This is a genomic window from Acinetobacter sp. YH12049, from assembly GCF_013419875.1.
Lineage (GTDB): Bacteria > Pseudomonadota > Gammaproteobacteria > Pseudomonadales > Moraxellaceae > Acinetobacter > Acinetobacter amyesii.
This window is the reverse complement of sequence record NZ_VOZH01000016.1, coordinates 1-57,671: the sequence shown is the minus strand read 5'-3', so window position 1 is coordinate 57,671 and position 57,671 is coordinate 1. Positions and strand designations below refer to the sequence as shown.

Sequence of the window (57,671 nt, the reverse complement as noted above, 5' to 3'; positions counted from 1 at the left end):
GTTGGCCTATTCCTGACGACATTCAAAAACTCGTCGGACAAAAGCTGCTTCAGCTCAGCCGTCGATCAAAATACATTTTGGCTGAATTTGAACAAGACAGCATGCTATGGCATTTAGGCATGTCTGGCAGTTTTCGGATTTGTGAAGGTCATGAAGCATTACGAAAGCATGATCATCTGGTGATTCATTTTGAAGATATGCAATTACGCTATCATGATCCACGGCGTTTTGGCTGTATTTTGTGGTTAGATGCATGGTCTCAAAGCAAACTGATTGACACGCTTGGCCCTGAACCGCTGAGTGATGCGTTTAATGCTGAATACTTATTCCAAAAATTTAAAAATAAGCAGACCGGTATCAAAGTGTCGATCATGGACAATCATATCGTGGTCGGTGTCGGCAATATTTATGCAACGGAAAGCCTATTTAACCTCGGCATACACCCTGCACAGCCAGCATCAAGTTTGAGTTTTGAACAAGTTGAGAAAATGGTCATCGAAATCAAACGCATTTTAAAACAGGCGATTGATTTAGGCGGTTCAACTTTACGCGATTACAGCAATGCGATGGGCGAAAATGGTTATTTCCAACAAACCCTACTCGCCTACGGACGCGCAGGTGAAATGTGCATCAACTGTGAAACCACATTGCAAAATATCAAACTGGGACAGCGTGCTTCGGTGTTTTGCCCTGAGTGCCAACCTTTAAAAAAGGTTAAAATGCTGACTAAGAAAACCCTAAAAGGAAATAAAGCATGAAGTCTGCGATTGTTCGCCACATATTAGTCAAAGATAAAGAACTATGTGAGCAACTGAAAAAGAAAATCAAAGGCGGTGCGGACTTTGCCAAAATTGCAAAGCAGCATTCGACATGCCCTTCGGGTAAAAAAGGTGGTGAGCTCGGTGACATTAAAAAAGGCCAGTTGGTTGGGCCAATTGATAAAGCGGTTTTTACCCTACCTGAACGTGAACTGCATGGCCCAATTAAAAGCCAGTTCGGCTGGCACTTATTAGAAATTAAGTTTCGGATGGATTAAGCCGCTGTTTACAGCAGTCCAACTTAAAACGCAGCCCTTAAGCTGCGTTTTTCATTTCATAGACCCATGCTGTCGTCTGCTCACCTGAATCTAGCTGTACATTCACTTTGACACGCTGATACTGTATCCCTTCAAACTCATCCAACGCATCCCAATGTTCGGTTAATTTTTCACTGCTAAAAAAATATCCTTCAACTGCTGCTGCTTGCGGATCTAAAACAATGGCGAATAAGCCTTTGTCAGGTCCCCAATCCAAAATATGCACCACGCCATGCACATAGCCTTTTTGCCATGTTCCACCTATACGCTCTAAAAGATGGGCATTTTCATGATTTGGACGGAGCGTCCCATAGACAAATAATTGATTCATTCGGCATCACCACAGCTATTCAATCAGCGCGCATCATAAAGTCAAAATTGTACAAAAACCAGTCTTTCGATAAGTCTCAGACATAAAAAACGGCACTTGATGTGCCGTTTTATTTTAACCGTTCGATTACTGACGTTTTTTCAATTCATCACGAATTTCACGTAGTAACTCGATATCTTCTGGCGTTGCTGCTGGTTCTGGCGCTGCTTCTTCTTGTTTACGGCGCATACGATTAATCATTTTCACCATTAAGAACACCACCCATGCCAAAATGATGAAGTTAATTAAAATCGTAAGGAAGTTACCATAAGTCAGGACGTTCACCCCAGCTTTGGTCAACTCATCTAAAGACTGTAAATTATTTGGGTTGTCCCCCAAAACAAAGAACTTTTGTGTGAAATCCACACCACCGCCAGTGATCACAGTAATCAATGGCATGATGATGTCTTTCACCAATGAATCGACAATTTTACCAAATGCACCACCGATGATTACACCGACAGCCAAATCAATCATGTTGCCTTTTACCGCAAATTCGCGGAATTCTTGAACAATACTCATCTAAATCTCCAGTTATTTTTTGACTTTAATTTATGTGACGAAGTATACATTATATCTGTATAACTATTTCCACCTAATTTACTTGGTTTTTATTGGATTCTAAATGCCATGTATAAAAATTCACACAAAACATTTTTCACTATAGTCATTCACTCTATTAAAAAGGATTTATCAAAATTATGCATGTCGGATCAAATGAATAAAGTCATTCAAGTTTTCCCTTTTTATTCAAAACACCCATGCATAAAAAAACCGCTAACCTAAGTCAGCGGTTTTTTTGAAACTGTAAAATTAACCGTTACGGTTACGTTTACGTTCGTTTTCAGTCAACCAGCGTTTACGGATACGGATTGACTTAGGCGTTACTTCAACTAATTCGTCATCTTCAATGAATTCAAGCGCTTGTTCAAGCGTATATTCAATTGCAGGAACAAGAGTCAACGCATCATCAGTACCAGAAGCACGTACGTTAGTTAACTGTTTCGCTTTAGTTGGGTTAACAGTCATGTCGTCTGAACGTGAGTTAATACCAACGATCATACCTTCATAAACTTCTAACTGTGGACGCGCAAATAGACGGCCGCGGTCTTGTAAGCTGAACAATGCATAGCCCAAGCAAGTACCTTGAACCATAGAAATCAACACACCGTTTTGACGTTTCGCAACAGTACCTTGTTTCATTGGACCGTAGTGCGAGAAGCTTGAAGTCATGATACCTGTACCTGAAGTCATTGTTAAGAATTCAGAACGGAAACCAATCAAACCACGTGAAGGAACAGTTGCTTCAATACGGATACGGCCTTTACCGTCAACTTCCATATTGGTCATTTCACCTTTACGGTGACCCATTTGCTCCATTACAGCGCCTTGGTGCTGCTCTTCAACGTCAAACGTTACGTTTTCGTATGGCTCTTGTTTTTCACCATCAATTTCTTTGATGATTACTTGTGGACGTGATACGCCCATTTCGAAGCCTTCACGACGCATGTTTTCAATAAGAACTGAAAGGTGAAGCTCACCACGACCAGACACTTTGAAACGGTCAGGACTGTCAGTATCTTCAACACGTAATGCTACGTTGTGAATCAATTCGCGATCTAGACGTTCACGGATATTACGTGAAGTTACGAATTTACCTTCTTTACCAGCAAACGGTGAGTTGTTTACTTGGAAAGTCATCGATACTGTAGGTTCGTCTACAGAAAGTGCAGGTAAAGCTTCAACAGCTTTTGGATCACAGATTGTGTCAGAGATATGAAGTTCATCAATACCCGTTACACAAACGATGTCACCAGCAGAAGCTGATTCAACATCGATACGCTCTAAACCATGGTAACCCATGATTTTTAAGATACGACCATTACGTGTTTTACCGTCTTTGTCGATTACAGTTACAGGAGTGTTTAATTTCACTGAACCACGTTGAATACGACCAACACCGATAACACCTACGAAGCTGTTATAATCAAGTGAAGACACTTGCATTTGGAATGGACCGTCAACGTCAACCGCTGGTGGTTCAACGATGTCTACAATTGTTTCGAACAATGGAGTCATGTCTTCAGCAAGTTCTTCTGGAGATGGACCAGCCACACCACGAAGACCTGAAGCATATACAACTGGGAAGTCTAACTGTTCGTCAGAACCACCAAGGTTGTCGAACAAATCGAATACTTGGTCAATTACCCAGTCAGGACGCGCGTTTGGCTTGTCGACTTTGTTAATAATTACGATTGGTTTCAAACCACGTGCGAACGCTTTTTGCGTTACAAAACGAGTTTGTGGCATTGGGCCTTCTTGAGAGTCAACAAGAAGAAGTACGCAGTCAACCATTGACATTACACGTTCTACTTCACCACCGAAGTCGGCGTGTCCCGGGGTATCCACGATATTGATACGGTATTCAGTGTTAGTACGCTTGTCTAACCATTTGATTGCAGTGTTTTTTGCAAGAATGGTAATACCACGTTCGCTTTCAATAGCGCCAGAATCCATTACACGTTCGATCTCGCCTGCGCGATCGCCAAGAGCACCTGATTGCTGTAAAAGTTTGTCTACAAGAGTAGTTTTACCATGGTCGACGTGCGCGATGATGGCAATGTTACGGAGAGTTTTAATATCTGACATGTGAATTCGATACGCCTAAAGTTTGAGGGCAAATTATACAGAAAAAATATAGATTTTAGTAGTGACAGTTTATTGACAATCGCATTTTTTTTGACGACTGGCACGCTTTTGGTTTTGTAAAGCTGTGTAAACAGATTAGAATAGCGCCACCTAGCCTTAATTTTCAGTGCCGCATGTCTGATTTAAACCAATCTCCCGAAGCAAAAGATCAACTCGATTTAGTCTATGGATTGAATGATCGACCAAAACCTTTTATTGCTTTCCTCGCTGCGTTTCAACATTTATTGGCCATTATTGTCCCAATTGTGACGCCGGGTCTGCTGATCTGTTTGGCACTTGGTGTGTCAAAAGAAGACACCAATATGATTCTTTCGATGTCATTGGTGATCTCTGGTATCGCAACCTTTTTACAATGTAAAAAAGTCGGTCCATTTGGTGCAGGTCTCCTGATTGTACAAGGAACCAGCTTTAACTTTATTGGTCCTATTATCGGTATTGGTTCTGCAATGGTTGCGGCAGGTACACCTGTAGAAGCAGTGATGGCATCTATCTTTGGTGTGGTGATCGCGGGTTCATTCATTGAAATGGGCGTATCACGGATCTTACCGTGGGTGAAAAAACTGATCACTCCATTGGTAACAGGTATCGTGGTGTTATTGATTGGTCTGACTTTAATTAAAGAAGGCCTGATCAGCATGGGTGGTGGTTATCAAGCCATGGGCGATAAAACATTTGCCAATGCAGACAACCTCATCATGTCTTGTACCGTTTTGGCACTGATCATTTTACTGAACCGTGTACGTATTACATGGGTAAAGAGTTCTGCCATCCTGATTGCCTTAGTCGTGGGTTACATCCTTGCAGGCTTTATGGGTCATTTAAACTTTGATGGTTTAAAAGATGCGCCACTGGTTCAAATTCCAACACCGATGCACTTTGGCTTAAGCTTCTCTTGGAGCTTGTTCATTCCAATGGCATTTATCTACCTTGTGACATCCTTGGAAGCGATTGGTGATATTACCGCGACTTCTAAGCTTTCAAATCAAGCTGTAGATGGTCCTGAATGGATGAAGCGTATTAAAGGTGGTGTATTGGTGAATGGTGCAAACTCATTCCTTGCCGGTATCTTTAACACGTTCCCAAGTTCTGTATTTGCGCAAAACAACGGTGTCATTCAGTTAACAGGTGTTGCAAGCCGCTATGTGGGCATTTGGATTGCTGCCCTTTTGGTTATTTTAGGCTTACTTCCTGCTGTAGCAGGTGTCATTCAAGCGGTTCCACAAGCCGTGCTTGGTGGTGCTGTGATGGTAATGTTTGGTGCTGTAGCAGCCTCGGGTATCAATATTTTGTCAGGCATTCATTTAGATCGCCGCGCACTATTAATCATTGCGATTTCATTGGCATTGGGTCTAGGTGTTGCACAAGTACCACAAATTCTTGAACATCTTCCTGAATTGTTCCGTAATATCTTCAGTTCAGGCGTTGCCACTGGTGGTATCGCTGCCCTTATTTTGAATATTGTTCTTCCTGAAGTGAAGAAGTAAGTTCATTTGTCAAAGAACACTGCCTAGGTTCCACCCTAGGCAGTGTTTTTTATGATGGAGAAATCTATGGATCTCACAAGTGAAGTCGTTATACGACAGATCGATTTATTACAAGATCGCGTGCTTTTCGTAAATGCACCGACAGATGACTTACTCAGTCAATTGAATGACAATATTAAGCCATCGATTTGGTGCTGGAATTTTAATGATTTTCAGTACTTTCAAAATCAACAGTCAAACGTCCATTTTGGTGTCGATTTTCCTGAAGGTCAGTTTGATCAAGCGGTTATTTTTGTTCCGAAATCAAAAGAACTGCTAAATTATTTATTACACAATGTCGCAAGTCATCTTGCTCAAGGTGCATCTATTTTCCTCGTGGGTGAGAAAAAAGGCGGTGTTGAACGCGCTGCAAAACAATTACAGCCCTTTGGTAAAACACTAAAAATTGATAGCGCGCGTCACTGTCAAATGTGGCAAACCCTATTGGAAAAAACTGTCACACTGAAGCCACTGCAAGATTGGGTGCAAAAATATCCAGTTGAAACCCCAAATGGTGAGCTTACGATTTGCGCACTGCCGGGCGTATTTAGCCAGAACCGTTTAGATGTGGGTACGGCTACCTTATTGCCTTATTTATCACAGATGACTTCGGGCAAAATTGCTGATTTTGGCTGTGGAGCGGGTGTTATCAGTGCATATTTAGCCAAACTGAATCCTAAAAATCGTATTTTTGCCATGGATGTAGATGCCTTTGCACTAGCGTCTACACAAATGACATTTGAACAAAATTTGCTTGAACCTGAACAACTTGAGATTAAAGCGGTCACAGGAATCGAGGATGCACCACTATTTTTACATGCCATAGTCAGCAATCCACCCTTCCATCAAGGGATTCAAACCGACTACAATGCCAGTGAAAATCTATGCAAAACTTCGCGCAGACATTTAAAGTCTGGGGGTGAGCTTTGGATTGTTGCCAACCGATTCCTCAATTATCCGACTTTAATTGAGCAGCATTATGGTCAATGTACAATCAAAGCCGACCAACAAGGATTTAAAGTCTTGTTTGCGAGCACGCAAAAAAATCTTAAGGAACAATGATGAGCGAAACTCAAAAACCAGCTCAGCTTCAGCGTAAGTTGGGTGCTCGCCATCTCAACATGATTGCAATTGGCGGATCAATTGGTACAGGCTTATTCCTTGCCTCTGGTGCAACCATTGCCAATGCAGGCCCGGGTGGCGCCCTGCTCGCATACTGCTTAATTGGTATCATGATTTATTTCTTGATGACCAGCTTAGGTGAGCTTGCAACACATAACCCAACTTCGGGTGCATTCTTTACCTACGGCACCAAATATGTCGAGGGTGGTTTCGGCTTCGCTTTGGGTTGGAACTATTGGTACAACTGGGCAATTACCGTGGCATTTGAATTGGTTGCAGTCCAATTCATTATGAAATTCTGGTTTCCAGATATTCCGGGCTTCTACTGGAGTGCGATTTTCCTCGCAATCGTCTTTGCCATTAATGCGCTGACCGTAAAAGGCTTCGGTGAATCAGAATTCTTCTTCTCGCTCGTTAAAGTGCTCGCAATTGTTGCCTTTATCATTATCGGTTTGTTTATGATTGGCAAAATCATGCTGACACCGGGTGTAGAAACATTTGCCAATTGGAGCAAGGGTGAAGCCCCATTTGTCGGTGGTTTATCTGCCTTGATTGGTGTAGCCATGATTGCCGGTTTCTCTTTCCAAGGGACTGAAATGGTTGGTGTGGCTGCAGGTGAATCGAAAGATCCTGAAAAGACCATCCCTATTGCCATCAAGCAAATTTTCTGGCGGATCTTGTTGTTTTATATCGTGTGTATTTTCATTATCGGCACACTGATTGCCTATGATGACCCACGTTTATTACAAGCGGCATCTTCTGAAAATATTGCACTATCACCATTTACCTTACTGTATGAAAAAGCAGGTTTTGCTTTTGCTGCATCGGTGATGAATGCGGTGATCTTGACTGCGATTTTATCAGCGGGTAACTCTGGTATGTACTCCTCTACTCGTATGCTGTTTGATATGGCACGTAAAGGCAGTGCGCCGAAAGTCTTTGGTCGCTTAGATGCACGTGGTGTACCAATGAATGCACTTTATGCAACAACAGCGATTGCGGCACTGTGCTTCTTAACCACCTTTATCGGTGAACAAGCGGTCTTTAATTGGTTACTGAACATGTCTGGTATGTGTGGCTTTATTGTGTGGCTCGGTATTGCAGTTTCACATTATCGCTTCCGTAAAGGCTACTTGGCTCAAGGCAATAAATTAGAAGATCTTGCTTACCGTGCAAAATTCTTCCCATTTGCACCGTGGTTTGCCTTTATTTTGTGTGCCATCGTGGTCCTTGGTCAAAACTATCAAGCCGTTTTAGATGGTGAGTGGTTAGCCGTTGTTTCTACCTATATTGGTATTTTCTTATTCCTTGCCATTTGGTTCGGTTATAAGTGGAAACACAAAACTAAGTTGGTTTCCTATCAAGAAATGGATGTAAAACCGATGAAAGTTGATCAAGAATAATGTGATCACTGAATAAAAATAAGCAGCCTAAGGGCTGCTTTTTTTATAGCTAAAATTGTATCTCAATACATTCACGCTTTAACATAATGCTTAGTGAGTAACTTTAAAGGATGCTGTCTGAAACCAACAACTGATAGCTCACTCAATCATCCTTAAGCACTCAAATAAAAATGCCCAATGCAATGCATCAGGCGTTTGTTCAAAAGTCACAACCTTTTCAAGTTTGATTTTCAATACTTAAGAAGCATTATGCTGTTGTACAAATGCAATAAACTCTTCTTCACTCATCACAGGTACACCCAGCTTTTCAGCCTTTTCTAATTTAGAACCTGCCTTTTCACCAGCAACCACACATTTGGTTTTACCCGAAACACTCCCACTAACACGTGCGCCTAAGGCTTGAAGCATTTGCGTCGCTTCATCACGACCCATGGTACTCAAGGTCCCTGTAATCACCCAACTCTCACCATTCAGTGGCTGACGACTTGGCGCAACGGGTGCATCCCAATGAATCCCTGCTGCCAACAAACGATCAACCACTTCGAGATTATGCGGCGCTTGGAAAAAGTCGACAATCCATTCTGCGGTAATATCACCAACGTCTGGTGTTTTCTTCAAGGATTCGAGATCTGCATGGCGAATCGCATCAAAGGTTTGGAAAGTATTGGCGAGCATGCGTGCCGTGGTTTCACCCACGCCTCGAATGCCGAGTGCATAAATAAATGCACCTAGTGTCGTTTTCTTACTGTTTTCAATAGAATCGATGAGGTTTTGAACCGACTTTTCACCCATTTTTTCAATGGTCAGTAATTTTTCACGATGCTCAGGCAAGCTATAAATATCAGCAACATCTTTGAGCAAATCCAAATGTAAAAGTGATTCCGCCCAACGGTCGCCTAAGCCCTCAATGTCCATAGCTTTACGCGATACAAAGTGACGAATCGCCTCAATGCGCTGTGCAGCACAGTACAATCCACCTGAACAACGTGCCAAGGCTTCACCTTCTGGCATCACGACAGGAGATGCACAGACTGGGCAACATGCAGGTAACTGAACTTCTACCGTATCTAAGGGACGGAATTCAGGCCATACTTTTTCCACTTTTGGAATCACATCGCCACTACGGTAGACACTGACTGTATCACCCACACGGACATCTAAACGGTGAATTTCACCAATATTATGTAGAGTGACATTGGAAACCGTTACGCCACCGACTGCCACAGGGTTTAAACGCGCGACTGGGGTTAAAGTCCCTGTACGCCCCACTTGCCAATCAATATTTTCAACTGTCGTCAGCGCTGCGACTGCAGGGAATTTATATGCCGTTGCCCAGCGTGGTTCACGACTTAAAAAACCCAATGTTTGCTGCTGCTTCAGGCTATTTACCTTAATCACCATGCCATCAATTTCAACACTCAGGCTTGGACGATCAATGATCATTTGCTCATACGCAGCTTGAACGTCCTGAATGCTGTCACAAATAAAGTGACGTTCACCGACAGCAAAACCAAACTGCGTCAGCCATTCTAAGCTAGCAGACATGGTGGTTTGACCATGATGTGGTTCGCACTGTGCAATGCCATAAGCATAAAAAGCCAATGGACGTGAAGCCGCAATTGCAGGGTCGAGTTGACGTAAGCTTCCTGCTGCTGCATTTCGTGGATTGGCAAAGGTTTTTTCACCTTTAGCTTCATTTTCAGCATTAAGCTTTTCAAAGCCTGATTTTGGCATCAGGACTTCACCGCGAACTTCAAGCAGACTTGGAATATCAGTCTGTGTAGAAGTCAGTACTTTAGGCATATTACGAATGGTTTTTACATTTTGGGTAATGTCTTCCCCAGTTTCACCATCACCCCGTGTCACACCACGGACTAAAATGCCATTTTCATACCAGAGAGAAATCGCCAGTCCATCAAATTTTAATTCGACATCATATTCAATTTTTTGATTCGGTAAGCGCTCTTCTACGCGGCGCGCAAAGGCAAATAAATCTTCTGCATTAAATACATTACCCAATGACAACATGGGTACTGCATGGGTTACAGATTCAAACTTAGACAAGGCCTTTCCACCCACTTTTGTAGTTGGTGTATCAGGTTGGACTAAATCAGGGTATTGCTCTTCTAAAGCTTTTAATTGGTGAAAAAGTTGATCATATTCACTGTCCTCAATTTCTGGCGTGTCCATGACATAGTAGGCATGGTTATGCTTCGCCAAGAGTTGAATCAGTTGTCGCATCTGTGCAACGACAGTTGATTGTTGTGTCATACATTCACCATAAAAAAGGGCGGTTCATGCTCCGCCCTCAAATTTCATTATCTGTTGCTATTATAGAAACCCACTCGGTGAGTTTCAATCAAAGACGCTTAGACTTCGATAGCTTGACCTTGACGATAATCAATCGCTTGATGACGCCAATGTTCACGCATCTGCGGTGTAAATTCTTGGTTATTTTGATCATACACAGTACCGTCAATTTCACGTGCAATTAGACGTGAAATGCTGTCCATGGTATCAAAGGCATTTTGCACATCGCTGTGTGGCAGCGCCAAGAAGAAAGCCAAACCTTTTACTTCTTCAGTCGATAAAGTTTCAAGATCAAAACCTTGCGCAGCGCCATCATTATTCATTTGCAATACAGAGAATAATAACTTTGTACCTTCTTCATCATAGCGATGGAAACAGGCCATTTCGCCAAAGCGTAAACCGTATTTCAGTAACACTTTTAATGCTTTTTCACCTGACAAGGCACGGCTATCAGGGAACACATTTAAGGCGATATAAGTTTCCGCAGTCGCTAAAGCACTTTCTTCATCAACAATTTTTTGTTCATGTAAATGCGCATCCAAAATACTGCTTTCTTCATCAAAATCGCTAATTTCAGCTTTTTCAATTGCGCTATTTACACTAAATTCTGGCGCTTTTTCTGCAGGAACAGCATCAGCCTGAACGTCCGTCGCAGCAGTCGCTGCGTCATTGGCATCGGCGGCTACAGATGCAACAGTTGTAGATTCAGTTACTTCGGTAGACAATGTACTGTCTTCTGTTGCAGTTTGAGCGTTTTCAACTGAAACGGGATCCATCGTAGTCGTCTCAGTCTTTGCCGTAGCCTCAACGCTCTGCTCTGCTTGTTCCGTTGCCGTTGCTTTTGGAGTCACACTCGCTTGAACAGTTTCAGTCGTTTCAACCGCTGTGACTTTTTCCTCAGCTAAGGTCGGCTCTACACGTTGCGTGGTTTCAGGTGTATTTAACTGATTTCGTACATGGCGCGGAATAACAGGTTGCTGACTATCAGGGTCAATATGTAATTCAGTGTCGAGTGATGGCGCTGCATCTGCAGGTTTACGAAACATCATTCGAATGCCCACAACCATGATAATTACAGCGATTACAATCCCAGCTATAGTGGTGATTTCCATGTTATGCCTCCGCAGCTAAACCGTATTCTTTGGCCTGCTCAATATTCACAGTCACTAATTTTGAAGTTCCTGGTTCTGGCATGGTCACACCAAGTAAGTCAGTTGCCATTGTCATTGCCAGTTTATTGTGTGTAATGTAGATAAATTGCACTTGTTCTGAAAGCTCTTTTACAAGATTACAAAATCTTCCTACATTTGCATCGTCTAAAGGTGCATCGACTTCGTCTAAAACGCAAAATGGTGCAGGATTTAGGCGGAAAATCGCAAAAACCAAAGCCAATGCGGTCAGTGCCTTTTCACCACCCGACAATAATGCCAAAGAGCTATTTCGTTTACCCGGTGGTCGTGCCATCAGTTTTACACCTGATTGCCAACCATCTTCAAGGCTTAAACTTGCTTCACCACCATTAAATACTTTCGGAAACAACTCTTGAAGTTCAGCATTGACCTTATCAAAAGTAGTCATAAACAGCTTTCGAGTTTCCTGATCAATGCTTTTCATCGCGGCTTGCAGTTGTTCAACGGTCTTTTGCAAGTCATCAATTTGGTGGCTTAAATCATCAAAGCGTTTAGAAACTTCAGTATATTCTTCTGCCGCAGCCAAGTTGACTGCACCCAATTTATCAAACTGCTGCTGTGCTTTTTCTAGTTTTTGCTGATGGGATACCACATCAATGCTTAAACCTGTCAGCATTTCGCTGTTCATTTCTTTCAGCTGTTCAGAATAATGCTGCAAATCAGACTGCGCGGATTGCCAAGCCAAACGCTTTTCTTCCAATTGCGTACGCAATTTTTCATCTTGCTGTTGATGTGAATGGCGTTGTTCCGTCAATGTCTGTTGTTTGCTCTGAACATTATTCAGTTCAAGCTGCCAGTCATTCCAGGTTTTTTGTAAACGTTCAGTGACTTGAGCCTGTTCAGAATACTGTGACTCAAGCGCAGGCAATTCTAACTGTACTGGATCGACAAATTTCTTCGCCTGTTCCATCTGTCCAATAATTTGCTGAGTTTGCGCTTTTAAAAAGACCGTGTCTTTTTCTAATAATTCAATCTGTTGTTTCGTCTGTACAGACTGACGACGCACGATTTCCAATTCTTGCTGACTGTGTAATGCCACTTGCTGAGCACTTTCCAGCGCTAGACTCAATTCCTCAACTTGGAATTGCAAGGTCTTATAATTTGGCAAGGCTTGCTCAAGCTTCATTGTCAGCGCATGCAGATCTATTTCCAAATCGTCTTTTTGCATGGCATCTTCTTCAAGCTGTGCTTCAAGTTGCTGTAATTGATCTTCTAACTGCTGCTTTTGTAATGCAAAAGCCTGATTGGAACTTTGTACCTTCGCAATGGCAACATCAGCATTTTGAATGTCTTTTTGCCAATTTTTTAATTGGCTATGTTGCTGTTGCAGATTTTGCTGTAAAGCTTGTACGGCATTTTGCAACTCAGGCAATTGGCCTTCTAGTTGCGTTAGCTTTGGCTGCTGCTCTGCAAGTAATTCAGTCAATTCATCTAAGCGAATACGGTGGCTCAATGCACCTTGGCCTGCTTGGCTGTCCTCATCATAATCTAGACCAATCACCCAATCTGCACCGACATGATAACCATCGAGCGTGAGTATCGACTGACCAGCAGCCAGTTTAGCCTGATGGCTCAATGCCATCGGCAATGTTTCGGCAATTGCGACTTGCTGCCAGATTGAAAGCTGTGGTGCTTCAATCCACGTCGCCAAAGCATCTAATCCAACGATTTGTGCTGCGGTGTGGTGACTGCCTTTGACCTGACGTGCAACACTGTCTTGAAAATTATCACTGTGTCCCAAGACTTGGGCACTCAGCCATTTAGACAAAAATTTCTCGACCAGTTGTGCATGCTGTTTACCTTGTGTGCTCAACTGCAACTGCTGCATTAAATGTTGACGCTGGCTTTGCTGCTTTGGACTAGCTTTAATCATTAATTGATTTAGGTTTTTCTGCTCTGACAACAGCACCTGTATTTCTGACTTTAGCTGCAACACCGTATTTTTGTGCTGTGCCTGCTGTTCTTGTGCAGCTGCAAGCTGTGCTTGAGTTTCGGCAATCACCAGCTCTTGTTGCACAATTTGCTGTTCGAGCTGCTGCTTATCTTGCTGATACTGCTCCAACTCATCTTGCTGCGCCTGATGCTGAATTTGACCTCGTTGCTGTTGCAGAGTCTCACGTTGTTGCTCAATACGACCAATATTTTTGGTCAATTGTTCACTCTGCGCCAACATCTGTAGCTTTTGCTGTTGCTGCTTTTCGACTTGCCCACGGCATTGTTCAAATTGTTGAACTGCTTGTTGATGCTGAGCTTTCAAATCGGCCAATTGTTGAGTCTGATCTTGACTACTGCTTTCTTGACGCTGTAATTGCTCAACAAATCCATCTTGCTGTTCTTGCAGCGTTTCCAGTTGTAACTCTAATAGCTGTAAACGTTCTTTGGTTTGGGCTTTTTGCTTTTCAAGCTCCACCAAACTTGCCGAATTTTGTGCAAATAAACCCTGTTTTTGCTCCAGCGCCATTTTCAACTCAGACAGTTTCTTTTCCGCCTGTTGCCATTCGCTTTGTAATGGCGTGGACTGTTGAATAAGCCGTTGAAATAAAGCACTGGTGGAAGATAAGTCATGCTCTAGGGTGTTCAGCTCAGAACGAACCAGTTTGAAGGTTTCCCCGAGCTCATTCATCTGAAGCGTGTATTCTTGCTGTAAACGCGTGCTTTGTTCACATTGGAAAGACAGCACTTCGATCTTAATGGTACGAATCTGGGTTTCTAATTCTTTGTATTGCACTGCCGTTTCAGACTGCCGCTTTAAGGTTTTCAACTGAGACTTCAGTTCTGATGCAATGTCTTCGAGACGTTCTAAATTTTGAGTGGTGTGTTCTAGATGCTGTAAAGTTTCACGACGACGAGCTTGATAGCGAGAAACCCCAGCGGCTTCTTCAATATACACACGCATTTCTTCAGGTTTGGCATCGACCAAACGGTTGATCATGCCCTGTTCAATAATCGCATACGAACGCGGACCTAAACCGGTACCTAAGAAAATATCAGTAATATCACGACGGCGGCATTTGGTGCCGTTGAGGAAATATTCGGATTTACCATCACGATTGACCTGACGGCGAACTGCCAGTTCAGTATAGGCATTATAAGCACCACCTAACTTGCCATAGGTGTTATCAAAACGCAGTTCAACACTCGCCATCCCGACTGGTTTACGCTTTGCCGTTCCGGTAAAAATAACATCTTGCATGGTGCCACCACGCAATTGACGGGCACTGGATTCACCCATAACCCAACGAATGGCATCAATCACATTGGATTTACCACAGCCGTTCGGTCCAACAACCGCACTACGGTTGCCTTCAAATTTTAGAGTTGTGCTATCGGCAAAAGATTTGAAGCCGGAAAGTTTTAAACTGCTTAAACGCATAATGTCCTGATCAGCGGCGTGAACGTCTCGCCCACGCTAATTCGATTTGTTTCATCCGTGTTAGTGATTCCAACACAAGGTTGCGTAAGTGTCGACAAAAATCTTCCATAAATAAAGTGGCTTGATGTGATTTTCTGATTAAAACTGCATCAGTCACTAATTTAAACAAATCAAAAGATTCTTGTAGTTCACGTCGTGAAATATTCAGTGTCAGGAAATAACTACGTCTGAGTGATGGCAACAATTCTTGGTAATAACGCATCAGGTAGGTATTTCCCACCATTTCATGCTGACGAGCCATGCCCTGAAAAATCAGATCATAAAACTTTTCAGTATTGCCTTGGCGAGTTTCCACGTCTAATTGTTCAAGTAATAACTGAATACGCTCAGCTTCATGGCTGCGCCACGTTTCCGCCATACGATGCACAATTTGACCCAACAATAATGCTGCAATATCAAATAATGAGCGCACTTGTAAAGCCGACATTTCAGAGACTAAGGCGCCACGTCGCGGGTAGATTTCAATGAGCTGGGTCCGTTCTAAAATCAATAAAGCTTCACGAACAGAGCCACGGCTCACATCCAATTCGGCCGCAATTCTGAGTTCCTGAATACGCTCGCCTTCGACCAACTCACCGCGAATGATTTGTTCACCGATGTGTTTGGCAATTTGTTCTGACAAACTGTCCGCTTCTTGTTGTTGCATACTGTTCCTATCTTTTTTTTATAAGATGCAATGTTCAGATTTACACTCAATCTATTTGCATTAGAAACGATAAGCAACCTAATTGAACATGACATTGTCTGACAATCTTGTGTCAACAAAGCCAATTTTGTCAGTCAAAACGGACAATCATGCGCCAAAGGCTTGCACACCTTGGTAAATAAAATAGCAGCCGACTGTTGTTAATAAACATGCAAAACAACGCTTTAGCATAAATGGCGACAACATATGAGCCACTTTCGCACCCAATTTCGCAGTGATGAAGCTCATTACACTAATCCCGATAAATGCATAAATATGGATATAACCAATGGTATTGGGAACCACGATATCGGCTTGATGACCAAACCACATAAAGCCGAGTGCCCCAGCAATCGCAATCGGTAAACCACATGCAGCAGATGTTGCGACTGCTTTTTGCATAATGACGCCGTTTTTATTCAAATATGGGACGGTTAAGCTACCACCACCAATACCGAAGATCGCAGAAGCAATCCCAATACCACCCCCTGCTGCCATTTGCATGGCTTGTGAGGGTAAATGTTTATTCGGATCGACTGGTGTTGCTGCACCGCGAAACATTTTAAAGGCCACCCAGACCGCAAAAAAGCCAATTAACAGTTGCAAACCCTGCCCTGATAAATAATCTGCAATGCCTGCACCGAGAAATGAACCGATCACCAAACCCGGTGACAAATTCCGAAAGACATTCCACAGCACGGCACCTTTTTTATGATGCGCCGAAACCGAGCTAAGTGAGGTCACAATAATCGTGGCTAAAGATGTGCCCACCGCCATGTGCATAATCACACTGGGATCATATTGAAGTTGGGTAAAGACAATGAATAAAATCGGCACAATAATCAGGCCACCGCCAACACCAAATAGCCCCGCAGCAAAACCAGCGATTGCACCAATCAGTAAATATATGATTAACTCCATCAATATTATTCCACAACTCTCAGATTCAAATGGATTTAGAGACCAGACACTTACAGCAATTGCTGAGCACAGTACCTCAACCGCCTGAGGTTTTATTACTGAAGCCCATTACCACATCGACCAATGACGATGTCCGTGAGATTGCCAAAAAAGGCATTCAACATGTTTTGGTATGCAGTGAACAACAGACTCAAGGCCGTGGGCAACGCGATCATCAATGGGTCTCACCCGTTGGTAATATCTATTTAAGCACATTGCTGAATTTACAGACAGCGATAGATGGACGGCTTGCACTCGAAATTGCCTTAAATATCTTGCAAATGCCAAGTTTGCAAAATCTCGCTTTACAAGTGAAATGGCCCAATGACCTGTATAGCCCACAAGGCAAATGGGGCGGGATCTTGATTGAGCCGATTTCGCCACATCAAGCGATTGTCGGCGTTGGCATGAACTTATTTCCGATTCCATCCGCAGGAATTGAGCAACGTGCAACCTCGTTATCTGAACTCGGACTTCCCTCGCCAAACCGTTTGCAGTTAATTGCTGAACTATATGCAGCGATTCAACTTGCAGGTGAATGGTTCGATCATAACTGCTATAACCTCGCTGCACGATTCAACCATTATGCTGCATTTATGCAACAGCCCGTTGAACTTGAACACCTGCAAGGCAAAAGCCAAGGCCGCTTTCTCGGTATTGAAAATGATGGTTCGATCAACATCCAAACTTCGCAGCACTTAGAAAATCATTTCCAAGGTCGCTTACGTTTAGCAGATCAATCATAAAACAGGATTGCAAAGGCCTACTGATGAAAAAATTATGGCTCGATGTCGGTAATACCCGGCTGAAATACTGGATTACCGAACACGATCAAATCATAGAACATACTGCGGAACTGCATTTACAGTCGCCTGCCGAACTCCTACTCGGTTTAATCCAGCACTTTAAAAGTTTGGACTTAGATCAGGTCGGGATTTCCTCGGTACTCGACAAGAAAAATAATGATCGGATTCAAAAAATTCTTAAATTTTTAGCCGTTCCTGTCACCATTGCCAAAGTTCATGCCGAATATGCGGGCTTGCGCTGTGCCTACGAAGATACCAGTAAATTCGGGATCGACCGTTGGCTGCAAATGCTGGCTGTGGTCAAAGACCCTACACAAAAATACTGTGTGATTAGCTGTGGAACAGCACTCACCATTGACTTAACGGATGGATTACAACATTTAGGTGGCTATATTTTGCCAAATTTATATTTGCAACGTGATTCGCTCATCCAAAACACCAAAGGCATTAAAATTCCAGATGCCATCTTTGACGAGTTGTCTCCTGGTAAAAATACCATCGATGCTGTTCATCATGGCATATTGCTCAGTTTGGTCAGCACCATTGAAAAGGTTCTCGACAAATATCCAAGTCAGTTGATTTTAACCGGTGGCGATGCTGCGCTATTTGCACGCTATTTAGAACAATATCAGCCAGCTGTCGAAGCAGATTTACTGCTTCGAGGCCTACAAAGTTATGTAAATGGTGTGTAATTTAGCTATTTATTTGATAGCAAACTGTGAAAGCGTGATGGCCAATGGTGATCACGCTTTTTTATTGAGGGTCATTTCATATAAGCGTGGTTACAAATTGTATCGCGATTCATGACCTTTTTTCGTCCAAGGAATTACAATAGCCTGCGATGATCGACAGATACATCAGCAACTTTATAATTTAAAAATGTCTTTCAAGATAGAATATAAGACGAAGAGTATAGATATGAAATTTAAAAATTTACTGGGTTTAAGCCTGCTCACCTCTACATTATTCTTCGGCGGTTGTACCACCACACAAAATCTAGCCAACTCTAAAATCCCTGCCGAAATCAAATCTCAGCTCAGCACCTCTGAAGCAGTTTTGGGCTATTTTGGAGATGAAGATAATCCTGATTACTGCGGCTGCGTATCGTATATTGACTCAAGCTATTACATGACCCCAGTCAAAGACGGCTATTACCGTGTACTTTTAGGTCGTAATGCCACAGGTGATTTTTTAGTCCAAGATTTTTACCAAGAAACCAAAACCCCTCAATCCTCACCTGCTTGGGTTAAAGATCCGATGAAATTATTTAGTTTCAGTGGCAGTGACATCGAAGGTCCGGTAACGCTTTATCGTAAAAACGGCAAAGTAGAATCTACCTTTGTAAACCAAGATGGCGTGAGCATCCAAGGCGAAGAATTTTATCCAACAGGACAACGTGGCGCAGCGTATAAAGTCGATGAAAATGGTAATGACGCCTATCGCTTATGGTATGCCTCAGGAAAAATTGCGGCTGAATATGTGGTCGATACCGACGGTGAATATGTTGGTGGCTATAAAGCTTGGCAGGAAGATGGTCGTGAAGCCAATGACGACATTGACGACATTCGTGAACGTGTTGCTTTAGAACTCGACTGATCTTTCAACAGTTCGAACAAACAAAAAAGGCGCAGATTGCGCCTTTTTTCTCTTCAATTGCACCAATTGCATGATTGCAATCTCAGTCTTCACTAAATATCTTATCTACAAAACACGCGATCTATTAAACACGCGCACAGAACCTAGCTAAGCCGTTAAAATCGGCTTTAACACGTGCCACAGTTGTGGAATTTCAGAAAAGCCATCCTGTGCTGTGAAATGCCCCGCTTCTTTCACCTCATAAATTTGTGCATTTATAAAATTGCCCAATTGGATCACAACCGGCGGCGGCACGATAGGATCATTGGATGAAATCAAACTAATACAAATTGGCATATAGGTCTGTAAAACACCACTATCCATTTTTGCACGTTGAATAAATGCGGTTAATTCAGGTTGTGTCGGTAAACTACTTTTAAAACCTGACACAAAAACGCCCGCTTTAATCCGTGTGCCATGCTGTTCAAAATATTGATTGAGATAATGCAGCGTGGTTAAGCACCCCAAACCATGGGCAATCACAATGGTATTTTCATCCAAATCAGGCATTTGCAACGCTAGAAATTTCTGCCAATGGTCAAAATCAGGTTGTGCTGCATTTGCCATAACGATGCGTCGAGAATAATGTCCTGCTTCTTGCAGCTTTCGTCCTAACCAAGGAAACCAATGATCATTCGGCGAAGTATCATGACCATGAACAATATAGATCTTTTGGCTTTCTGGCGTATGCGGTGTATTCATGATTTGATTCTTATTTTAGGTGATTATTTTTGGTTAAACCTTCAATTTGCAGTTCGGCAAATTTTCACCTCTGTTTTAAACCTGTCACCTACACGCTCTCAATGTCAATTTGGCATCTTTTTGTAATGATTTAGCTCAGTTCGGTATCTATCGGCTCGTATAGCAAGATTCCTTCATCCAGTACTTGCTATCAAATGCACTCGATCACTGTGCTTGAGCACACAGTCTCGTCAAATTGCAGCCATAAAAAAAGGCGCAGAAAGCGCCTTTTTTTCAGTCCAAATTACTTCGGATCTTTACTGCCAAACAATGGACCCATGCCACCGCCGCCAAATTGTTTTTGCATATTGCCTAATGATTTCATCATTTTTGCCATACCCGTTGGGTTGGCAAACTTCTTCATCATTTTCGCCATTTGCGCATGTTGCTTGATGAGTTTATTCACTTCAGCAACATCCATACCACAGCCTGCTGCAATACGTTTTTTACGGCTTGGATTCATCAAGTCTGGGTTACGACGTTCTTTAATGGTCATCGATTGAATAATCGCTTCCATTTTCTTCACTTGCTTTTCAGGATTTGCTTGTGCAATTGCATCTTGAATCCCTGAGTTGCTCATGCCTGGAAGTTTATCCAGGAAGCCCATCATGCCGCCCATTTTGTTCATTTGTTCAAACTGCATCAGCATATCTTCAAAGTTGAAGCTACCGCCTTTTTGCAGTTTTTTCGCCATTTTTTCGGCTTTTTCTTTGTCGATTTTACGTTCAACTTCTTCGACCAAAGAAAGTACGTCACCCATACCCAAAATACGCTGTGCGATACGTTCAGGATGGAATGGCTCTAGGGCATCGAGTTTTTCCCCCATACCCAAGAATTTGATTGGCTTGCCAGTAATAGCACGAACAGAAAGTGCTGCACCACCACGTGCATCACCATCCGTTTTTGTCAGGATCACACCCGTCAAAGGCAAGGCATCATTAAAGGCTTTTGCCGTATTCGCCGCATCCTGACCAGTCATGGCATCAACCACGAACAATGTTTCAGTTGGCTTAATTGCTGCATGTAGCTCTTTAATTTCATCCATCATTTCGTCGTCTACATGTAAACGACCTGCTGTATCGACAATCAAGACATCAGCAAATTGAATTTTTGCTTGCTCAATCGCACGATTTGCGATGGTAATCGGTTTTTCGTCTGCGCTTGATTCAAAGAAAATCGCGCCAACTTCACCTGCAACTGTTTGTAGCTGTTTAATCGCTGCTGGACGATAAACGTCGGCAGACACCATTGCTACTTTTTTCTTTTGACGTTCTTGTAAGAAACGTGCAAGTTTTGCCGCAGTAGTAGTTTTACCCGCACCTTGTAAACCTGCAAGAAGCACAACAACTGGTGGTTTTGCCGCTAGGTCTAGGCTTTCATTCGCCTCACCCATCATTTTGGTCAATTCGTCATGAACGATTTTGACGAAAGCCTGCCCCGGTGATAACTGAGTCATCACTTCTTGACCCAATGCTTCTTCCTTAACTTTCGCGATGAATTCACGAGTTACAGGTAACGCAACATCGGCTTCAAGAAGTGCCATACGTACTTCGCGTAACGTATCTTTAATATTGTCTTCGGTTAGCTGCCCTGAGCCAGTAACATTTCTTAAACTCTGCGTGAGTCGTTCTGTTAAGGTATCAAACATTGCAAAATCCGCTTAAAATAGCCATGAGCAAAAAATTGTTTCTTAAAATAGAAAATTTATGCATAGAATGCTATAGGATACTTTAGTTCTTGCAGAATTTATATAAATGAATATTCAACATCCTGAAAAAGGTTTGACATGATCAGTCTCCCCTTGGTTTACACGATCCTAGCATTAATCGCTTATACCACGTCTTTTTGGTATTTATTCAGCCATTTAATGTCTAAACGTGCGCCGAACCATTGGTTTATTGGTGTTGTACTTGGTTTAGGCATGTTATTGCATGCAGGTGTTTTATATAACGACATGTTGACGCCTATGGGTGTGAACTATGACGTGTTCAACCTGATGTCATTTACTTCAGGTCTCATGCTATTACTCAGTGTGTTATTTAGTACCTATCGACCTGTGCTGGCAATGAACCTGTTAGGCATTCCTGTCGCAGCGACAGGGTTGATTTTAGGCTTTGCATTTAGTCGACAAAATCAATTTATAGAACAACATTCGCTGGGTTTAGACATCCATATTATTTTGTCGCTTTCCGCGTATGCCGTCCTGCTGATGGCAACTATTCAAGCGGTTATTTTGCGTTTACAAGACCGTGAACTGAAAAACAAGCAGAAAAAACGTGTATGGGTGAGCCTGCTTCCATCCTTCCAAGCCATGGAATCTTTACTATTTGATTTATTGATTGCTGGTTTTGCACTACTGACCGTGGCACTTGGGTTTGGTTTCTTCACCATCGATAACTTCTTTGCACAGCATTTGGCGCATAAAACTGCCTTTAGCATTATTTCATGGTTCGTCTATGGAGCTTTGCTCATTGGACACTATCGATTTGGTTGGCGTGGTCAAAAAGCCATTCGCTTTACCATTATTGGTTTTTGTCTCTTGGCAGTTGGCTTTATTGGTTCTAAGTTTATTTTAGAAATGGTTTTGGGCCGCTAAGTCGACGATGAAACAATTTTAAGTTTTATTAAGAAGTAAGTTTTATTACGAAGGGAGCTAAGGCTCTCTTTTTTATAGCTTGATTATTCACACAGAAATAACAGGCATAAAAAAAGCGCTATACAGCGCTTTTTTTTCATTACGTCTAAATTATAGAGCAACGATGTTTACAGCATTCGGGCCTTTTTGACCTTGAGCGATGCTGAAAGAAACCTTTTGGCCTTCTTGCAAAGTTTTGAAGCCAGAACCAGTGATTTCGCTGAAGTGAGCAAAAACGTCAGGACCGTTGTCTTGTGCAATAAAACCGAAACCTTTAGTTTCGTTGAACCATTTAACTGTACCAGTAACTGTATTAGACATAATAATACCTATTAATTTGTTGATTTAGCCATTGGATGATGACTGACTATAACTTGGAAAATAATAAAGAATTGAACTTCATTTCTGTAAAAAACGAAGGATTATGACTAACACTGCGATACTTAAAGAAAATTTACGAAACAATACTTTTTTTCTAGTTGCAGCCATCATACATGAAATCTTAAAAGATTCAAGCACAGTATATGTTGTTGATTCCATTAAAAAACAACAGTAAAAGCCATCTTCTTATTATTACTATCCATCTGTATTTACTCATTTTATTGTTTAAGTTTTATGTCAGTCAAGACTTTACGACTTTGGTCCTAATTTCACCAAATAATTACATAAAATCTTGTGATTTCGTATTCCGCATCACCAGAAGCACAAAACCTAGACATCCCTTTCAAAACCACGTATAACTCCGTTTTTCAATTTTTGGCTGTGTGACCGTGAAACTTGTTCTTGCGCCGATGGAAGGCTTAACCGACCCAATTATGCGAGATGTGTTGACGCATGTTGGGAGTTTTGACTGGTGTGTAACCGAGTTTATCCGTGTCACGGACTCTGTCCTGCCCGACCATATTTATCATAGTTATTGTCCCGAACTGAACAATGACGGCAAAACTGCAGCAGGAACACCGGTTCATGTGCAGTTCTTAGGTAACAATCCGACCATGCTCGCGGCAAATGCTGTACGCGCAGTAGAACTTGGTGCACCTGCGATTGATATGAACTTTGGTTGCCCTGCAAAAACCGTCAATCGCCACCGTGGTGGTTCAGTTCTGCTAGATGAACCAGAAGTGGTGTATGAGTTAGTCAAAGCTGTGCGTGATGCTGTTCCGAGTCATATTCCTGTATCGGCAAAAATGCGTTTGGGTTATATGGACCGTAACTTCACCATGGAAAATGCGCATGCCATCGAAGATGCGGGTGCCGCATGGGTTACAGTCCATGCGCGAACCAAAGCCGATGGTTATACCCCGCCTGCCTTTTGGGATCAGTTGCAACCCATTCGTGAAGCATTGAAAATTAACGTGATTGCCAACGGTGAAATTTGGAACAATGCCGATGCCAAACAATGCCAACTCGAATCTGGTTGTGAAGACCTGATGATTGGTCGTGCTGCGGTGACCACCCCTGACATTACACAGTGTATTCGTCGTAATACCGATGAGCCGCTGATTACATGGCATGAACTGCTTGGCTTACAAATTCGTTTCTTAAACGGTTCGTATAAAAAAGAAATGAATATGGTCGGTCGTTATAAACAATGGCTCGGCATGATGTCGAAACATTACCCAGAAGCCAAAGTCCTTTGGGATGAAGTAAAACGTGTCAAACCACTCGATGAAATCGTGGAAAAACTCAAAGCCGGTATGTAAGTTTTAAAACACATCGCCAAATGTGAAAACGAAAAAGTGTAAAAACACATATCTCAGCGTAGCCGCAGAGCCTTTGATCACACCTACAGTGTTCAAAGGCTTTGTTGTTTAGCAAACTCTAAAATTGCGTCGATCTCATCTGCCAAAAACTCTTTCGGATGTTCCGAAGTCGGGTTCATCACCAAGCTTGCGCCTTTGGTAATGGCAAACAATTTTTCAGCACTGATCATGACAAATTCTGCATCTGCGCCAACATCCTGTTGAAGCATCGCAAGACTCAGAAAGAATGGAATGGCTTGCTCGCCCTGCTCCGTTTCCATCAATTGAAAATGTAAATGCTGCTCAGCATCACGCTCACCCAAACAATACACTTGGTTGGCTAAAAGTTGCTGATAAAAGTCTTGGTATTGCTCAGGATGATCTAAAGTCGATTCATAAAGATGTTGAAGCGTGTCGTTCATTGTTATTGTCCGTCTATTTTTATCAGTCAGATACTGTTCACAATCCACAGCATACAGGAAGTTTATGAATTATGCCGTTGATTTAAATCTTCAACGTGCTGTCGATTTGTTTTCCACGATTTTTCTAAAATTTCTTTTTCTAAACGCAACTGTATTCGTTTAAGTTTCATTTCAGAGATCACGGGTTGCCGAAAAGTTTGAACATAGTCCACCCAAGCTGTACCCCGAAAAACATTCGACGGCATCTCTGTTTTAAACACCACTTCAGGCATAAAAACAATCACAGAATGCATATTGTCTTTATCCAGTATATCGCTCAACACCTGTTCTAACACTTTCATATGTTTATAATTTTGGTGAATCGGATTTTGAAATTTAAAACTTTTTTTATAAATCTTTTGCGTCCATTGTTTTTGTCTCTCGCTCCCAAAAATCCAGCCCTTATAGTTTTTAGTTTCAATCACAAACACACCAAATGGGCTTAACAGAAGATGATCAATTTGAGTTGTAGCTCCTTCGCCATCTGGTAAGGTCAAATCATTTAACAATATATAATGGTCTTTCAAATAAAGTTTGACATGAACGGCGACAGCAAACTCCCCCATTTTCCCCTTTAAATAAGGTTTAAATGCTTTGATTGCCCCCACAATCAGTAACAATGGAATTAGCCACCACAACGTCGAAATGAGGGGTGCAAAGATTTGAGAAATATTCATTGTTTTGATTCATTATTTTAAATAAGTATATTTTATATTTTATTGTAATTTCTCAATTTTTAACAATATTTCTTTATTTTCTAAACCACCCGCAAAACCCACTAATTTTCCATTTGCGCCCACGACACGATGACAGGGTGCAATAATTGAAATTGGATTTTTACCATTGGCTGCACCGACAGCACGTACGGCTTTGACATTGCCGATCTGCTCTGCAATTTGTTTATAACTGCGAGTTTCTCCAAAAGGAATTGTCAGTAAAGCTTGCCAAACTTGTTGCTGAAATTCGGTACCTTCAAAGTCTAGCGGCAAGTCAAATTGCTGTCTTTTACCTGCAAAATATTCATTTAATTGCTGTGCAGTTTTGAGCAAAATCGGGTGTTGCCGATCTTCAACCAAAGCTGCCAATCGCACACGATTAGGGTTTTCATTTTCCCAAAGGACAGCCACCAATGCGGTTTCATGTGCAACAAGTTTTAATTGTCCAACGGGCGAATCTAAAAACTGATAAGAAAGTTGCATGACATACTCCAAGCTCAAAATCGCAGCACTTCATTATTCAGGAGGACGATAATTTCATCAAGACCAGTCCTGAAATAATCAGGACCGCAGCTAGCATGCGCATGGCATTGGCAGGCTCACCCAATACAACGATGCCGAGGATAAATGAACCCACTGCACCAATCCCTGTCCACACCGTATAGGCTGTACCCAGTGGTAAGGATTTCATTGCATAAGACAATAAAGCGAAACTTGCGATCATGAAAACAATGGTCAAAATACTTGGCGTCAGTTTGCTAAAGCCTTCAGAGACTTTCATACAATAGGCCCAAACCACCTCAAGTAATCCCGCTACAATTAATAAAACCCAAGCCATATTTTTACCCAAAAAAAAGCACAGGGATCAATGACCGCTGTGCTTTAGAACATATTAACTTGAAGATAATTTCATCAAGATTAGACCCGAAATGATCAGTACTGCGGCTAACATCCGCATGGCAGTTGCAGGCTCACCGAGTATAAAAATACCCACGAGGAATGAGCCAATCGCGCCGATTCCTGTCCAAATGGTATAAGCTGTTCCCAGAGGCAACGTTTTCATGGCATAGGCCAATAAACCAAAGCTCAGGATCATAAAAAATAAAGTAACTAAACTTGGGTCAAGTTTTGTAAAGCCTTCTGAGAGCTTCATCGAATAGGCCCAAACGATTTCAAAAATACCAGCGAATACTAGAACAACCCAGGCCATGATGCCTTCCTCCATATTAGTAGAGTCAGGTCGTCCTGACGATTTTTCTTACTGGCTTTGAACAAAGATGTAAGGGAGGTCGTTCCTCCGAATATTGTCTCAGTATAGCAAATATGCTGACTTTTAGTGCAGTCTTTACATTTTTTGACCAAATTCAGGGCGTTATTCAGTTGAGTAAAACTCTAGTGCAGATGATTTGCGCCAAAACATAGCATGTCTGTTCAAAGGACAGATTCAGAAATAAAAAAGGCATCACCAAAACCTGTTGATGATGCCCTCTTTATTTGGTCTATTAGCCGATTAGAACTTCAGACGTACACCTGCGCCATACCACCATTGTTTTTCACTTCCAGTTTCAGCTTGCCATGCCGTATGCTGATTTCCTTTTTCATAGCTGTAAGCAACATCGATAAATGGCATCAACTTTTTATTAATTTCATAGCGTGTTTCTAGCCCTAGCCATACAGCACTGAGTCCTGTTTTTTGTGCATAGGCAGAATCATCACTCAGCACCACATCTAGGTTCAGATACGGTTTTAAAATCAATTTTTGCGTCAGCAGCAGATCACGTTCGGTTTCTAAAGAAAAACTGACCTGTTTTTCTGCACCAAGATATAAATAAGCATCGGTTTCAAAGAAATAAGGTGCCAGACCATGCAGACCCACCGCAGCATCTAACTGTTCCTTGTCCGTCACTTGATGTTCATCGACCCGATAACGCGCACCAATTTGCGCATCCCAAAAGTCTGAGATCATACGGCTATACATCACTTGAGCCGCATAATCTGCGTCTTGAGATTCGGCTTTATCGGCATGTAGTTTGATGAAGAGCTTATTTTCATCGGTCCCGATTCGACTCTCAATTTCGGTCTTTAAACGTCCTCGGCCATCGGCATTATTGAGCCATCGACTGTCAATCTCAGTCGCTTGATAAATCTGTCCACCATGTTCACGCTTATGATCAACAGGATGCTGCGCAGAAGCAGCACGTGACGCAATAGTTGATGCTTTTGCATGTTCTGCATGTTCTGCATGTTCTGCATGTTCTGCATGTTCTGCATGTTCTGCATGTTCTGCATGTTCTGCAGTATGCTCCATCTGGCTCGATTTAATCGCTGTTTGCATCTCTTGATGCGACGAATCATGTGAGGAATGCGACTCATGTTGAGCTGACATCGGCATGCTGTGATGTGCATCTTGCGCCATGGTCATTTGAGTGACCGATGCCAAAGCTAAACTCAGTACCGTATACGTGCATGGTTTAATGATGCGCATGAGACACCTCCTTTTGCGGCACAGATGCCGTTTTAGTATTCTCCGCGACATTTGCAACCACGAGTTTATTCATCATTCCTGCAGACATGTGATACAGCAAGTGACAATGAATCGCCCATTCCCCTAATTCATTGGCCGTTAACAGAGCCGTGACTGTTTTCCCCGGCGGCACAATCACCGTATGTTTATTTGGCATTTCAGAAGACACTTGCCCATTTTCCAATTGCATGAACATGCCATGTAAATGCATCGGATGCGCCATCATGCTGTCATTGACAAATTTCAGTCGAATTCGCTCACCATATTTCACCTGCATTGGTTCGGCTTCACTGAATTTTTTGCCGTTCATGGTCCACATATAGCGTTCCATTGTTCCACCCAAATGAATGACCAAATCTTGCGTCGCTTCACGTGTATCTGGCTGCGGCGTTAACGCTTTTAAGTCACTATATTGCAGCGCCTTGTCACCGACAGGTGTTGAAGCATTGGCCCAGCCCATAACCGTTGCTGAATTTTCAACTGCATGCATGTTCTCTTTAGATTGTGAATGATCCATCGCTGTATGCGTATCATGCTTCGTTGATGAATCCATTAAAGAGTGGTTCATAGATGAATGATCCATCACGCTATGATGCATATTGGCATGCGCTGAATCAGACATGTTCTGTTTATGCATGTCTGGATGCTGCATAGCAGTATGTGCAGGCATTGGGGAATGCTCCATATCATGTCCCATTGCAGCATGATCATGTGCTTGATTCAGCTGAATATTTGACGGATTGACAGTATGTGCGCTGTGCTCATGAGCATTTACTTGCTGGCTTGCTGAAGTTTGGGTTGAACCTGTAGCCGTATGCTCCATATTGCTATGATCCATACCTGCCATTAAACCATGCCCCATATCTTCCATGGTCAGCAAAGCGCGTGGTCGTGCTTTTGGCATGTGAATGCCTGTGTGCTGAGGCTGAGTTTCATCATGTAATGTACCGATCGCAAATCCTGTCCGATCGATCGACTCAGCCTCTATCTGATAGTGCGCAGATTTAGGCTCTACGATCACATCATAGGTTTCTGCAGCACCAATGCGGAATTCATCCACAGCGACAGGCTTGACCGCTTGACCGTCTGCACTGACCACCGTCATTTTGAGCTGAGGAATACGCACATCAAAAAACGACATGGCCGCAGCATTTACAAAACGAAGTCTGACTTTTTCATTGGGCTTAAACACCCCTGTCCAGTTCTGCTGTGGTGTTTTGCCGTTTACTAAAAACGTATAACCCGTGACATCAGACAAATCCGTTTTCAGCATACGCATCTGATTCCACATCGAACGCTCTTTCCAAGTGTTTTTTAAACCTGTTCGTTGAATTTGCGTCCATACATCTGAAACCGTTTCACGCTGATTTTGATAGTATTCGGCAGACTTTTTCAGATTTGCCATAATCTGAGCGCTAGATGATTCATGAAAATCCGACAGCATGACCACATAATCACGTTGCGTCTGTTCATGTGCGGCAAGTGCTTGTTTGCCTTTCGGATAAATCACTAAAGCGCCATACAATCCGTCTTGTTCTTGACCTTTGGAATGCGCGTGATACCAATAGGTTCCGCTTTGACGGACTTTAAATTTGTAAGTAAAGCTACCGTCAGGCTGAATTTCATTGAAACCATTAAAGCCGGGTACACCATCCATTAAACCGGGCAGCAATAGACCATGCCAATGCACCGAGGTATTTTGTTTTTTGAGCTGATTATGTACATGAATGACCGCATCATCGCCTTCTTCAAACTCCAGTAAAGGCGCTGGAAACTGACCATTGACACTGATTTTTTTGACCGCTTTACCTGTCAAATTGATGGTCTTTTCACCAATATTCAGATGATATTCTTTAATGGCTGCAAACGCCCACGTTGGTGACAGCAGACACACCCCGAGCACGAGGCCTGATTTAGATAAATTAGACATGACTTAACCTTTATAAAATAACGAAAAAACGTATTTAAAACTCAGGTTAAGCTTGCGGAGGTCTTAGAATTTCTTGCCAAAAGCCTTTTAAATGCTGTCCAGCAAAAATGAAACGAGGGGGTTCTGCATAGTGATGCACATGGAAGGTCTGCAATGCGACCAAGGCGCTATCGACATAAGAGGTACTGATTTGGCAATGTGCGAGTGTACAGTCCTGACAGTCTGTACTTTGTGTTGTTGAATGATGCACCTGACCATCTTGCAGTGCAGATGGCGAATCTAAAGATTGATGACAGTCCATCATTGAAATGACTTCAGGTGTCGTCTGCTTGCCATGATGTGCTGCATGCTCTGGAACAGCTTGCCGCTGATTTTGATGGCAATTTGCTATATTTGAATGTGAAGGATCAGTATGTGCTGCATGAACTGATGCCTGATGGGCATTCGCAGTCATCATTTGTTGATGTTGAAAATTTTGCTGTGCACTGACCACACTGCTCCACCCCATGACAAACGCCATGAGCCAAGCAAAGCCAAGATGCTTACGCAAAAAATTGAACAATTTAGTACCCTAATTCAACCCAATGATGCACTGTGACAATATATCCCTATTAACACATCATATCCCTATTAACACATCTTTAGAAACATCACGCGATCAGTTCAGCTGAAATCCGAATGAAACACCACGATGATATTATTTACGATTCAAATGCAATCACATGACATTCGTATCAACATGACATGCAGCTCGACCGATTTATCCATCATGAACGATACATTCAGAAATATCTAAAAGCATTATCCAGTGCGATCGATGATGTGTTTTGCCAGTCGCAGCTTATCTCAATAGTTGCTAACAGCATAATTAATTGTGCAGTTATTCACAACAGTTTTAAATTTATTGCACTGTCATAAAAATCAGCGCTTATCGTCCAGTTAAAACATAAAAGTTATTTTTTAAACTGATTAATTATTTACCACAGATTAATAAACACACAGTATTTCAAACACTTTGCCCCATATAAAAAGGACTCAATTGAGTCCTTTTTATACTTAATACGTCTAATTATTAAACCATTGATGCACAATCGTTTATAATTTATCCAAGTTATCCATATAGTTATCTACACAGATATCCATACGGTTATCCATATAGTTATCCACAAACGAGGAATAACTTATACCCAAAGGCTTAAGCCTCTTGAGCATGCACTTTTGCCAACTCAGAACGCATGTCATCAATCACAGCTTTATAATCAGGCTTACCAAAAATCGCTGAACCTGCAACAAACATGTCTGCACCGGCTTCAGCAATGTCACGGATATTGGCTGGGGTAACACCACCATCCACTTCTAAGCGAATATCACGGCCTGAAGCATCAATAATTTTTCGTGCTTGACGCAGCTTTTCCAAAGTCATTGGAATGAACTTTTGACCGCCAAAACCTGGGTTCACACTCATCAACAATACTTGGTCAACTTTATCTAAAACATAGTCTAAATAATGCAAAGGTGTCGCAGGGTTAAACACCAAGCCTGCTTGCGCACCACCAGATTTGATTAACTGTAAAGAGCGGTCAATGTGGTCAGTCGCTTCTGGGTGGAAAGTGATGATATCTGCGCCAGCTTCTAAGAAATCACCAATCATACGGTCTACCGGTGAAACCATTAGATGCACATCAATTGGCGCTTTAATGCCGTATTTTTTCAATGCCTTACAAACGCCCGCACCAAAAGTTAAGTTCGGTACATAATGATTATCCATGACATCGAAATGAACAACATCTGCACCGGCTTCTAGAACATTTTCAACTTCTTCACCTAAGCGCGCAAAGTCTGCTGACAAAATTGAAGGTGCGATTAAGAATGGCTTGGACATGAAAAACCTAGCTTTGAAAAGGGAGTGATTGACGCATTATAACAAATTGTCCCCCTATTCGCTGCCCATGCCCTTAGTCGTTTTTTCGATGCCGATGATTGAGATCTCTATAATAAAGAAACCTAGGATTAACTGATATTACGCAGTAACATCAGAAGCGAAATTTGATTCAAATAAAAGAACGATACGCGGTAACGTCATCCGCAATTGTTTGAGACAGCACGACTTCTAATCAAAAATGTTTTTGCAATACTTTAAATAAATAGACGCTAGAAAGCGAGTTTTGCGGTGAGGAGCATTGCTCTGCAAGATGGTTTCCTTGCGAAGCTTCGCTTCTCATTTTGTTTAATGAGAATCATCGTTTCGTAAGAGTACCTCCAGCCGAAGGCTAATCCCTTTATTTAAGCCCTAGATGTAAGACTCCGTCGAATTGACTTAAATATCATTTTAAAAATGCAAAATTATTTTTGCGTGCGTAACATCAGTGATTAATATGGATAAAGATCTCAGTGATAGAAACACAGCGTTGCATTTTTAGACTTAACGGGCATCTATGTACTTTGCTAAGTTAAAGGACTGACGACTTAACAATAAAATTGCATCTATGAAAAGTTCAACACAAATCACCACCGCCCAAGCAGCACGTGTTGCTAAACGCTTAGTCAATCATTGGAAACATAAATTTGAAGTCAATGAACAGATCATTGGAGAAAATACTGCATTCAAGATTCAACTTCCCTCTGCAGAGGTCAGTCTTTTACCACAAGCTGCTTTTTTAGATGTAGTAATTTTAGCCCAAGATCCAAGTGCAAATCTAGATCAATTGGAACATGTTGTATTAGATCATTTGATCCGCATGGGACAAGAAGAACTCAGTGCAACATGGCAACGTGAACTGTAGTCTACGTTGCCATATTGCCAAAGCCTTTCACTCAATGCTGATGTGATTGATAATTTCTAACAGCATCAATACGAGCTTTCGTCGCTGGATGTGACTCAAAGAAGTCTATCCAAGATCTCTGATCTTTGGCAGTTTCATCCTTGGCATCTTTCTCTTTTGCTGTTTCACCATCAGCTTCATCTTCCATACGTTGTAAGAAGTTTGCAAAATGTGCCGTTGGAATTTGATGTTTTGAAAGTTGTTTTAGGGCATATAAATCTGCTTCAGATTCAAAGTCTCGTGAGTAACTCGCACCCACCGCAGCCACCGGCAAACTGGTAAGAATGTCAGAGCCATCCCCTGTAATCATCAACAAAATAATACTGATGCCTAAACCTGACAAACTTTGCTGCAAACTATGGCGTTGAACTAAATGCCCCTGCTCATGTGCAAGCACACCAATTAACTCATAATCATTTTTCGCTAATTTAACCAACTCATCTGTCACGATAATGGTGTTATTGGGTATCGCCAATGCATTTGCACCAATACTGCCACCACCACGGAATAACAACTTCGCAGGTCGATTTTCAGCCACCAATTGTTGATATTCTTGCTTGAACTTCTCTTGGCGTGCTTGTGGCAATTTTGTGGGTTCAGTCATATCGATAATATATTTTTCCGCCTGATCGCCCCAACTCTTTAACGCTGTCTCAGGCAGTTGATTGGCCACCACATGCGACGCCGCAGGTATACCCCATTTAATCAATACAAAAGCAAACGCCACCACGAAAATCACACTAAAAATGATTAGAGAAGGTGACCGTTCTAACTTCCAAATCGAATGCCAACGCGACTTTACGTCGAGATTAAACCACTCTGGCAAAGGTTGATGAAACTCTAAACGAGCATCATCCTTTAACTCAATCACTGGCTGAATATCACCTAAAGCACCGATCAGCGTCATATCTTGATAGGTGTAGTGCTGCGTTTGTTCTAGGTCTTGACCATAACGCACAATCACAGCATGTTCCCCATCTGCACTGATTTGAGCAACAAAGGGTTTTGACACTTTCCCATCATAATAGGTTGCATTCACTACTGATGTTTTCATGTAATTCACCTGCGTTATAAGGAAATATCTAGGTCAAAAATATCGGATAATTCTTCAGCAATCGCATTGTGATCTTGCTGCATTTGATTTTGTAATTGGTCTGGATCATCGACCAACATTAAGTGCAAAGATTCAGTCTGATATTTATATAGTCGTACAACTGCCCATGGTGTCAGTAAACCGAGACTAATCACTTTAGCCAACCAATTGCTCAAGACAATCCATGCATAACGCCATTGATTACAGTCCGTATGAAACTGACTGCGACTCAACGTGGTGTTATTCCAAGTGGTAATAAAAATACGTGCAGCGGTGAGTGGCCAAATAAACATGTAGCCAATCAAATACATACCAAAAATAATGAAGACATAAGATGCGTCATTTAAACCATCTGAGCTACCAAACAATATCGCAAAGATTACTGCCAGCAATGCACTAAAGCCCATAAACAGAAATAAAGGCACATACATGGCGCGCATATAATCGCCCCACGTATTATTCAGATTAAATTTCAACTGCCCCAGATACAAATGATTCAGACATTCACGTTTATATAGCCAGACCGCAACAGGTGTAAACAAACCGAGGGTAAAGACAACCACCGCAAGACATTTGACAAAGCACCAATACGCGCTTTTATTTGTCCCTGAAAAAAAGAATCGGCTATTACTAAACTTACTGTTGCGAGCACGGAAACGAATCGTAGATCGAATGAGCCAAGGAACTGCGAAAAAGATCAGGACAAAGCCCGCTAAGAAAGCTTCCCAAGAATATTTTGCAGCAAAAGAGAAACCACCATAGACCACTAGCGCAATGATGCGTCCAACTAAAATTTTTGTAGGCAAACCAGTAAAGTCAAAACGACGCTGAAATACCCAAGTATTACCGTAAAAATAACGTAAACGGCGAACCTTTGCCCAAGGCGCATAAAGTCCAAGCGTGACAATCGTCAGTAAGATATTCACAATCCAAATACCGAAATATTCAGACGCATTACCTTTAAACCTAAAATGATAATTTCGTCCCAAAACATCAGCCTGTTCTGTCTCACCAAATAGACTCGGTGGATTCATCACGGGCAGCTCTGGCGGAAGCGGCGTTTCCATTTGTGAATTTTGCATAAGTACCCTAAATTATTTTTTTTGGTATGTCGAATTTATTCATTTGCATGGCAATGCTCATCACCATGCTTTATTTATACGTATATCAAAGCAAGCTATGCCTCAATATTTTTAACCACTGGCTTTTAGATTAATGAACTACTGTTTGCAATTGGACAGCGTGAAATTGCAAATGATCGTCCATAAAACTTTGAATAAAATAATAACCATGATCATAGCCTGCATGTTCACGCAGTTCGAGTGGCTGCCCAACTTGCTCACACGCTTGCTTAAACAACATCGGATTTAACTGGCTATAAAATTGATCATCAATGCCTTGGTCAATCAAAATGGCTTTAAACAAAGCCCCTTTAGTTTGCACTAAAGCTGTAGCATCGTGCGGAAGCCACTGCTGACGATCTAAACCTAGATATTGACTAAAGGCTTTTTCGCCCCATGGACACTGACTCGGCGCACAAATCGGTGCAAAAGCAGAAACCGATTTAAACAGGTCAGGATGCTTCAACGCTAAAGTTAATGCACCATGGCCGCCCATACTATGTCCGAATATGCCAATCGCAGCTTTTTGTACCGGAAATTCAGTCTGTACCAGCGAATACAATTCTTCAGTAAGAAAACGTTCCATTTGATAATGCTCGGCCCACGGTTGTTCCGTTGCATTAATATAAAAGCCCGCACCCTGCCCAATATCCCAATGATCGCCTTGCGCTACCTGTTCCCCACGTGGAGAAGTATCAGGGCTGATTAAAATCAGGCCGAGCTGCGCAGCTAAACGCTGTGCATGCGCTTTAATGGCAAAGGTTTCTTCGGTACAGGTTAATCCCGCCAAATAAAACAATGCAGGACACGCTTGGCCTTGTAAGGCTGCTTCTGGCAGAAAAATACCAAACTTTGTCGTGGTCTTTAGACTTGAAGAATCCAATTGATAAATGCGCTGCTCACCCGCAAAACAGGTATTTCGTTGTACTAATTCCATGATCTTTATCCTAAACTTTTTTGATCTTTTAAGGCGTAACCGTCGTAGCCGGTGCAGTAGTTGTCGGCGGGAACAATCGTTGTTCTAATTGAGGCAACATTAATGCCATGTTTTTCCCCATCGACCACTGCGGTTCAGAAGGTTCGAAACCTTGCGCTGCTTCCCATTTCGCAACAGTCGCTTTGGTTTCATTAAATGCCGCTTGAATACTGGTCTGCTCACGCATCGCCTGATCAAAGAACGCACGACCAAAATAGGTGTATTCAGCTTCATTCGAACAGCCAAAAGACTGTCGATCAGCTGCCGATGCAGTAATAATTAAAGTATTATCATTTTGCAGTGCTGGAATAAAACTGCCTGAATAACATGAAGAAATCACAATCACACGCCAACGAATTCCGGAGGCATCCAAAGCTTCTTTTAACCATTTAGGATCGACTTGCGCCAAATCCAAAGGTGCATTTTCCATTTCAAAGACATTAGGTAAACCGTGTGAGGTCATATATAAAAATAAGACGTCACTTTCTCGGTTCATCTGTTGACCAATACGACGCAGCGCCAACTCCATACTGGTTTTAGATGCCAGCGGAATTTCAGTACGCGTTGCGGGGTTATTGATAAGCTCAACCGAACGCCCATAGGTGCCAAAACGTGTATCAAACTGTTCTTTAATCCGTTCAATTTCCAGTTTAAAGACATCTTGATAACTCGCACCCGCCACCCCTAAGAAGTACCAATGGGATTGGGCAAATTCACCATATTCCACTGCATCTAAGGATTTATTGAGCAAACGGCTTTGTGCATAGAAGGCATCTTCAGCAAAGCTTGGTGGAACTTCTTCCACTTTCCAAATCGGCTGATCTTTGACTGAGACTTGCCACACGACTAAAGTAAATAGCGTCGCACCCATAATCAGTGCCCGCTCCCACCATGGCCATTTCAACTCACGTGAAAATACCCAAACGACAGCCAAACTTTGCCAAACAAATAGAATAATGAATAACGTTGGAATGTAGTCATATAGGAAGTATGGGAGAAAATCGAGATCTCCCATATATTGAATCAAACATTGAAATAACATGATGTGCGTATCAAGCACCAACCAGAGCAATGCTGGGACCAACATTAACCGTGGATTATTCACACGTTGTGACAGGAAAATCCCCACGATTAAAGCAATAAATGGCCACAATGCATAGCTAATGAGACCTTGGGCATTAAATTCGCCAATACGTCCCGTGCTGAGCCAACTAAATAAACTGTTGGCACAACCACCTAAAATCCCCCAAAACACCAATTGTAAAATCGATGGTCGAACGATTTGTAAAGAACGACGAGACCCCAAAAATAACCACATCCCCGCAGTTTGGTTGCTTTTAAAATCATGCCAAAAATTGATGGAGGGTTTGAAATCAATCATAGAGTTCTGATGGTGGCCTTGGCTCGCTTAATTGCACAAATAATTTTATGCCTGATGTCGTTTTTAGCAATGCTATTTTTTAACTATATAACAAATCTTTGAACAATATTGAAGCAAATATCATTTTAAGTCACAAGATCATGTTGGAAATATGCATCAAAGCGACAAGCATCACCTTGCCACTGATGTTGTGGCTCTTGATTCGCTAAAAAAACCGCCAATCGTGGACGTTTAACCACGACACGTTTAGCAATTTTTTGTGCTAAATCCAGTAAATTATCACCTAAATCCATCTCACCATCTTCAGGTAACAGCAAATGCAGTAATTGCATTTGTTTTTTGACCTGAGCTTGCTTTTTGACGGCTTGCTGGTTTTGATCTCGCTGCGGAAACATCGGATCGAGATAAACCACGTCAAAGATTTGATTGGTCGTCGACAAATGTTTCAAATAATCTGCCGAATCTGAAAAGACCAATTCAATTCGAGCTACAACCGAACTTAAAAACGCATCTTGCTGCGCACGTTGATGTGAGTCTTCCAATAGGGTAAATAAAATTGGATGACGTTCCACAAGGGTCACATGCGCACCCAAATGGGCCATCAATAAACTATCATGCCCTAGCCCTGCGGTTGCATCTACAAGCTGTGGTTTTTCAGCCAAATTACACGCACGTGCAATCATCTCAGACTTTAAGGATGCTCGCTTTAAACGCCCCACTTCTGCTTTCCAATCGGGTTGCATCTTCATGCCATTGGCCGCTAACCACAAACCATCTGCATCGACACACAAACTGAGTTCAGAGTTTAAACGTAAAAAACGCGCGTTTAATTTTTCAATCAATTCAATATTTACAGATACACCACGTGAAGAAAGCACAGCAGAATACTGCTGTGCTTTCTCATGACACTCTTGTTCTGTGTATAAGCGGATTTCGCTTACCATAATTTCCAGCCTGTAAATGCGAACAATAAAATCAATAAACCTGAAACAATTCGATACCACGCAAAAATCATGAAATCACGTTTTGCCACATAAGCGACAAGCGCACGAATTAAAATCAATGCAGAGACAAATGAAACGATTAAACCAACGGCGATCACAGTCCAATCTTGAGTGCCTTGAAATACATCATAGCTTTGATATAAATCCAGCAAACCTGCACCGACAATAACCGGAATACCCAAAAAGAATGAAAACTCAGTGGCTGCTTTACGAGAAACCCCTAAGAACATGGCACCAATAATAGTCGCACCTGAACGTGAAGTCCCTGGAATTAAAGACAAAACTTGAATTAAACCAATCCAAATCGCATCTTTAATGGTTAAATCTTCTACTTCTTTGGCACGCACTTGCGGTGGATTTTTTTCGATCCAAATAATGATCAAACCACCGATAATCAACCCCATAGCAATCGCAATGTTATTGAACAGCAGCTCTTTCACCGTCTGACCAAACGTCAAACCAATCAATACGATTGGAATCGAAGCGAGAATTAAGCCAAAACCTAAACGGCGACCTTTTTCTTCACCAGTCACCATACCGGTTGCTGCGCCCCACAGGCGGCCCCAGTATTCATAAATCACCGCCGCAATCGCACCCATTTGAATTGCGATCACGAAAACATCACTTTTTTCTTTGGTCCAAAAGTTCATTAATTCTGAAGCCAGAATTAAATGCCCTGTACTTGAAATCGGTAAAAATTCGGTAATACCTTCAACAATACCCATGATTGCCGCTTTGAGCAGCAGTAGAAGATCCATATATAACCCTAATTATGGCTTGCCTTGTTCTGAAATTTTCTTCCAGGCGTTATCTCGTAAATATACGGGCAATGCAAGTTCAGCACTCACCCATGCTTTTCTTTGCGCCGCTTCGCGGGCAATAGTAGCAATATCTTGTGCTGTTGCACTTAAGTCTTTGTATTGTGTTTGTTCTGATTGAATGAGCTCACTACCAGAACCCACGACAGTAAATTTGATCTGTGGTGTGGCATCGGCGTAGCTTAATAATTGTTCTTCATCAACAGCCTGCATAATGCCATTGGCATCGAGTTGATAGCTGGCGATGTACACTTCTTGCATGCGTGCATCAAGGACTGCCGTTACTTGGGTCAAACCATGTACACGATGCGCCGCTTGAGCCAAAGCTTGCAAAGTCGATACTGGAACAACAGGTACGTCATTGGCCCATGCCAAGGCTTGTGTTACCGCTGCATTAATACGAACACCACTAAATGAGCCAGGCCCACGACTAAAGGCAATCGCAGTTAAATTCGCTAACTCAATAGCAGTTTGATTAAGCCCTTGCTCAATCATTGGGAGAATGGTTTGCGTCTGCGCTTTTGCCCGTAAATCGAGTTGAAAATAAAGCTCTTGAGTTTCATCTACAATCGAGACGGAACACTGCTCATTGGCAGTTTCCAATGCCAGTAATTTCATGCGCAACCTTAATTAAAGTTAATCTTAAAAAACGTTGAATATGATACTCCACTCCATCGCAGTTCGCGAGATTTTCCACCTCAGACACAGCGCTTTCTGCATTTAATCCATAAAAAAGCCTCGACAAACTTCGAGGCTTTTTTGCTTGCCATGTATAGCGCTCTAAAGTTCAGCGACTTCGAGTTGAGTAAAATGTTTAAAATGAGCGGCATAGTGCATGGCACTCATTTTTAGACGTGCTTCCGCTTGTTCATCTAAAGTCTTAACAACCTTACCCGGTGAACCCATCACAACAGAATTATCCGGAATCACCTTCCCTTCTGGAATTAAAGCATTCGCACCAATGATGCAATTTTTACCAATCACGGCATGATTTAGGACCACGGCATTGATTCCAATCAGACTATTATCACCTACGGTACATCCGTGTAGCATGGCTTGATGCCCAATCGTGACATAATCGCCAATGGTCATTTCAATGCCTGCATCGGTATGCAACACCGCATTTTCTTGTACATTGGTAAAATCACCCAGTTTGATACGACTGTTGTCCCCTCGAATGACGGCTCCGAACCAGACACTCACTTCTCGGCCTAATTCAACTTGCCCAATGACCGTTGCATTTTCTGCAACCCAACCATCCCAAGGTTGATGCGTGGCTTTCGGGCTATATCCTTGAAATTTGTACAACATGATCAAACATCCTATTTTGACTTTCTAAAAATGATTTATGGCTCACGGCCCAAATGAAATGAAGGAGAATTTAATAAAAAAGGCCATTCTTTTTGATAATTCAAACCATATTGAAATAAGGAAATCAACATCCGTGCAGTCAAGCCCCATACGATTTCGTTTTCGATTCTTAAACTGGGAAAATAAAGCGATTGCTGGGCAAAACGAACTTCATATGGCGTTGGCGGTGTTTCTAAAAGCTGTCTTAATGATGCAAAAAAAATACGGTCAATTTCAGTGGGTTGAGGTATCAAATTTACATCAGGCGGGATCAACCCCACGATCGGTTTAACCAACATCCCATTCCGTGCTTTTTGCATTGGCAAATCACCCAAAAGTTGCACATCAAATGGATTTAGAGCGGTTTCTTCTTGGGCTTCTCTTAACGCCACCACGATATTACTGGTGTCTTGGGCATCACGTTTGCCACCGGGAAAGGACACTTCACCGGCATGATTATTCATATAGAGTGAGCGGCGGGTCAATAAAATACGTGGACTATCTTCTTGGGTAATCGCAATCAATACAGCAGCATGCGCGGGTTGAATACGCTTAGAAAAACGTAAACTTTGCTGCAATCGCTGAGTCAATAAACCCTCATCCATCCACATTACATCCTTATAATTATCTTATTTTCATCATAGCTGAATTTCGGCCAAGCTGGTTAGAAATGATGCCAAAGTTTTATTTTTAAGTTATTCTGACGGTTCACACAATCCATGACGATGAATATGAACTTTTGCTCAAACTGCGGACAAAAAACAAAAGAAGCGATCCCGCTTGGAGATCATCAGATACGCCGTATTTGTACCGCATGTGGGTTTATTCATTATGTGAATCCTAAAGTTATTTGTGGTGCTTTAGCCGTTTGGGACAATCAAGTTTTACTTTGCCGTCGTGCGATTGAGCCACGTTATGGGCTATGGACATTACCCGCTGGCTATATGGAACTCTATGAGACAATGGAGCAAGGTGCAGCGCGTGAAACTCGCGAAGAAGCCGAAGCAGAAGTCAACATTGAGCAACTATATTGCATGTATAACATTCCCCGTATTGGGCAAATTTATGCCTTGTTCAAATCTGAACTAATCAATGGTGAATTTGGTGCGGGTGATGAAACCATTGAATCACGATTGTTTAGTGAAGAAGATATTCCTTGGGATGATTTAGCCTTTCCAAGTGTGGAAAGAACGCTGCGGCATTATTTTGCTGATCGCAAAACAGGTCAGTTTGAAATGCATCTCGAAACCCTTGGTACGCGACTCGATCACACTGGTTAATTTGCTGCTCTCAATATTAAAAAAGCCCATCACTGATGGGCTTTTTTATTTTACTCATATTTGACGATTATTTTGCCTTGATGGTGTAACAAGGGGCTAAATCTAAGGAAATATCACCGCCACTTAACTTCGCCGTTTGAGCAGCTGCAGTATCATTTGGATTTTTTAAGCTATAAATATAACTAAAGCTGGCCAAACTATTCCCCCATTTCACCACTTTATTATCCGAATCTGTCAAAGCAACGCCAGAGGGACGTGTGCCTGCATTGGCATTGATCATATTGTGTAACTGCACTAAAGCACCGCCCACAACCATTGAGGTGTCCGCTGAAGTTTTCACACTTGAGTTCATTCCAATTAACGCACCATCAAGCGTGTGGAAATATGGATCAGCTAAAATCATACGAATCGAAATGGTATTGGGATTAATATTCCCTTCAGGCGTAAAGGTACGGGTTGTCGTTCCGATACGGTATTGCTGTACACCTTTGTCATCTTTCATTAACAGTGGATCGAGCACATCTTTTCCACTACAGCCTTCCGTCGCGTGTGTAGACAAATCGACAATTTGACTATCTTGACGAGTAAATACATCATCTGGCACGCCAGATTTTATATTTGTGCGAATATCACCATTACGGTCAATCACCACACCCAATTTCACTGTTTTGATCGAGGGATCGGTAAATTTAAAGGTTAAATCTGCATATAACGGGAAGATATAATTTTGTCCAGCAGCAACATTTTCAACAGACTTAAAGACTTTTTTGTCTAAATACGACAGCGGATAAAGCTTGTATAAATCCATCGTGCCTTTAAATTGCACTTGGTTAATGTTTTGCTCCCAAAGACCTAATTTTTTCTTATCATCGGCCGTCAGAACATAATCATCTTTTTTAGCCATTAACGTTTTATATAAACTTCCACCTGTACCGACCACCATTTTGTCGGCAAGTAGCGTCCCTTGTTTAATAATCAAAGGGCCAGAGTTGGCTTCTTCTGCATCAAAACGGAAACCCAGAATGCCAGGTTTATCAATTTGCTTGGTAAGCGGATCGATCCAATTGTCCTGTGGCGTTGCTGTTAAACGTGTTGGTCGAACCTGCGTCAAGAGCAAGACATTCACACCACCAATGGTACTCAACTGTTGATCAACTTTGCCCTTCCACTGTAAACCACTACCAAAGGTCATACCTTGGCGGTCCGTCATTAACATGAAATGACCAAATAAATTGATTTTTGAACTATCGGTCGGCAAACATTCATTTTTGTCACAGCCCACCAGTCCATTTGAACCACTGGCATTGGTAATCACGCCATCAGTTGAAAATAACGCAAACTCAGGCTGATATACCGCAGCCGTTGAGATATTCATGAGTTTTGAAACTAAGGTAAATGCATTTTCATTGCTGACTTCGGACAGGTCTAGCCAAGGTGTAAACAGGTCATTAAATTCCGTATCTGAACTGATACTGAAATCTGCTGTCGCGACATTCCGCGTGATTTGATCAATCAAAACTTTATCTGCATTGTTGATATAAACCGCTTGGATGTCTGTAGCTGTAACTGCACTATTATTTTTCAATGCCAAGGCTTGAATGATTTTGGCTAAACGCATGGCCACTTTAACCGTTGCGTCGCTATTTGAAATCGTTGCAGCAGGTTTACCCGCGATGCCGGCAGCCAAATCCAATAAGGTCAAACGTGGGGGTGTCGTGCCACTGGCTACATTTGAAATTTGCTTCAAATCCACTTTACCCAAATCAATTCGACGTGATTTTTCACCTTGGACAAAGAAAGTTACCGTATCGCCAATCTTACAAGCACCTGTCGAAACACCCTCTTTTAGATCAAACAAGGTAATATAGGTATTTTTAACGTCGCTCGAACAATTAAAGTTCAGACCTTCAATTGGATAATCTAAAACAAACTCGACACAGCCTTCGGTATTACTTTTACAAGTACCATTAGTCGTACTGGTATCATAAATTTCAGGATTCACATTTGCACTTTCACCGCCACAGCCACTGAGCGCTGCAACCAATGCCGTTAAAGCAAACGGTAATAAAATTTTATTTTTCATCCTAATTCTCTTTCTTATGTCCTTAACGGATTGCTGTTAATTTAAGTTGGCCTTGATTGGTTAATACGCGGCCATCGACGTCTATTGCTGTTGCTAAAGGCGTTAAGAATAAATACTGGCTACCTTTAGGCACTTGAATCACGCCTTCTATTTTTTCATGATAAAGATGATCCGCTTCACCTTGGTTATTTTTAAATCCACCTGCGCCTTCCATGACACAGCCATTTCTGTCTAAAAATACCGCAAATGGCCAATAAAATGTAGGACTTTGTACTTTGGATGCAAATGAATGTATACGAATATTTTGTAATGGTGATTTTAGTTTTACGACTTCATAGTCAAATTCGTCCGACAACGGTGCTCGAGGCCATAAATTAATATCTTGAGCTAAGTCGAGCTCTTTGGCTTTCTTCATTTTTTTATTCGAAAAACATTGCTGACCTAAACCTTGAATGGTGTCAGCTTGTGAGACCCGATAATACGATGTGGCTAAAGTGATTGGGCCTGTATCTTCGGGTTGATTGCGTTTAAATAAATTATCAATGACGGAGCGACTGACACCTTTTTCACGTTCAATGGTTTGCATCCGCGTTTGCCCCATCTTGCTGTCAATAACGCCTTCGGGCATGGTGTAAAAGCGCTTTTTGCCTTCTAAGTTAAACTCTTTATCTTCAAGATATTCATTATTGACATACTTTTCACCAGCCATGGTCGAAAAGCCTTGCTCTTGTTTTGCCTTAGCCGATTGTTTTGAAGGATGATTTTCTAAGTTTTCACCTGAAGATTGTACGGCTTTATCAGTGCTAACAACTTTCTCAGCAAGGATCTTTTTTTCGACGATAGGTTTATCTTTTTCAGCCTGAACTTTGGCCTGATACGGAGCACTAGGTTGGGTTAGCTCTGATTGCTGTAACTTCTCTGTCCATGTTGTTGAAGGTAAGACTTTTGCTGAAGTATCTGACGCTTGTACTGACTTTTCAGATTTGGGAACTTTATCACCTGAGACGTTTTTAATTTTATCTACTGTGACAGCTTTAATTTCATCCCGTTTTTCCGGCTCACGTACACTTAAACGTTGAGACTTCAGTGATTCAACAGTCTGTGCTGTTGGACTCGTTTGACGTGTCATCGGTGTCTTGGTTTGAGACGGACTAATGCTTACAGATGGTTGAGTAATTTGTTGTACAGGTTGAGAGTCTATCGTTTTAGCAGTTGGACTTTCTTTAGGTTTCTTTGCTGGTTTTTCTTGCACTTGTACCACCATTGGGCGCCCATCTGGCCCAATAATGGTATGAAACGCTCCAGCGTTGGCATACGACACTTGCACCACAGACAGTGCAAGTAACGTTTTCATGAATAAAATCCTTTTCATTCTGTTTGCTTATCCTACCAACGAGTTCTGTAATTTAATCCTAGGATAGTGATTTTCGTATCGGTTTTTACATTCAGTCCAGCATATGGGTTTAAAAGTAAATTATTCACACCGGTTAAGTTTGCAAGACTACTAGTATTCGCTGGAATGTTATCTTTACTGCGTAAAAAGCCGATTGATAAATCTAAATCCGTATCTGCATCAAAACGATATCCAATCCCCATACCAAAGAGCTGCGCACCATTAATCGGGACCATGGTATTTCGCTTACCATCAGGAATAGACGTACTCCTTGGTTCATAGCCTGCACGTAATTTCAAACGATCTGTTGCAGAATATTCAATACCAATACCCCAGTTCCAAGGCGATGTAAATTTCAAAGGTAAGGCCAAAGAATTATCAGTCACATTTTCAGATAATAATTTTGCAATTTTCAGCGCTGAAATTTGACGGTCGAATTCAAAACGGAATTTGTCCCAAGCACGATAATCGGTCCACCCCACATCAAAATTGATTTGTAAATCAGGCATAACCTTATATTTGATCCCGGCCTGTACGTGCTGTGGATATTCAAAATCCATCGAAACCAAACCCGACTCCGAGTTAGGCACGGCATTTGGGAAACCTAAAATTGCAGCTAAAATTTGACCTGTTGGTGATGACATTAATCCCTTAATCATCTCCTGAGGCGCTTTTGCATTATGAATGCGATAACGACCTTTCATGCGCATTTTCGCTGCACTTTGGTACACCATACCAAAACTAAAATCTTCGCGTGGCTCCCACAAAACCCCTAAGTTGTAACTTGGGCTCAGTGACTGCTCTAAAGCCAATTCCATCTGACCAAATTTGCCAAATGGATTCATCCCTTCTTCGGTATTACACATCCCCAATAGCAAGATGTCGGTAATAATGTCCGAATTTTCCTTAAATGGTGTACAGACGACCTCATCAATCATCCTTAACATACCGATCAATTCATTAGGAAATCGTAGATCAGATTTCAATCCAATGGCTTGATAGGACATCCCTACACCACCACCAATCGATAGCTCATCACTAACTTGATAACCCACCGTTGGCGATAGATATGTAATACGCTCTAGAGCAACTTGTTGCCCCATGAAATTACCTGGGTTGCCATTTTCAGCACCAAAACCCGCGATCAAAGGCGCATAAACGGCTGATGCAAATGTTGCTTTAGAACCTGGTGGATTGTAGGCAATTCCCATCGTTGGCGCGGCAATGGGTTGTCCAGCACCAAAATCCACCATCTTTTTTAAGACAGGTACATATAGGGATGCATATTCAACATCACCAGAAACCTTATCTTTAAAGTCCGTACATATATCTGCCGTTACTTCAGGGCCATCATTACAGACCATTGGGTCATCAGAATAACCAAAGACGTTATAACCCGCAGGGACGGTAAATTCACGTTGAATATCAAAGTTTGCAATAATCCCCTGCATATCGGTTTGCAAACCTTCAATTTTGGTTAATGCTGCAGGGTTAAAATGCACGGCACTAATCCCCGGAGGATCAGCAGTCACTGCATTACCTAATGCAAGTGACCTTACATCAACTGAAAGGTTGGTACCCAATTGTGCAAAAGCAGCACTAGAACAGCCCGTTAAAACGATCGCACTAACAAGTGGGCTGAGTCGAATTTTACGCATACGACAGCCCTCTTAACGAAGTTTTTTTCCAAAACCTAGGATATCTAACGGGAAAGACAGTCCTAAAGACACATCTGGTGCATCTTCAGTTAAACCTAGCCCCACCGTACCGTTCACGATCGTATCCGGTGATACACGTACACCTAAAGAAATCGCTAGAGTTGAACTGGTTTGGTCTGCAGGTGAATAGGATTCACCACTGCTATACGTAAATTCTGCGCCAGTGTTGAAACTTTGTTGATATGACATGGTAAGGGAAACATCGTAGTTAAACGAGTATGCAAAACCGAATGCAAAACCGCCACTAACTCCCGGTTCAAATTCTTCAATGACACGCGTACCACGACGTTGGTTTAAACCAGTTTCTTTGAAACCATAGTTGGCTGAGACAGATGCAAACAACACAACGGGATCAATATATTTACGTGTGCTGGCACCGATACCTGCCGAATAGTAACCTTTACCTGTTGCTAGATCATTTACTGCATTGACTTCGTATGGACTATCACCAGTTTTCGTAGACAAATTACCAAATAAAATCAGTGGTAAACGACCTTGCTTCAATGGGAAGGGTTCCCAACGTGCACCTAAAGAAATATCCCCTAATCCAGCAGTTGAAGTATCTTTTAATAAATCAGTTTTTGCCACTAAAGGCACAGACGCCGAGAATGTCAAATTGTCCATTACACCGTATTGCACGGTAAATGTATTGGTCATTGAGTGTGTTGCATTCTCTTGTACACGGAGTTGATAAAGTTGGCCTTGTGCCATTTCCATATCAAGTTGAGTATCACGATAATAGGTATAATCGATATCGTAAAAAGATGATATTTCACCTTTTTTAATCAATGAATACTGACGATCATTCGAGCTAAATACTTCCTGTAAATTCGCTTCTTGACTCGCATCACCCTCTTGCTGTTGAAGTGCTGTCGATGCCTTTTCAGTGGCAGTAGCACTTTCTACTTGTGGTGCCTCAGCTTGTACTGGCTCTTCAACAGATTCATACTGTCCAATTTCTGGCTCGGCAGCAGCTTCTTGTGCAGTATCAGCTTGGGTTACAGCAGCAGGAGATACAGACTCTTCTACGACTGTCTCTTGTTCAACCGGATCATATTCTCCAAGGCTTGGCTCTTCAGCTGCATAGGCAACCCCCATCACCACCTGAATACTCATGGCTAGTATTGTTTTGTTCATCCATTTACGATTCATGTTCCTTCCCACCGTTTTTATTTTTTTAATCCTGACGCTTAGTTATACGCATTCATCTAATTATTTACTCTTATAGTAAAGCCTTAGAAAGTTGTAATTCGATTTACCATATGACTCCGACTCTTCATTCATATTTTTATCAAGTCGTATCGTAGATGCCTTGTCTGCAATTTTTTCCATGTAAAACTGCGGATATTGAATATCAACCAATGCATAACGGTTCACGGTTGCATCTTCAACATGTCGCAAGTCTGAATCTTGCAAAGCCAATAAATTTTTACGTTGCTCAGGCGCAACATTGATTAAGAATAATGTGTTGTTTTCCCATATTTCTTGGAATCGAACTTCATCGAAACTGATATTGCCCAGTGCTGGATCTGCAACATAAACACGCCCATCTTTATAGGCTTTAAACACCACAAAATGTTTAAAACCAGCATATGAAATGGGAACAATCGCAGGCTGACCTTGCTTAACTAGATCTGAAAACTCCCCTTTGTAGCCCCCACTTTCTAGCCCGACAGCAGCGACAAAACGTTTCATGTCTAATAAGGAGAAACTTCGACGTTCGATAATTTTTTCAGTTTCACCAAATTTCAGCAAACCATTCATGGTCTGTTGCTCAGTCAGCTGTGTACCTACATAACCATTTAATAAAGTAGTTAAGGCTGCTGAACCACAACTGTAGTCGTAGGCTTGCCGAACGATGCCTCGAAATTGATCTTCTATGGCAGGTTTAATTTTTACAGATTCACGGTGCATCCGAGTAAAGGAATCATTTCGTGAATCCAATGTTTCGGTATAGTGAACTGTTCCGACTGGCTTTTCTTTTAAATCGAAGGACTCTTTGGCAAAGTAATACATCAATGCCGAGCCTACAGCTATCTCTAACATATCTTCTAACTTTTAGTTATCGGCAATGATGTGCCTTTTTTCATTATTTTTTAGAGCTAATGCTCTACATCCATGTATTATGCAAGATACCTTTTTTTTTATAAAAAAACAGCATTTTTTTATGCTTTGTTGGGTCATTCCGCACTTTTTTGTAAAAAAAAGCGCGTGATCAACACGCGCCTTATTTTATTCTAAATTACTTACTAGAAATCGTAATCACAGAACCTGGATTATAAACACCTAAACTAGGGCTATAATATGTTTGCAAGCCTTGAACTTCGATATCACCAATTGAACCAGCGTCTTTACTGCCTAAATGAACACCTTTCACATAGTTATCAATTGGACCAGAGTTGCTCACCATTTGAATATATCCTTTTGATGCTCCTTCTGCACCATAAACACTAATATCTTGGTTAATGGTTAAGTCTGTTTTACCCGCATCAGCAACTTTTATGCTTTCAATAAAGATTTCACCAGCAGCACGTGTAGCGTTTTTAGTTGATGCATCCAGAATACCTAGATTTTGAATCTCTAAACCACCAATCATAGTTGTATTCAATTTGATCATTGCACCCTGTGGAGCTGCACCAAGTTGAATATTTGCAGCCATCTGACCTGTTTTCAAAGTTAAACCAGAAAGAATTGCATTGTAGTTGCTATCATCACCACCACGACGAATACCTGTTGTACCAGCCGTACCTGATGCAGTCACACCAATTTCACCAATTTTAATATCTAAGCCCGAAACTTGTGCTGCAATATTAACAAATGCTCCATCTTTTGCAGAATTACCAGCATCTGAGTCAATACGTAAATCAGCCAAATTATGACTTGCTAACAAAGCTTGTGAATTCGCAGTAATTACAAGACCATGCTTTTCATTAGCATCACCGGCTATCCCGTTCCCCTTAATTAAAAGAGCACCTGCTACACCTGTACCACCAACAATATTTGTTGAAGAAACTTCTGCATTTGCAGCAAAACCTGTTGGCTTAGGAGGAGTTGTAGTTGTATCAAAAGTAACTTTTGTACCTGTCACAACGTTTTTTGCATCAGTTGCTAAACCGTCATTATCGTGAATGTAAAGTTTCTCAATTGCAACTTTTGAAATACCAATCCCGATGTTAATACCATCTTGACCAGTGGTTGAACTAAGTGCAGCATCGTCCATTGCTTGCATAGCCATAGCATTCGCACTAAATGCGATTGAAGAAACTAGAGCTAATTTAGTGAAATTTTTCATACGGTACTCTCCCAAGAGTATTTATTTTTTTTGATTTTCAACCACTCGATTTATTCAGCTGTAATATTATTTTGTGACAACTGTTAAATCTTTCCTTGAGTTGTTTGCTCGCTCGATTAAATTATATCCAAGCTGAAATTTGTTCAACTGTCGTTGGTCGCAATCTAATTCTTACCGATAAACGGTATTTGCAAACCAAATAAATTAGGAATGGTATAAAATCCATTTTAGTCTTTATATTTAATTTCTCTGTTGATGCAAAAACCGATTTCTTTTAAAAAATTTATTCTCAAACAAACTGTTAGTGCTCAAAGTATTTTGCAAGCGCTTGCACCCTTGTCACATGTGATTTTTTTAGAAGATCAAAACCAACCTGTTATTTGCTTTTTGGCAAATCAATATCAGCAATTTAAGAATGATGAACTTAAAACTTATGTCCGTAGTCATTTAGATCAATATGAGGAATGTGATACTCAGCCCTTGCATGATATCGCTTTCCAAGATTTATGTTCAAACTTAGGCAGCGGGTTTTCTGGGGGCTGGGCTGGTTTTATTAGCTATGATTATGCATCGCAGCAACAGATTTCCCTGCATGCCAAAGTGCAACCTCGCTTGTTTTTAGGACAATTTTCCAGTTTTTTTAAATTAGAAGATGATGGTTGGTATTTTTATAGTTCAGATCATTCTGCAGCTATAATTTACGACTACATTGTTCAGTTCACTCAAACCGAGATCACTCAGCATCGATTTAAATTAACGCAAAAATGTACTGCAAGATGGTCCAAATCAGACTACACAAAAGCCTTTGATCAAGTTCAGGAATATATTAAAGCGGGCGATTGCTATCAAATTAATTTAACCCAAGAATTTACAGCTCAAGCTAAAGGTTCACTCTTAGATACTGCTCAAGAATTTTGGTCACTGACTGATGCACCATATTCAGGCTACTTACGTATTGATGATTTTGAAATTTTAAGTTGTTCGCCTGAACTTTTTATAGATTTTAAACCTGAACGCAAGATTATTACTAAGCCAATCAAGGGCACGATGCCTCGCTATGAAGATCCAGTTTTAGATGCGCACTCAAAACAACGGTTAAAATCATCTGAAAAAGACATGGCTGAGAATGTCATGATTGTCGATTTACTGCGTAATGATTTGAGTGTTTATGCTGAAACAGGCTCTGTAAAAACACCAAAACTTTTTGATATTGAAAGCTTTAATCAGGTGCATCACATGGTCAGTGAAGTTGAGGCCGTGCTGAAAACAGATGTACACCCTTTTGAGGTTCTTATGTCAGCACTGCCGGGCGGTTCGATTACCGGCGCGCCTAAAATTCGCGCGATGCAAATTATTGATGAACTTGAAGGCTCCCCGCGCGGCGCCTATTGCGGCTCGATGGGTTATTTTAATCACGATGGCACGGGCACTTGGAATATTTTGATCCGCTCTATTCAAAAATACCAAGATCAGGTTTCGCTGTGGGCGGGCGGTGGAATCACCATCGCGTCAGATTGCAATGCTGAATATCAAGAATGTTTTGATAAAGTCGAAGCGATGCTGGATTTGTTAAATACCTGGTATACGCCAGATTAAACAAAAAAAGCGATTCAATTGAATCGCTTTTTTATAACCCTCCCCTTGCGAAGCAGTGCTTCTCACCTTTTCGAAAGGAAGATTAGGGTAGATTTAAATTTATAGTAGCTTGCAGCAATCAAGCCAAAATATCGTTTTTAAGCGTATCCACAAGGCGCTGATTTTGTTCATCGGTGCCAATGGTGATCCGCAGGAACTGATTAATCCGCGGCTTATTGAAGTAACGCACAATAATCCCGCGTTCGCGTAATTCAGCAGCCAACTCACCTGCATCTTTAGATGGCAGTGAGGCAAAAATAAAGTTTGCCGCAGATGGCAATACTTTAAAGCCCAGCTCAGAAAGCTGCTCTACAAGTTTTTCACGGCTCACAATCACCTTGGCATTTTGCGCTTCAAAATACGCTTGATCCTCAAATGACGCCACGGCTGCTGCAATCGCAAAACGGTCCATCGGATAGGAGTTAAAGCTGTTTTTTACTGCCTCAAGCGCTGCGATTAAATGCGGCTGCGCAATCGCGAAACCCACACGCAAACCAGCAAGTGAACGCGACTTAGACGTCGTTTGACAAACCACAAGGTTTTCATATTTCGCAACCAAAGCCACAGCAGATTCTGCACCGAAATCGACATACGCTTCATCAATCACAACCACTGAATTCGGATTGGCTTGCAACACTTCCTCAATTGCAGACAAACCTAAAGCAATACTGGTAGGCGCATTCGGATTGGTAATGATGATACCGCCATTCGGCTGTTTATAGTCATCAATAACAATTTCAAAATCATCGTTCAGCGGCATAATTTTAGTATTGGCAGCTATACCAAAAAATTGGCTATATACCGGATAAAAACTGTAGGTAATATCTGGATACAAAACCGGCAGCTCTTGCACAAAAAAGGCTTTAAAAATGTGCGCCAGAACTTCGTCCGAGCCATTGCCGACAAAGACCTGCTCAACAGGTACATGCTGCTGTTTTGCAATCGCTTGCTTTAACTCAGACGCATCTGGATCTGGATATAAACGTAAAACGTCAGCAGAATTTGCCAACACTTTTTGAACTGCTTCCACCACTTTTGGCGATGGCGGATACGGGTTTTCATTGGTATTGAGTTTTAAAATATTTTGGATTTTAGGCTGTTCACCCGGTGTGTACGGCTCTAATTCACGTACATCAGGACTCCAAAAACGCATTTGTTCAGAGGTAATATTTGGCATTTTATTTTGCTCTTTTTCACCCTCTCCTAACCTCTCTTGCACTTCGCTTTAAAGGAATCCTTAAAGCTAGTTCAGGGAGAGGAATACTCATTTTATGAGATTTCCCCTCTCCTTTCAGGAGAGGGTTAGGGAGAGGTTTATAGTTTTGGAAAACTAAGTTTTTCACCTAGTCTATATTTAATTACTGATAACGATAGCGTGCTGAACGCGCATGTGCATCTAAATTTTCCTGCTGCGCTAATGTATCAGCCGTTTTCGCTAAAGTTTTCACGCCAGCTTCAGAACACATGATTAAACTTGAGCGCTTTTGGAAATCATATACACCAAGCGGTGATGAGAAACGCGCTGTGCCCGAAGTAGGCAACACGTGGTTTGGACCTGCACAGTAATCACCAATCGCTTCAGGCGTATATCGACCCATAAAAATTGCACCGGCATGGCGGATATCTTCAGCCATTTCCTGCGCTTGATCTAAGCACAGCATCAAATGTTCAGGCGCAACCTGGTTAATCAATTCAGCGCCTTCAGCACGGTCTTTGACTAAAACTAATGCACCACGGTTTTCAATTGAAGTGCGCGCGATATCTGCTTTAGGCAAAGCTTCTAAATGCTTTTCAATCCATTGCTCTACTTGATCTAAAAGATCCGCATCTGGCGTAATGAACACCGCTTGAGCCACAGTGTCATGTTCCGCTTGAGACAACAAATCCATCGCCAGCCATTCAGCGTTATTTTGACCTTCTGCATAGACCAAAATTTCGGATGGCCCTGCAATCATATCAATGCCAACTTGACCAAATACTGCACGTTTTGCTGCCGCAACAAAACGGTTGCCCGGGCCAGTGATTTTATCCACAGATGGGATGGTTTCTGTGCCGTAAGCCAATGCTGCAACCGCTTGCGCGCCGCCAATGGTAAATACACGGTGTACGCCGGCTAAATAAGCTGCCGCCAAAACCAATGGATTCAAATCACCGTTCGGCGCAGGCACCACCATAATAATTTCAGGCACGCCAGCAACATGCGCAGGCACAGCATTCATCAATACAGATGACGGATAAGAAGCTAAACCGCCCGGCACATAGATACCCACACGGTCCAGTGGTGTGACTTTTTGACCAAGCGTATTTCCTAAAGCATCGACATAGGTCCAGCCGTCTTGCTTTTGCGCTTGGTGAAATTCACGAACACGGTTCGCAGCAAGTTCTAAGGCCTCACGCACTTCTGAACTTAACCCCTCAAATGCTGCTTTCAACTGTTCTTGTGTCAGCTCTAATTCTGAGAATTGATGCGCTGGATGTCGATCGAACTGCTGTGTCAATTTAAGAACATGAGCATCACCATGCTGACGAACATCAGCAATGATTTGGTCAACGGTTTTTAAAAGTTCTGGATCATTCACAGTTTCAAAAGCCAACAAGTCAGCAAAAGCTTGCTTGAAGTTTTGATCTTGAGTCGATAAACGTCGCATCAATTTACCCACAAGGTAATCTATTGGAAAAGATTAGTTTACCTGTTTTACAGCAGCTTGTGGACATCTATCGCATGTGTTCATGTGGAGTTTTATTGAAAATAACTTTCGTTAAAATTGATGAAAATACAGTTTTAACATTATTTTTCAGTTTTCATAAAAAAACCGCCCAAATTTGAGCGGTTTGATCAGCATAGCTAGAAACTTAACAACTTATGCTTTTTTTGCTTGCTCGCGTTCTTCCACGGCTTTTTCTAGCTGTGCAAGAATTGGATTCAACAAAGTTTGTTTACGTTTAAAACTTGCTTTGTTCACGATTAAACGTGAAGACACTTTACAGATTTCTTCCAAAGGCTCTAAACCATTGGCACGTAAAGTGTTCCCTGTATCCACAACATCGACGATGTAATCACCTAAACCAACCAATGGTGCAAGTTCCATAGAACCATACAGTTTGATCACATCAACTTGCTCGCCTAAGCTTGCATAATATTGACGGGTCAAATTGACGTACTTGGTTGCAATCTTTAAACGACCTTTCGGACGAACCATGCCGACTTTACCAGCCGTCATTAACTTACAGTTGGCAATTTTTAAGTCCAATGGTTCATACACATTTTGTGCACCATGCTCCATCAGCACATCTTTACCTGCCACCCCAATATCTGCAGCACCATTTTCAACATAAGTTGGTACATCAGAAGCACGTAAAATTAAAATACGTACGTGCTTATGGGTCGTTGGAAAAATTAACTTACGAGATTTATCCGGATCTTCCAATAAGTTAATGCCAGCTGTTTCCAACAATGGCAAAGTTTCTTTTAAGATACGTCCCTTACTTAATGCTAAAGTTAAACCATGATCAAAATTGCCCATTACGTCAAAATTGGGATCATCGTTTCTCATATCGCTCATTAACTTACTCGCTTAATTTGGGCACCTAAACCTTGTAACTTCGCTTCAACATCTTCATAACCACGGTCAATATGATAGATACGGTCAATCAACGTTTCCCCATCAGCGGCAAGTGCTGCTAAAACCAATGAGAAAGAAGCTCGTAAATCAGTTGCCATCACGGGTGCAGCAGATAATTTCTCTACACCTGTAACAACAGCATCATTACCTTCAACCTGAATATTGGCACCCATACGTGCTAATTCAGGTACATGCATGAAACGGTTTTCGAAAATCGTTTCAGAAATTGTGGCAAAACCACGACCAATTGCATTCACAGCCATCAGCTGTGCTTGCATATCGGTTGGAAATTCTGGATGTGGTAAAGTCTGGAAACTAACTGCTTTCGGGCGTTTACCCATCATATCCAGTTCAATCCAATCTTCACCGCGCGTAACTTCCGCGCCCATTTCTTCAAATTTATCTAGCACAGACTCCAACAAGTTTGGATCAGTATGTGTGGTTTTGATTTTACCGCCAGTGATCGCTGCTGCAGCGAGATAAGAACCTGTCTCAATACGATCAGCAACAACGGCATATTCACAGCCATGTAGGCTTTCAACACCTGTAACAACCAAAGTATCTGTGTCCAAACCTTCGATTTTTGCACCCATCTTGATCAACATATTAGCAAGATCGGTAATTTCAGGTTCACGAGCCGCGTTACGAATGGTCGTTACACCGTCTGCAAGAACCGCAGCAGTTAGAATATTTTCAGTACCACCAACTGTGACCATATCAAAGACAACTTCGCCACCTTTTAGACGACCATCCACTTTGGCATGCACATAACCTGCTTCAACTTCGATCTCAGCACCAAGTGCTTCTAAAGCTTTTAAATGTTGATCTACAGGGCGTGAACCAATTGCACATCCACCCGGCAAAGACACTTTTGCACTACCATAGCGCGCCAATAACGGGCCAAGCACCAAAATAGATGCACGCATGGTTTTCACGAGTTCATATGGTGCAAATTGATTATCTAAGCTAGAAGTATCAGCCTTAACCGTATCACCTTCATAACTGATTTGAACACCTAAACCTGCGATCAATTTCACTAAGGTGTTCACATCTTTTAGATTTGGTACATTAGTTAATGTAATAGGTGTATCCGCAAGGATAGTTGCAGCGAGTAATGGCAATGCAGCATTTTTCGCACCAGAAATACGAACTTCACCTTCGAGCTTAGTACCGCCCTGAATCAGAAATTTATCCATTAATTATTAAGCTCCGAATAAGCTTGCTTTGCGCCATTCTTCTTTGGTCATTGCACGAATTGTTACTGCATGTACTTCACCGCTGGCAATGTAGGAGTTCAAAGGTGCATAAACAGATTGTTGACGAGCAACAGGACGTTTGCCTTCAAATTGATCATCGACAATGCGTAGATCAAATTTGCCGCCTTGCCCACTAACTGCAACCTCAGCTTCTGGAAAAGCAGCTTTTAAAATTTCAGTGAGCTGTTCACTATTCATCACAAGACCCCATATAGGACTAACGGTGTAAAACCCGTCATTTTACTATAAATCTAAAAAATAATTCATTAGTCACATACATTATATATAGGACTTACGCACTATTATTTAAAGATTCTCTGTGGTAGCAGATGATTTTTATCGAGAATAAAGTCATCAATGAAGCTTTTGATAATTGGTCTAAATAATTTCTTCTGCCAACGATATACATTTTCAAAGATCCGCTCAAACTGGTTCTTTTGTATCTCAACGTAGGCCATCAAGGCTGAAAAAATATGATTCAAAATCAGTTTAGATCGTCTTACCTGAAACTTTTCAATATGACAAACCTGTTTAATAACCCGGTGATATTGCTCTATTTTCCAATGACTTGAATGTAATTCATGAAAACCCTCAAAGGACAATAAATCATCTTCATCTTGATGTACAATATAAAACCTCTGCTGTTCTTTTAACTGAGTCTTAAATAATTGTACAAAGCCAAAATCTTTGAGCCAAACCACTTGACCCTGATGGAAATCTGGCAATAAACGCAGTTGAAACCATTGTCCTTTTTCTGGGGAAACCTTACGGTTACAGTCGATACCAAACATAAATCGAATACCATATTTTCTTATGGTTTTTAGATTTCCAGTCGATGAATACCAACTATCACCTG

At 41.7% G+C, this 57,671-nt stretch carries 54 protein-coding genes (1 of these 54 running past the window's edge); 13 read left to right on the top strand and 41 right to left on the bottom strand.

Annotated elements, in window-relative coordinates; translation table 11 throughout:
* Both mutM and FTU05_RS08920 read left to right on the top strand, forming a co-directional pair.
* Positions 1-758, top strand: the 3' portion of a protein-coding gene (mutM, locus tag FTU05_RS08925; protein WP_180109752.1) for a bifunctional DNA-formamidopyrimidine glycosylase/DNA-(apurinic or apyrimidinic site) lyase. Its footprint begins 97 nt before the window's first position; only the last 758 of its 855 coding nucleotides appear in the window; its start codon lies beyond the left edge, outside the window; the stop codon is at positions 756-758.
* Entirely contained in the window at positions 755-1,036 is a 282-nt protein-coding gene (locus FTU05_RS08920) for a peptidylprolyl isomerase (protein WP_067764891.1), read from the top strand. Before mutM ends, FTU05_RS08920 begins: the two co-directional genes overlap by 4 nt.
* 37 nt (positions 1,037-1,073) lie before the next feature.
* Here the strand turns inward: FTU05_RS08920 and FTU05_RS08915 are convergent, their stop codons facing one another.
* From FTU05_RS08915 to typA, 3 genes are all read right to left on the bottom strand, one after another.
* Positions 1,074-1,406, bottom strand: a complete 333-nt coding sequence (locus tag FTU05_RS08915; RefSeq protein ID WP_180135591.1) for a gamma-glutamylcyclotransferase family protein — start codon at positions 1,404-1,406, stop codon at positions 1,074-1,076.
* A 126-nt stretch (positions 1,407-1,532) separates the two neighbouring features.
* Positions 1,533-1,967, bottom strand: coding sequence for a large conductance mechanosensitive channel protein MscL (gene mscL / locus FTU05_RS08910; RefSeq protein WP_126037829.1), 435 nt, complete (start codon positions 1,965-1,967; stop codon positions 1,533-1,535).
* A 291-nt stretch (positions 1,968-2,258) separates the two neighbouring features.
* The gene (typA, locus tag FTU05_RS08905) at positions 2,259-4,094 is read right to left on the bottom strand and encodes a translational GTPase TypA (protein WP_078191150.1); all 1,836 of its coding nucleotides are present in this window, start codon (positions 4,092-4,094) and stop codon (positions 2,259-2,261) included.
* Between the two features lie 173 nt (positions 4,095-4,267).
* On the opposite strand from typA, the gene FTU05_RS08900 reads away from it, so the two are divergent.
* The 3 genes from FTU05_RS08900 to FTU05_RS08890 all read left to right on the top strand — a co-directional run bounded on the left by FTU05_RS08900 (position 4,268) and on the right by FTU05_RS08890 (position 8,202).
* Entirely contained in the window at positions 4,268-5,638 is a 1,371-nt protein-coding gene (locus FTU05_RS08900) for a uracil-xanthine permease family protein (RefSeq protein WP_078191151.1), read from the top strand.
* A 66-nt stretch (positions 5,639-5,704) separates the two neighbouring features.
* Positions 5,705-6,739 (top strand): methyltransferase, encoded by a 1,035-nt coding sequence (locus tag FTU05_RS08895; RefSeq protein ID WP_168378529.1) that lies wholly within the window; start codon positions 5,705-5,707, stop codon positions 6,737-6,739.
* On the top strand, positions 6,739-8,202 hold the full coding sequence (locus tag FTU05_RS08890) for an amino acid permease (RefSeq protein WP_078191153.1): 1,464 nt from the start codon (positions 6,739-6,741) through the stop codon (positions 8,200-8,202). The genes FTU05_RS08895 and FTU05_RS08890 overlap by 1 nt, the downstream gene beginning before the upstream one ends.
* A 237-nt stretch (positions 8,203-8,439) precedes the next feature.
* Here the strand turns inward: FTU05_RS08890 and ligA are convergent, their stop codons facing one another.
* The 5 genes from ligA to FTU05_RS08865 all read right to left on the bottom strand — a co-directional run bounded on the left by ligA (position 8,440) and on the right by FTU05_RS08865 (position 16,741).
* A complete protein-coding gene (gene ligA / locus FTU05_RS08885; protein WP_180165030.1) occupies positions 8,440-10,473 on the bottom strand; it encodes an NAD-dependent DNA ligase LigA in 2,034 nt (677 codons plus the stop codon).
* A gap of 98 nt (positions 10,474-10,571) precedes the next feature.
* Positions 10,572-11,624, bottom strand: coding sequence for a cell division protein ZipA C-terminal FtsZ-binding domain-containing protein (locus FTU05_RS08880; RefSeq protein WP_180165028.1), 1,053 nt, complete (start codon positions 11,622-11,624; stop codon positions 10,572-10,574).
* Between the two features lies 1 nt (position 11,625).
* Entirely contained in the window at positions 11,626-15,075 is a 3,450-nt protein-coding gene (gene smc, locus FTU05_RS08875) for a chromosome segregation protein SMC (protein WP_180165026.1), read from the bottom strand.
* A gap of 10 nt (positions 15,076-15,085) precedes the next feature.
* Positions 15,086-15,781, bottom strand: a complete 696-nt coding sequence (locus FTU05_RS08870) for a GntR family transcriptional regulator (RefSeq protein WP_078191157.1) — start codon at positions 15,779-15,781, stop codon at positions 15,086-15,088.
* Between the two features lie 147 nt (positions 15,782-15,928).
* Entirely contained in the window at positions 15,929-16,741 is an 813-nt protein-coding gene (locus tag FTU05_RS08865; RefSeq protein WP_180165024.1) for a sulfite exporter TauE/SafE family protein, read from the bottom strand.
* A gap of 29 nt (positions 16,742-16,770) precedes the next feature.
* Between FTU05_RS08865 and FTU05_RS08860 the strand changes: the two genes are divergently transcribed.
* The 3 genes from FTU05_RS08860 (at position 16,771) to FTU05_RS08850 (ending at position 19,182) form a co-directional block, all read left to right on the top strand.
* On the top strand, positions 16,771-17,526 hold the full coding sequence (locus FTU05_RS08860) for a biotin--[acetyl-CoA-carboxylase] ligase (protein WP_180165022.1): 756 nt from the start codon (positions 16,771-16,773) through the stop codon (positions 17,524-17,526).
* A gap of 23 nt (positions 17,527-17,549) precedes the next feature.
* Positions 17,550-18,278 carry a type III pantothenate kinase gene (locus FTU05_RS08855; protein ID WP_180165020.1) on the top strand — a complete coding sequence of 243 codons (729 nt, stop codon included), beginning with the start codon at positions 17,550-17,552 and terminating at the stop codon, positions 18,276-18,278.
* 226 nt (positions 18,279-18,504) lie between these two features.
* Complete coding sequence (locus FTU05_RS08850) at positions 18,505-19,182, top strand: hypothetical protein (RefSeq protein WP_180165018.1); 678 nt, start codon at positions 18,505-18,507, stop codon at positions 19,180-19,182.
* A gap of 147 nt (positions 19,183-19,329) precedes the next feature.
* Here FTU05_RS08850 and FTU05_RS08845 read toward each other — a convergent pair whose 3' ends face one another.
* Entirely contained in the window at positions 19,330-19,923 is a 594-nt protein-coding gene (locus FTU05_RS08845) for an alpha/beta hydrolase (protein ID WP_180165016.1), read from the bottom strand.
* A 283-nt stretch (positions 19,924-20,206) separates the two neighbouring features.
* The gene (gene ffh, locus FTU05_RS08840; protein WP_078191163.1) at positions 20,207-21,610 is read right to left on the bottom strand and encodes a signal recognition particle protein; all 1,404 of its coding nucleotides are present in this window, start codon (positions 21,608-21,610) and stop codon (positions 20,207-20,209) included.
* A gap of 138 nt (positions 21,611-21,748) precedes the next feature.
* Here ffh and FTU05_RS08835 point away from each other — a divergent pair, with 138 nt between their 5' ends.
* The gene (locus FTU05_RS08835; RefSeq protein WP_078191164.1) at positions 21,749-22,558 is read left to right on the top strand and encodes an inner membrane protein YpjD; all 810 of its coding nucleotides are present in this window, start codon (positions 21,749-21,751) and stop codon (positions 22,556-22,558) included.
* A gap of 150 nt (positions 22,559-22,708) precedes the next feature.
* On the opposite strand, the gene FTU05_RS08830 is transcribed toward FTU05_RS08835, so the two are convergent.
* Entirely contained in the window at positions 22,709-22,918 is a 210-nt protein-coding gene (locus FTU05_RS08830) for a cold-shock protein (protein WP_067761877.1), read from the bottom strand.
* Positions 22,919-23,367: 449 nt separating this feature from the next.
* Between FTU05_RS08830 and FTU05_RS08825 the strand changes: the two genes are divergently transcribed.
* A complete protein-coding gene (locus tag FTU05_RS08825) occupies positions 23,368-24,300 on the top strand; it encodes a tRNA-dihydrouridine synthase (protein WP_180066342.1) in 933 nt (310 codons plus the stop codon).
* 92 nt (positions 24,301-24,392) lie between these two features.
* On the opposite strand, the gene FTU05_RS08820 is transcribed toward FTU05_RS08825, so the two are convergent.
* The 9 genes from FTU05_RS08820 to rpe form a co-directional block, all read right to left on the bottom strand.
* A complete protein-coding gene (locus FTU05_RS08820; protein WP_180005011.1) occupies positions 24,393-24,761 on the bottom strand; it encodes an SseB family protein in 369 nt (122 codons plus the stop codon).
* 62 nt (positions 24,762-24,823) lie between these two features.
* Entirely contained in the window at positions 24,824-25,477 is a 654-nt protein-coding gene (locus tag FTU05_RS08815) for a nuclease-related domain-containing protein (RefSeq protein ID WP_180165014.1), read from the bottom strand.
* 39 nt (positions 25,478-25,516) lie between these two features.
* Positions 25,517-25,999: a methylated-DNA--[protein]-cysteine S-methyltransferase gene (locus tag FTU05_RS08810; RefSeq protein WP_180005010.1), complete on the bottom strand. Its 483-nt coding sequence runs from the start codon at positions 25,997-25,999 to the stop codon at positions 25,517-25,519.
* A gap of 37 nt (positions 26,000-26,036) precedes the next feature.
* Complete coding sequence (gene sugE, locus FTU05_RS08805) at positions 26,037-26,354, bottom strand: quaternary ammonium compound efflux SMR transporter SugE (protein WP_078191206.1); 318 nt, start codon at positions 26,352-26,354, stop codon at positions 26,037-26,039.
* 54 nt (positions 26,355-26,408) lie between these two features.
* Entirely contained in the window at positions 26,409-26,726 is a 318-nt protein-coding gene (locus FTU05_RS08800; RefSeq protein ID WP_180165011.1) for a multidrug efflux SMR transporter, read from the bottom strand.
* A gap of 300 nt (positions 26,727-27,026) precedes the next feature.
* Positions 27,027-28,001 carry a copper resistance protein B gene (locus FTU05_RS08795; RefSeq protein ID WP_180165009.1) on the bottom strand — a complete coding sequence of 325 codons (975 nt, stop codon included), beginning with the start codon at positions 27,999-28,001 and terminating at the stop codon, positions 27,027-27,029.
* The gene (locus FTU05_RS08790) at positions 27,988-29,970 is read right to left on the bottom strand and encodes a multicopper oxidase domain-containing protein (RefSeq protein WP_180165008.1); all 1,983 of its coding nucleotides are present in this window, start codon (positions 29,968-29,970) and stop codon (positions 27,988-27,990) included. Before FTU05_RS08790 ends, FTU05_RS08795 begins: the two co-directional genes overlap by 14 nt.
* A gap of 46 nt (positions 29,971-30,016) precedes the next feature.
* A complete protein-coding gene (locus FTU05_RS08785; protein WP_180078278.1) occupies positions 30,017-30,532 on the bottom strand; it encodes a hypothetical protein in 516 nt (171 codons plus the stop codon).
* Between the two features lie 633 nt (positions 30,533-31,165).
* Complete coding sequence (gene rpe / locus FTU05_RS08780) at positions 31,166-31,852, bottom strand: ribulose-phosphate 3-epimerase (protein WP_078192356.1); 687 nt, start codon at positions 31,850-31,852, stop codon at positions 31,166-31,168.
* A 604-nt stretch (positions 31,853-32,456) separates the two neighbouring features.
* Here rpe and FTU05_RS08775 point away from each other — a divergent pair.
* Positions 32,457-32,753 (top strand): DUF2218 domain-containing protein, encoded by a 297-nt coding sequence (locus FTU05_RS08775; RefSeq protein WP_180165005.1) that lies wholly within the window; start codon positions 32,457-32,459, stop codon positions 32,751-32,753.
* Between the two features lie 31 nt (positions 32,754-32,784).
* On the opposite strand, the gene FTU05_RS08770 is transcribed toward FTU05_RS08775, so the two are convergent.
* The 9 genes from FTU05_RS08770 to FTU05_RS08730 all read right to left on the bottom strand — a co-directional run bounded on the left by FTU05_RS08770 (position 32,785) and on the right by FTU05_RS08730 (position 41,140).
* Entirely contained in the window at positions 32,785-33,846 is a 1,062-nt protein-coding gene (locus FTU05_RS08770) for a M48 family metallopeptidase (protein WP_180165003.1), read from the bottom strand.
* Between the two features lie 14 nt (positions 33,847-33,860).
* Positions 33,861-34,967: a YjgN family protein gene (locus tag FTU05_RS08765; protein ID WP_180165001.1), complete on the bottom strand. Its 1,107-nt coding sequence runs from the start codon at positions 34,965-34,967 to the stop codon at positions 33,861-33,863.
* Positions 34,968-35,097: 130 nt separating this feature from the next.
* Positions 35,098-35,943, bottom strand: a complete 846-nt coding sequence (gene fghA, locus FTU05_RS08760; protein WP_180164999.1) for an S-formylglutathione hydrolase — start codon at positions 35,941-35,943, stop codon at positions 35,098-35,100.
* A 28-nt stretch (positions 35,944-35,971) separates the two neighbouring features.
* The gene (locus tag FTU05_RS08755; RefSeq protein ID WP_078192361.1) at positions 35,972-37,363 is read right to left on the bottom strand and encodes a C13 family peptidase; all 1,392 of its coding nucleotides are present in this window, start codon (positions 37,361-37,363) and stop codon (positions 35,972-35,974) included.
* A 125-nt stretch (positions 37,364-37,488) separates the two neighbouring features.
* Positions 37,489-38,307, bottom strand: a complete 819-nt coding sequence (locus FTU05_RS08750) for a class I SAM-dependent methyltransferase (RefSeq protein ID WP_218953316.1) — start codon at positions 38,305-38,307, stop codon at positions 37,489-37,491.
* A complete protein-coding gene (locus tag FTU05_RS08745) occupies positions 38,301-39,125 on the bottom strand; it encodes an undecaprenyl-diphosphate phosphatase (protein WP_078191179.1) in 825 nt (274 codons plus the stop codon). Before FTU05_RS08745 ends, FTU05_RS08750 begins: the two co-directional genes overlap by 7 nt.
* Before the next feature lie 12 nt (positions 39,126-39,137).
* The gene (gene tsaB, locus FTU05_RS08740) at positions 39,138-39,803 is read right to left on the bottom strand and encodes a tRNA (adenosine(37)-N6)-threonylcarbamoyltransferase complex dimerization subunit type 1 TsaB (protein ID WP_180164997.1); all 666 of its coding nucleotides are present in this window, start codon (positions 39,801-39,803) and stop codon (positions 39,138-39,140) included.
* 162 nt (positions 39,804-39,965) lie between these two features.
* The gene (locus FTU05_RS08735; RefSeq protein ID WP_078191181.1) at positions 39,966-40,496 is read right to left on the bottom strand and encodes a gamma carbonic anhydrase family protein; all 531 of its coding nucleotides are present in this window, start codon (positions 40,494-40,496) and stop codon (positions 39,966-39,968) included.
* A gap of 35 nt (positions 40,497-40,531) precedes the next feature.
* A complete protein-coding gene (locus tag FTU05_RS08730; protein WP_180008588.1) occupies positions 40,532-41,140 on the bottom strand; it encodes a CoA pyrophosphatase in 609 nt (202 codons plus the stop codon).
* A gap of 126 nt (positions 41,141-41,266) precedes the next feature.
* Between FTU05_RS08730 and FTU05_RS08725 the strand changes: the two genes are divergently transcribed.
* Entirely contained in the window at positions 41,267-41,815 is a 549-nt protein-coding gene (locus FTU05_RS08725; RefSeq protein WP_078192366.1) for an NUDIX hydrolase, read from the top strand.
* A gap of 67 nt (positions 41,816-41,882) precedes the next feature.
* Here the strand turns inward: FTU05_RS08725 and FTU05_RS08720 are convergent, their stop codons facing one another.
* The 6 genes from FTU05_RS08720 to FTU05_RS08695 all read right to left on the bottom strand — a co-directional run bounded on the left by FTU05_RS08720 (position 41,883) and on the right by FTU05_RS08695 (position 50,301).
* Entirely contained in the window at positions 41,883-43,898 is a 2,016-nt protein-coding gene (locus FTU05_RS08720; RefSeq protein ID WP_180164994.1) for a hypothetical protein, read from the bottom strand.
* 22 nt (positions 43,899-43,920) lie between these two features.
* Positions 43,921-45,252, bottom strand: a complete 1,332-nt coding sequence (gene filE, locus FTU05_RS08715) for a putative pilus assembly protein FilE (RefSeq protein ID WP_257230101.1) — start codon at positions 45,250-45,252, stop codon at positions 43,921-43,923.
* A gap of 32 nt (positions 45,253-45,284) precedes the next feature.
* The gene (locus FTU05_RS08710) at positions 45,285-46,949 is read right to left on the bottom strand and encodes an OmpP1/FadL family transporter (RefSeq protein ID WP_078192369.1); all 1,665 of its coding nucleotides are present in this window, start codon (positions 46,947-46,949) and stop codon (positions 45,285-45,287) included.
* Positions 46,950-46,961: 12 nt separating this feature from the next.
* The gene (locus tag FTU05_RS08705; protein WP_180164990.1) at positions 46,962-48,161 is read right to left on the bottom strand and encodes a hypothetical protein; all 1,200 of its coding nucleotides are present in this window, start codon (positions 48,159-48,161) and stop codon (positions 46,962-46,964) included.
* Positions 48,162-48,221: 60 nt separating this feature from the next.
* Positions 48,222-49,055, bottom strand: a complete 834-nt coding sequence (locus FTU05_RS08700) for a C39 family peptidase (protein ID WP_180040850.1) — start codon at positions 49,053-49,055, stop codon at positions 48,222-48,224.
* A gap of 196 nt (positions 49,056-49,251) precedes the next feature.
* On the bottom strand, positions 49,252-50,301 hold the full coding sequence (locus FTU05_RS08695; protein WP_180164988.1) for a DUF6160 family protein: 1,050 nt from the start codon (positions 50,299-50,301) through the stop codon (positions 49,252-49,254).
* Between the two features lie 255 nt (positions 50,302-50,556).
* Between FTU05_RS08695 and pabB the strand changes: the two genes are divergently transcribed.
* Positions 50,557-51,897, top strand: coding sequence for an aminodeoxychorismate synthase component I (gene pabB / locus FTU05_RS08690; protein ID WP_180164986.1), 1,341 nt, complete (start codon positions 50,557-50,559; stop codon positions 51,895-51,897).
* 118 nt (positions 51,898-52,015) lie between these two features.
* On the opposite strand, the gene hisC is transcribed toward pabB, so the two are convergent.
* From hisC to FTU05_RS08660, 6 genes are all read right to left on the bottom strand, one after another.
* Positions 52,016-53,113 (bottom strand): histidinol-phosphate transaminase, encoded by a 1,098-nt coding sequence (gene hisC / locus FTU05_RS08685; protein ID WP_180164984.1) that lies wholly within the window; start codon positions 53,111-53,113, stop codon positions 52,016-52,018.
* 181 nt (positions 53,114-53,294) lie between these two features.
* Positions 53,295-54,596, bottom strand: a complete 1,302-nt coding sequence (gene hisD / locus FTU05_RS08680; RefSeq protein WP_180063953.1) for a histidinol dehydrogenase — start codon at positions 54,594-54,596, stop codon at positions 53,295-53,297.
* A 201-nt stretch (positions 54,597-54,797) separates the two neighbouring features.
* Positions 54,798-55,499: an ATP phosphoribosyltransferase gene (gene hisG, locus FTU05_RS08675; protein WP_180021457.1), complete on the bottom strand. Its 702-nt coding sequence runs from the start codon at positions 55,497-55,499 to the stop codon at positions 54,798-54,800.
* On the bottom strand, positions 55,499-56,755 hold the full coding sequence (gene murA / locus FTU05_RS08670; protein ID WP_078191193.1) for a UDP-N-acetylglucosamine 1-carboxyvinyltransferase: 1,257 nt from the start codon (positions 56,753-56,755) through the stop codon (positions 55,499-55,501). Before murA ends, hisG begins: the two co-directional genes overlap by 1 nt.
* 6 nt (positions 56,756-56,761) lie before the next feature.
* Positions 56,762-57,013, bottom strand: a complete 252-nt coding sequence (gene ibaG / locus FTU05_RS08665) for a BolA family iron metabolism protein IbaG (RefSeq protein WP_078191194.1) — start codon at positions 57,011-57,013, stop codon at positions 56,762-56,764.
* Positions 57,014-57,117: 104 nt separating this feature from the next.
* A partial coding sequence (locus tag FTU05_RS08660; protein ID WP_180164982.1) for a transposase occupies positions 57,118-57,671 on the bottom strand: 554 nt, incomplete at its 5' end.

Bases quoted from the DNA above. Each gene is read 5' to 3' on its own strand.
- FTU05_RS08745 (WP_078191179.1), bottom strand. From the start codon at position 39,125: ATGGATCTTCTACTGCTGCTCAAAGCGGCAATCATGGGTATTGTTGAA.
- filE (WP_257230101.1), bottom strand. From the start codon at position 45,252: ATGAAAACGTTACTTGCACTGTCTGTGGTGCAAGTGTCGTATGCCAAC.
- tsaB (WP_180164997.1), bottom strand. From the start codon at position 39,803: ATGAAATTACTGGCATTGGAAACTGCCAATGAGCAGTGTTCCGTCTCG.
- rpe (WP_078192356.1), bottom strand. From the start codon at position 31,852: ATGTCCAAGCCATTCTTAATCGCACCTTCAATTTTGTCAGCAGACTTT.
- fghA (WP_180164999.1), bottom strand. From the start codon at position 35,943: ATGGAATTAGTACAACGAAATACCTGTTTTGCGGGTGAGCAGCGCATT.
- FTU05_RS08845 (WP_180165016.1), bottom strand. From the start codon at position 19,923: ATGAATACACCGCATACGCCAGAAAGCCAAAAGATCTATATTGTTCAT.
- FTU05_RS08770 (WP_180165003.1), bottom strand. From the start codon at position 33,846: ATGAAAACATCAGTAGTGAATGCAACCTATTATGATGGGAAAGTGTCA.
- FTU05_RS08800 (WP_180165011.1), bottom strand. From the start codon at position 26,726: ATGGCCTGGGTTGTTCTAGTATTCGCTGGTATTTTTGAAATCGTTTGG.
- FTU05_RS08895 (WP_168378529.1), top strand. From the start codon at position 5,705: ATGGATCTCACAAGTGAAGTCGTTATACGACAGATCGATTTATTACAA.
- FTU05_RS08700 (WP_180040850.1), bottom strand. From the start codon at position 49,055: ATGTTAGAGATAGCTGTAGGCTCGGCATTGATGTATTACTTTGCCAAA.
- FTU05_RS08860 (WP_180165022.1), top strand. From the start codon at position 16,771: ATGGATTTAGAGACCAGACACTTACAGCAATTGCTGAGCACAGTACCT.
- FTU05_RS08790 (WP_180165008.1), bottom strand. From the start codon at position 29,970: ATGTCTAATTTATCTAAATCAGGCCTCGTGCTCGGGGTGTGTCTGCTG.
- typA (WP_078191150.1), bottom strand. From the start codon at position 4,094: ATGTCAGATATTAAAACTCTCCGTAACATTGCCATCATCGCGCACGTC.
- FTU05_RS08850 (WP_180165018.1), top strand. From the start codon at position 18,505: ATGAAATTTAAAAATTTACTGGGTTTAAGCCTGCTCACCTCTACATTA.
- FTU05_RS08750 (WP_218953316.1), bottom strand. From the start codon at position 38,307: ATGGTAAGCGAAATCCGCTTATACACAGAACAAGAGTGTCATGAGAAA.
- sugE (WP_078191206.1), bottom strand. From the start codon at position 26,354: ATGGCTTGGGTTTTATTAATTGTAGCGGGATTACTTGAGGTGGTTTGG.
- hisC (WP_180164984.1), bottom strand. From the start codon at position 53,113: ATGCCAAATATTACCTCTGAACAAATGCGTTTTTGGAGTCCTGATGTA.
- FTU05_RS08725 (WP_078192366.1), top strand. From the start codon at position 41,267: ATGAACTTTTGCTCAAACTGCGGACAAAAAACAAAAGAAGCGATCCCG.
- FTU05_RS08735 (WP_078191181.1), bottom strand. From the start codon at position 40,496: ATGTTGTACAAATTTCAAGGATATAGCCCGAAAGCCACGCATCAACCT.
- ibaG (WP_078191194.1), bottom strand. From the start codon at position 57,013: ATGAATAGTGAACAGCTCACTGAAATTTTAAAAGCTGCTTTTCCAGAA.
- FTU05_RS08710 (WP_078192369.1), bottom strand. From the start codon at position 46,949: ATGCGTAAAATTCGACTCAGCCCACTTGTTAGTGCGATCGTTTTAACG.
- FTU05_RS08855 (WP_180165020.1), top strand. From the start codon at position 17,550: ATGAAAAAATTATGGCTCGATGTCGGTAATACCCGGCTGAAATACTGG.
- FTU05_RS08705 (WP_180164990.1), bottom strand. From the start codon at position 48,161: ATGAATCGTAAATGGATGAACAAAACAATACTAGCCATGAGTATTCAG.
- FTU05_RS08820 (WP_180005011.1), bottom strand. From the start codon at position 24,761: ATGAACGACACGCTTCAACATCTTTATGAATCGACTTTAGATCATCCT.
- FTU05_RS08915 (WP_180135591.1), bottom strand. From the start codon at position 1,406: ATGAATCAATTATTTGTCTATGGGACGCTCCGTCCAAATCATGAAAAT.
- FTU05_RS08795 (WP_180165009.1), bottom strand. From the start codon at position 28,001: ATGCGCATCATTAAACCATGCACGTATACGGTACTGAGTTTAGCTTTG.
- pabB (WP_180164986.1), top strand. From the start codon at position 50,557: ATGCAAAAACCGATTTCTTTTAAAAAATTTATTCTCAAACAAACTGTT.
- FTU05_RS08695 (WP_180164988.1), bottom strand. From the start codon at position 50,301: ATGAAAAATTTCACTAAATTAGCTCTAGTTTCTTCAATCGCATTTAGT.
- FTU05_RS08830 (WP_067761877.1), bottom strand. From the start codon at position 22,918: ATGTCTAATACAGTTACTGGTACAGTTAAATGGTTCAACGAAACTAAA.
- murA (WP_078191193.1), bottom strand. From the start codon at position 56,755: ATGGATAAATTTCTGATTCAGGGCGGTACTAAGCTCGAAGGTGAAGTT.
- ligA (WP_180165030.1), bottom strand. From the start codon at position 10,473: ATGACACAACAATCAACTGTCGTTGCACAGATGCGACAACTGATTCAA.
- FTU05_RS08720 (WP_180164994.1), bottom strand. From the start codon at position 43,898: ATGAAAAATAAAATTTTATTACCGTTTGCTTTAACGGCATTGGTTGCA.
- FTU05_RS08880 (WP_180165028.1), bottom strand. From the start codon at position 11,624: ATGGAAATCACCACTATAGCTGGGATTGTAATCGCTGTAATTATCATG.
- FTU05_RS08810 (WP_180005010.1), bottom strand. From the start codon at position 25,999: ATGCAACTTTCTTATCAGTTTTTAGATTCGCCCGTTGGACAATTAAAA.
- FTU05_RS08755 (WP_078192361.1), bottom strand. From the start codon at position 37,363: ATGATTGATTTCAAACCCTCCATCAATTTTTGGCATGATTTTAAAAGC.
- FTU05_RS08835 (WP_078191164.1), top strand. From the start codon at position 21,749: ATGATCAGTCTCCCCTTGGTTTACACGATCCTAGCATTAATCGCTTAT.
- smc (WP_180165026.1), bottom strand. From the start codon at position 15,075: ATGCGTTTAAGCAGTTTAAAACTTTCCGGCTTCAAATCTTTTGCCGAT.
- FTU05_RS08730 (WP_180008588.1), bottom strand. From the start codon at position 41,140: ATGGATGAGGGTTTATTGACTCAGCGATTGCAGCAAAGTTTACGTTTT.
- FTU05_RS08920 (WP_067764891.1), top strand. From the start codon at position 755: ATGAAGTCTGCGATTGTTCGCCACATATTAGTCAAAGATAAAGAACTA.
- FTU05_RS08775 (WP_180165005.1), top strand. From the start codon at position 32,457: ATGAAAAGTTCAACACAAATCACCACCGCCCAAGCAGCACGTGTTGCT.
- FTU05_RS08865 (WP_180165024.1), bottom strand. From the start codon at position 16,741: ATGGAGTTAATCATATATTTACTGATTGGTGCAATCGCTGGTTTTGCT.
- FTU05_RS08870 (WP_078191157.1), bottom strand. From the start codon at position 15,781: ATGCAACAACAAGAAGCGGACAGTTTGTCAGAACAAATTGCCAAACAC.
- mscL (WP_126037829.1), bottom strand. From the start codon at position 1,967: ATGAGTATTGTTCAAGAATTCCGCGAATTTGCGGTAAAAGGCAACATG.
- hisG (WP_180021457.1), bottom strand. From the start codon at position 55,499: ATGAGCGATATGAGAAACGATGATCCCAATTTTGACGTAATGGGCAAT.
- FTU05_RS08815 (WP_180165014.1), bottom strand. From the start codon at position 25,477: ATGAATATTTCTCAAATCTTTGCACCCCTCATTTCGACGTTGTGGTGG.
- FTU05_RS08890 (WP_078191153.1), top strand. From the start codon at position 6,739: ATGAGCGAAACTCAAAAACCAGCTCAGCTTCAGCGTAAGTTGGGTGCT.
- FTU05_RS08900 (WP_078191151.1), top strand. From the start codon at position 4,268: ATGTCTGATTTAAACCAATCTCCCGAAGCAAAAGATCAACTCGATTTA.
- FTU05_RS08765 (WP_180165001.1), bottom strand. From the start codon at position 34,967: ATGCAAAATTCACAAATGGAAACGCCGCTTCCGCCAGAGCTGCCCGTG.
- ffh (WP_078191163.1), bottom strand. From the start codon at position 21,610: ATGTTTGATACCTTAACAGAACGACTCACGCAGAGTTTAAGAAATGTT.